This window comes from Sphingomonas faeni (genome assembly GCF_040407495.1).
Classification (GTDB): domain Bacteria; phylum Pseudomonadota; class Alphaproteobacteria; order Sphingomonadales; family Sphingomonadaceae; genus Sphingomonas; species Sphingomonas faeni_D.
In genome coordinates, this window is sequence record NZ_JAPZPP010000004.1 from 343,388 (window position 1) to 391,432 (window position 48,045).

At 65.5% G+C, this 48,045-nt stretch carries 44 protein-coding genes, 1 tRNA gene and 1 pseudogene (1 of these 46 running past the window's edge); 12 read left to right on the forward strand and 34 right to left on the reverse strand.

Annotated features, from left to right (window positions below; genetic code table 11):
• The 11 genes from O6W96_RS14690 to O6W96_RS14740 all read right to left on the reverse strand — a co-directional run.
• On the reverse strand, positions 1 to 1,321 hold the 5' portion of the coding sequence (locus O6W96_RS14690) for an acetyl/propionyl/methylcrotonyl-CoA carboxylase subunit alpha (RefSeq protein ID WP_353470259.1). Its footprint begins 707 nt before the window's first position; the window shows 1,321 of its 2,028 coding nt (coding positions 1-1,321); the start codon lies at positions 1,319 to 1,321; its stop codon lies off the left edge, out of view.
• A 52-nt stretch (positions 1,322 to 1,373) separates the two neighbouring features.
• Positions 1,374 to 1,736 carry a lysozyme inhibitor LprI family protein gene (locus O6W96_RS14695; RefSeq protein ID WP_353470260.1) on the reverse strand — a complete coding sequence of 121 codons (363 nt, stop codon included), beginning with the start codon at positions 1,734 to 1,736 and terminating at the stop codon, positions 1,374 to 1,376.
• The gene (bioB, locus tag O6W96_RS14700; RefSeq protein ID WP_435372225.1) at positions 1,727 to 2,782 is read right to left on the reverse strand and encodes a biotin synthase BioB; all 1,056 of its coding nucleotides are present in this window, start codon (positions 2,780 to 2,782) and stop codon (positions 1,727 to 1,729) included. Before bioB ends, O6W96_RS14695 begins: the two co-directional genes overlap by 10 nt.
• 76 nt (positions 2,783 to 2,858) lie before the next feature.
• Entirely contained in the window at positions 2,859 to 3,404 is a 546-nt protein-coding gene (locus O6W96_RS14705; RefSeq protein WP_353470262.1) for a TlpA family protein disulfide reductase, read from the reverse strand.
• 23 nt (positions 3,405 to 3,427) lie between these two features.
• The gene (gene scpA, locus O6W96_RS14710) at positions 3,428 to 5,695 is read right to left on the reverse strand and encodes a methylmalonyl-CoA mutase (protein WP_353470263.1); all 2,268 of its coding nucleotides are present in this window, start codon (positions 5,693 to 5,695) and stop codon (positions 3,428 to 3,430) included.
• 130 nt (positions 5,696 to 5,825) lie between these two features.
• Entirely contained in the window at positions 5,826 to 6,611 is a 786-nt protein-coding gene (locus O6W96_RS14715) for an enoyl-CoA hydratase-related protein (protein ID WP_353470264.1), read from the reverse strand.
• Positions 6,612 to 6,621: 10 nt separating this feature from the next.
• The gene (gene mce, locus O6W96_RS14720; RefSeq protein ID WP_353470265.1) at positions 6,622 to 7,047 is read right to left on the reverse strand and encodes a methylmalonyl-CoA epimerase; all 426 of its coding nucleotides are present in this window, start codon (positions 7,045 to 7,047) and stop codon (positions 6,622 to 6,624) included.
• Complete coding sequence (locus O6W96_RS14725) at positions 7,044 to 7,550, reverse strand: hypothetical protein (protein ID WP_353470266.1); 507 nt, start codon at positions 7,548 to 7,550, stop codon at positions 7,044 to 7,046. Before O6W96_RS14725 ends, mce begins: the two co-directional genes overlap by 4 nt.
• Positions 7,547 to 7,765 carry a hypothetical protein gene (locus O6W96_RS14730; RefSeq protein ID WP_093400484.1) on the reverse strand — a complete coding sequence of 73 codons (219 nt, stop codon included), beginning with the start codon at positions 7,763 to 7,765 and terminating at the stop codon, positions 7,547 to 7,549. The genes O6W96_RS14725 and O6W96_RS14730 overlap by 4 nt, the downstream gene beginning before the upstream one ends.
• Complete coding sequence (locus O6W96_RS14735; RefSeq protein WP_353470267.1) at positions 7,762 to 8,046, reverse strand: hypothetical protein; 285 nt, start codon at positions 8,044 to 8,046, stop codon at positions 7,762 to 7,764. The genes O6W96_RS14730 and O6W96_RS14735 overlap by 4 nt, the downstream gene beginning before the upstream one ends.
• A gap of 59 nt (positions 8,047 to 8,105) precedes the next feature.
• Entirely contained in the window at positions 8,106 to 9,632 is a 1,527-nt protein-coding gene (locus O6W96_RS14740; protein WP_353470268.1) for an acyl-CoA carboxylase subunit beta, read from the reverse strand.
• A gap of 100 nt (positions 9,633 to 9,732) precedes the next feature.
• Between O6W96_RS14740 and O6W96_RS14745 the strand changes: the two genes are divergently transcribed.
• On the forward strand, positions 9,733 to 11,127 hold the full coding sequence (locus O6W96_RS14745; protein ID WP_353470269.1) for a helix-turn-helix domain-containing protein: 1,395 nt from the start codon (positions 9,733 to 9,735) through the stop codon (positions 11,125 to 11,127).
• Positions 11,128 to 11,250: 123 nt separating this feature from the next.
• Here the strand turns inward: O6W96_RS14745 and O6W96_RS14750 are convergent, their stop codons facing one another.
• Entirely contained in the window at positions 11,251 to 11,658 is a 408-nt protein-coding gene (locus O6W96_RS14750) for an acyl-CoA thioesterase (protein WP_435372226.1), read from the reverse strand.
• 175 nt (positions 11,659 to 11,833) lie between these two features.
• On the opposite strand from O6W96_RS14750, the gene clpB reads away from it, so the two are divergent.
• On the forward strand, positions 11,834 to 14,413 hold the full coding sequence (gene clpB / locus O6W96_RS14755) for an ATP-dependent chaperone ClpB (RefSeq protein ID WP_353470271.1): 2,580 nt from the start codon (positions 11,834 to 11,836) through the stop codon (positions 14,411 to 14,413).
• Here the strand turns inward: clpB and O6W96_RS14760 are convergent.
• The 5 genes from O6W96_RS14760 to xseA all read right to left on the reverse strand — a co-directional run bounded on the left by O6W96_RS14760 (position 14,410) and on the right by xseA (position 21,785).
• Positions 14,410 to 15,837, reverse strand: a complete 1,428-nt coding sequence (locus tag O6W96_RS14760) for a sulfotransferase (RefSeq protein ID WP_353470272.1) — start codon at positions 15,835 to 15,837, stop codon at positions 14,410 to 14,412. The genes clpB and O6W96_RS14760 overlap by 4 nt on opposite strands.
• A 113-nt stretch (positions 15,838 to 15,950) precedes the next feature.
• On the reverse strand, positions 15,951 to 19,040 hold the full coding sequence (locus O6W96_RS14765) for a TonB-dependent receptor (RefSeq protein ID WP_353470273.1): 3,090 nt from the start codon (positions 19,038 to 19,040) through the stop codon (positions 15,951 to 15,953).
• Between the two features lie 271 nt (positions 19,041 to 19,311).
• Positions 19,312 to 20,151: a M23 family metallopeptidase gene (locus O6W96_RS14770; protein WP_353470274.1), complete on the reverse strand. Its 840-nt coding sequence runs from the start codon at positions 20,149 to 20,151 to the stop codon at positions 19,312 to 19,314.
• Entirely contained in the window at positions 20,148 to 20,348 is a 201-nt protein-coding gene (locus O6W96_RS14775; protein WP_055881745.1) for a DUF2093 domain-containing protein, read from the reverse strand. The genes O6W96_RS14770 and O6W96_RS14775 overlap by 4 nt, the downstream gene beginning before the upstream one ends.
• Positions 20,349 to 20,360: 12 nt before the next feature.
• Entirely contained in the window at positions 20,361 to 21,785 is a 1,425-nt protein-coding gene (gene xseA, locus O6W96_RS14780; protein ID WP_353470275.1) for an exodeoxyribonuclease VII large subunit, read from the reverse strand.
• Between xseA and purD the strand changes: the two genes are divergently transcribed.
• From purD to O6W96_RS14795, 3 genes are all read left to right on the forward strand, one after another.
• Positions 21,784 to 23,046: a phosphoribosylamine--glycine ligase gene (purD, locus tag O6W96_RS14785; protein ID WP_353470276.1), complete on the forward strand. Its 1,263-nt coding sequence runs from the start codon at positions 21,784 to 21,786 to the stop codon at positions 23,044 to 23,046. The two genes, xseA and purD, sit on opposite strands and share 2 nt — an antisense overlap.
• Positions 23,047 to 23,243: 197 nt before the next feature.
• Positions 23,244 to 24,017, forward strand: coding sequence for a hypothetical protein (locus O6W96_RS14790; RefSeq protein ID WP_353470277.1), 774 nt, complete (start codon positions 23,244 to 23,246; stop codon positions 24,015 to 24,017).
• Between the two features lie 161 nt (positions 24,018 to 24,178).
• Positions 24,179 to 25,282, forward strand: coding sequence for an MlaA family lipoprotein (locus O6W96_RS14795; RefSeq protein WP_353470278.1), 1,104 nt, complete (start codon positions 24,179 to 24,181; stop codon positions 25,280 to 25,282).
• Between the two features lie 402 nt (positions 25,283 to 25,684).
• Here O6W96_RS14795 and O6W96_RS14800 read toward each other — a convergent pair whose 3' ends face one another.
• Positions 25,685 to 26,986 carry a hemolysin family protein gene (locus O6W96_RS14800; RefSeq protein ID WP_353470279.1) on the reverse strand — a complete coding sequence of 434 codons (1,302 nt, stop codon included), beginning with the start codon at positions 26,984 to 26,986 and terminating at the stop codon, positions 25,685 to 25,687.
• A 195-nt stretch (positions 26,987 to 27,181) separates the two neighbouring features.
• Here O6W96_RS14800 and O6W96_RS14805 point away from each other — a divergent pair, with 195 nt between their 5' ends.
• Positions 27,182 to 27,856, forward strand: a complete 675-nt coding sequence (locus O6W96_RS14805) for an OmpA family protein (RefSeq protein ID WP_093400472.1) — start codon at positions 27,182 to 27,184, stop codon at positions 27,854 to 27,856.
• Between the two features lie 149 nt (positions 27,857 to 28,005).
• Here the strand turns inward: O6W96_RS14805 and O6W96_RS14810 are convergent, their stop codons facing one another.
• The 7 genes from O6W96_RS14810 to O6W96_RS14840 all read right to left on the reverse strand — a co-directional run bounded on the left by O6W96_RS14810 (position 28,006) and on the right by O6W96_RS14840 (position 37,878).
• The gene (locus tag O6W96_RS14810) at positions 28,006 to 28,353 is read right to left on the reverse strand and encodes a tRNA-binding protein (protein ID WP_353470280.1); all 348 of its coding nucleotides are present in this window, start codon (positions 28,351 to 28,353) and stop codon (positions 28,006 to 28,008) included.
• On the reverse strand, positions 28,340 to 29,014 hold the full coding sequence (locus O6W96_RS14815; RefSeq protein ID WP_056054264.1) for a glutathione S-transferase family protein: 675 nt from the start codon (positions 29,012 to 29,014) through the stop codon (positions 28,340 to 28,342). The genes O6W96_RS14810 and O6W96_RS14815 overlap by 14 nt, the downstream gene beginning before the upstream one ends.
• Positions 29,015 to 29,344: 330 nt before the next feature.
• Positions 29,345 to 33,862, reverse strand: coding sequence for a glutamate synthase large subunit (gltB, locus tag O6W96_RS14820; RefSeq protein WP_353470303.1), 4,518 nt, complete (start codon positions 33,860 to 33,862; stop codon positions 29,345 to 29,347).
• An 11-nt stretch (positions 33,863 to 33,873) separates the two neighbouring features.
• Complete coding sequence (locus tag O6W96_RS14825) at positions 33,874 to 34,452, reverse strand: DUF2059 domain-containing protein (protein WP_353470281.1); 579 nt, start codon at positions 34,450 to 34,452, stop codon at positions 33,874 to 33,876.
• Positions 34,452 to 35,894: an NAD(P)-dependent oxidoreductase gene (locus tag O6W96_RS14830; RefSeq protein ID WP_353470282.1), complete on the reverse strand. Its 1,443-nt coding sequence runs from the start codon at positions 35,892 to 35,894 to the stop codon at positions 34,452 to 34,454. Before O6W96_RS14830 ends, O6W96_RS14825 begins: the two co-directional genes overlap by 1 nt.
• 152 nt (positions 35,895 to 36,046) lie before the next feature.
• Positions 36,047 to 36,856, reverse strand: a complete 810-nt coding sequence (locus O6W96_RS14835; RefSeq protein WP_353470283.1) for an undecaprenyl-diphosphate phosphatase — start codon at positions 36,854 to 36,856, stop codon at positions 36,047 to 36,049.
• A 68-nt stretch (positions 36,857 to 36,924) separates the two neighbouring features.
• A complete protein-coding gene (locus O6W96_RS14840; RefSeq protein WP_353470284.1) occupies positions 36,925 to 37,878 on the reverse strand; it encodes a complex I NDUFA9 subunit family protein in 954 nt (317 codons plus the stop codon).
• 113 nt (positions 37,879 to 37,991) lie between these two features.
• On the opposite strand from O6W96_RS14840, the gene O6W96_RS14845 reads away from it, so the two are divergent.
• The 4 genes from O6W96_RS14845 (at position 37,992) to O6W96_RS14860 (ending at position 42,010) form a co-directional block, all read left to right on the forward strand.
• A tRNA-Leu gene (locus tag O6W96_RS14845) sits at positions 37,992 to 38,078 on the forward strand.
• Positions 38,079 to 38,566: 488 nt separating this feature from the next.
• Entirely contained in the window at positions 38,567 to 39,316 is a 750-nt protein-coding gene (locus O6W96_RS14850; RefSeq protein WP_353470285.1) for a hypothetical protein, read from the forward strand.
• Positions 39,313 to 39,702 (forward strand): hypothetical protein, encoded by a 390-nt coding sequence (locus O6W96_RS14855; RefSeq protein WP_353470286.1) that lies wholly within the window; start codon positions 39,313 to 39,315, stop codon positions 39,700 to 39,702. Before O6W96_RS14850 ends, O6W96_RS14855 begins: the two co-directional genes overlap by 4 nt.
• Positions 39,703 to 40,036: 334 nt before the next feature.
• Entirely contained in the window at positions 40,037 to 42,010 is a 1,974-nt protein-coding gene (locus O6W96_RS14860) for a M1 family metallopeptidase (protein ID WP_353470287.1), read from the forward strand.
• On the opposite strand, the gene O6W96_RS14865 is transcribed toward O6W96_RS14860, so the two are convergent.
• Both O6W96_RS14865 and O6W96_RS14870 read right to left on the reverse strand, forming a co-directional pair.
• Positions 42,002 to 42,616 (reverse strand): DUF1826 domain-containing protein, encoded by a 615-nt coding sequence (locus O6W96_RS14865; RefSeq protein WP_353470288.1) that lies wholly within the window; start codon positions 42,614 to 42,616, stop codon positions 42,002 to 42,004. The genes O6W96_RS14860 and O6W96_RS14865 overlap by 9 nt on opposite strands.
• Entirely contained in the window at positions 42,613 to 43,884 is a 1,272-nt protein-coding gene (locus O6W96_RS14870; protein WP_435372227.1) for a GTP-binding protein, read from the reverse strand. The genes O6W96_RS14865 and O6W96_RS14870 overlap by 4 nt, the downstream gene beginning before the upstream one ends.
• A 96-nt stretch (positions 43,885 to 43,980) precedes the next feature.
• Between O6W96_RS14870 and O6W96_RS14875 the strand changes: the two genes are divergently transcribed.
• Entirely contained in the window at positions 43,981 to 44,406 is a 426-nt protein-coding gene (locus tag O6W96_RS14875; RefSeq protein ID WP_353470305.1) for a MerC domain-containing protein, read from the forward strand.
• Entirely contained in the window at positions 44,403 to 45,215 is an 813-nt protein-coding gene (locus O6W96_RS14880; RefSeq protein ID WP_353470289.1) for an acid phosphatase, read from the forward strand. Before O6W96_RS14875 ends, O6W96_RS14880 begins: the two co-directional genes overlap by 4 nt.
• 86 nt (positions 45,216 to 45,301) lie before the next feature.
• On the opposite strand, the gene O6W96_RS14885 is transcribed toward O6W96_RS14880, so the two are convergent.
• From O6W96_RS14885 to O6W96_RS14915, 7 genes and pseudogenes are all read right to left on the reverse strand, one after another.
• On the reverse strand, positions 45,302 to 45,574 hold the full coding sequence (locus O6W96_RS14885) for a hypothetical protein (RefSeq protein WP_353470290.1): 273 nt from the start codon (positions 45,572 to 45,574) through the stop codon (positions 45,302 to 45,304).
• Positions 45,575 to 45,681: 107 nt separating this feature from the next.
• Positions 45,682 to 45,990 (reverse strand): annotated as a pseudogene (locus O6W96_RS14890) (aquaporin); the annotation flags it as partial.
• 106 nt (positions 45,991 to 46,096) lie between these two features.
• A complete protein-coding gene (locus O6W96_RS14895; RefSeq protein ID WP_353470291.1) occupies positions 46,097 to 46,381 on the reverse strand; it encodes a CsbD family protein in 285 nt (94 codons plus the stop codon).
• A gap of 40 nt (positions 46,382 to 46,421) precedes the next feature.
• Entirely contained in the window at positions 46,422 to 46,979 is a 558-nt protein-coding gene (locus O6W96_RS14900; RefSeq protein WP_353470292.1) for a mechanosensitive ion channel, read from the reverse strand.
• Positions 46,934 to 47,365 (reverse strand): mechanosensitive ion channel, encoded by a 432-nt coding sequence (locus O6W96_RS14905; RefSeq protein WP_353470306.1) that lies wholly within the window; start codon positions 47,363 to 47,365, stop codon positions 46,934 to 46,936. The genes O6W96_RS14900 and O6W96_RS14905 overlap by 46 nt, the downstream gene beginning before the upstream one ends.
• Positions 47,260 to 47,547, reverse strand: coding sequence for a mechanosensitive ion channel family protein (locus O6W96_RS14910; RefSeq protein WP_353470293.1), 288 nt, complete (start codon positions 47,545 to 47,547; stop codon positions 47,260 to 47,262). Before O6W96_RS14910 ends, O6W96_RS14905 begins: the two co-directional genes overlap by 106 nt.
• Entirely contained in the window at positions 47,535 to 47,744 is a 210-nt protein-coding gene (locus O6W96_RS14915) for a hypothetical protein (protein WP_353470294.1), read from the reverse strand. The genes O6W96_RS14910 and O6W96_RS14915 overlap by 13 nt, the downstream gene beginning before the upstream one ends.
• Positions 47,745 to 48,045 lie beyond the last annotated feature (301 nt).

The following is a 48,045-nucleotide window of genomic DNA, read 5'->3' on the forward strand; positions in this document are numbered from 1 at the left end:
TCGCCGAGAGAAAATCGATGTTGTTGCCGGGGCCGTCGAGCTCGAACGCGTCGAGCGCGGCGATCTGCGCGGCGATCGCGCCGTCGCGAGTCGGCGCCCAGGTAATGAGCTTGGCGATCATCGGGTCGTAGAACATGCTGACCTCGCCGCCCTCGCGGACGCCGTCGTCGACACGGATTCGAGGTTCTTCTGCTCCCCCTCCCGCAGGCGGGAGGGGGGAAGTTTCGGGCGGGTTGTAGCGCACCAGGCGCCCGATCGACGGCAGGAAGCCGCGATACGGGTCCTCGGCGTACACCCGATTCTCGATCGACCAGCCGTTCAGCTTCACCTCGTCCTGCCCGAACCCCAGCGGTTCCCCGGCAGCAACCCGGATCATCAATTCAACCAGATCCAGCCCGGTGATCTCCTCGGTCACCGGATGCTCGACCTGGAGCCGGGTGTTCATCTCGAGGAAGTAGAACCCCTCTCCCGTCGTGTCCGCGCCCGAGACAATCAGCTCGACCGTGCCCGCCGAAAAATACCCCACCGCCTGCGCCAGCGCGACCGCCTGCTCGCCCATCGCTTTCCGCATCTTGGGCGTCACGAACGGCGACGGCGCCTCCTCGACGACCTTCTGGTGACGCCGCTGGATCGAGCATTCGCGCTCGTTGAGATAGACGATGTTGCCGTGCTGGTCGCCGATCAGCTGGATCTCGATGTGCCGCGGCGATTCGATGAACTTCTCGATGAACACGCGGTCGTCGCCGAAGCTGGCGAGCCCCTCGCGCTTGGTCGCCTCGAAGCCTTCGCGCACGTCCTGCTCGCTATACGCGAGCCGCATGCCCTTGCCGCCGCCGCCGGCCGACGCCTTCATCATCACCGGATAGCCGATGCCGCCGGCGATCTCGACCGCGTGATCGGTGCTGTCGATCTCGCCGAGATAGCCCGGCACGACGTTGACGCCCGCCGCCTTGGCGAGCTTCTTCGATTCGATCTTGTCGCCCATCGCGGCGATGGCTTTGGGTGGGGGGCCGACGAAGGCGATCCCGGCCTCGGCGCAGGCGAGTGCGAAACTCTCGCGTTCGGAGAGGAAGCCGTAGCCCGGATGGATGCAGTCCGCGCCGGTCTCCTTGGCGGCGAGCAATATCAGTTCGGCCTTGAGATAGCTCTCCGCGGCGGGTGCCGGCCCGAGCCGGACCGACTCGTCGGCCATCAACACATGCGGCGCGCGCGCGTCGGCGTCGGAATAGACCGCGACGGTCTTGATGCCCATCGCCTTGGCGGTCCGCATGACGCGGCACGCGATCTCGCCCCGATTGGCGACCAGGATTTTCTTGAACATCACTCGCCCTACTCTGTGCCGTCTTGCCGGACGCGGTCCGGGTGCGGACTGGTTATTGGTACCACATCATCGTCTTGAGCTGTTTCGTTCGGGCCTGCGTTAGGTCGGTCCGGCATCCGGCAATCGTCATGCCCTGCGCCGAACCGCCGGCATATTGCCCGCCTTCGATCACGCACTGCGTATCGCGGAACTTGAGCCACGCGCGCTGGCTCTCCAGCAGCGCTGCGGCATAGCCGAACCCGCCGCCACGCGACCCGTCCTGCGCGTCGCGACCCTTCATATAGGCGTAGGTCCGCTTCCACTGCGCCGCCATCGCTGCATCCGCCCGCGCGTAACTCGTACCGGCGGAGGCGTTCATCGTCGCCTGCGACTGCATCGGAGCAGCCGCGGTCATCAGGAGTGCGATCAGCAGCATGTCTTTGCCTCCCGCATCGGCTCCGCGCCGACCATCGGCTTCATCCCGAGCTTCGCCAGCAGCCTCGCATCGGCGCTGTCGCCAGCGTTGCCGGTGGTCAGCAACTTGTCGCCGGTGAAGATCGAGTTCGCGCCCGCCATGAAGCAGAGCGCCTGGGTCGCCTCGGACATGCTCTCACGCCCGGCCGACAGGCGCACCATGCTGAGCGGCATCGTGATCCGCGCGACGGCGACCGTCCGGACGAACTCGATGTCGTCGATCTGCGCCATCGGCGTGCCGGCGAGCATGTCGCCGAGCGGCGTGCCCTTGACCGGGACCAACGCGTTGACGGGGACGCTCTCCGGGTGGCGCGGCAAGGTTGCCAGCGCGTGAACGAAGCCGACGCGGTCGCTACGCGTCTCGCCCATCCCGACGATCCCGCCGCAGCAGACTGAAATGCCTGCGTCACGCACGTTCGCCAGCGTCTCGAGCCGGTCGCCGAAGGTACGCGTGGTGATGACGTTGCCGTAATTCTCGGGCGAAGTGTCGATGTTGTGGTTGTAGTAATCCAGGCCCGCGTCGGCGAGCTGCCTGGCCTGGTCCGCGTCGAGCATGCCGAGCGTCATGCAGGTCTCGAGCCCCATCGCGCGGACGCCTTCGACCATCGCGACGACCTTCGGCATGTCGCGCGGCTTCGGGTTGCGCCAGGCGGCACCCATGCAGAAACGCTGCGAGCCGGCGGCCTTGGCCTGCGCGGCGTCGGCGAGGACCGCGTCGACGTCCATCAGCTTTTCCGCCTTCAGGCCGGAGTCGGACGAGGCGGACTGCGAGCAATAGCCGCAATCCTCGGGGCAGCCGCCGGTCTTGATCGACAAGAGCGTGCAGAGCTGGACTTCGCCGATCGCGTGATGCGCGCGGTGGACGGTCTGCGCGCGGTACATGAGTTCGTCGAACGGGAGGTCGAAGAGCGCGGCGATTTCGGGGCGGGTCCAGTCGGTGCGGACGCCCGGCGCAGCAGTCGCAACGGCGGGGTCTGCGACGGGGGGACGGAGGAGGGTTTCGATCATCATGCGGCCTTTGGTCTCTGGTCGTTTCGCGTCGTCGCATAGCGCGTGCGCGCAGCGACGTAACTGGTGGGCGATGTCACTTGGCCGCCATCGCACGCTTCACGCGCGCTTCGAATTCGGGCCCGCCGCCGTCGCCGAAGCCGTAGGCGGTATGGACCTGCCGCCCCTTGGCATCGAACAGATAGACGCGCGGAATGCCGACCTTGCCGTCGGGGATGTCGCGGATGTCCTTGCCGATGATCTGGCGGTACGCATCGACGTCAGCGACCACGTAATCGATGTCGCTCATGCCGGCGCGCTGCAGGAACTGCGCGATCGCCGCGGGCGGCTGGGTGCGATCGGGACTGCCCTCGCTGCGGTTGATGTAGAGGAAGTTGTAGCCGCTGCCGAATTCCTTCCGCATCTTGTTCAGATACGGGGCTTCGGCGATGCACGGCGGGCACCAGCTCGCCCAGATCGATACGAGGGTGGGCTTGCCCGGCTTGATGCGCGATCCGAGCGGGATCGGCTTGCCGTCGCGCGTCTTCACCATGACTTGCGCGATCGTAGAGATCGAGCGGCCGGTGGTCGGCGCGGTTTCCTGCGCCACAGCCGGCGCGATACTGAAAGCGGTCAGCGCCATCGCCAACACCCTGGTGCGCATGTTTATACCCGTTCCTCTTCCGGTGCCATGTTGTGGCCGAGCAGTTTTAACACGTCCTCGGCGGCCTGGATCAGGTTGGTGCCGGGGCCGAAGATCGCCTGGACCCCGGCATCGCGCAGCGCCTGATAGTCCTGTGCGGGGATGACGCCACCCGCGATCACCTTGATATCCGCGCGGCCCGCCTCGCGGAGATAGCCGATCAGTTCGGGGATCAGCGTCTTGTGGCCGGCGGCGAGTGACGAGGCACCGACGATGTCGACGTCGTTTTCAAGCGCGAGCGCGGCGGCTTCGGCGGGGGTCTGGAAGAGTGGGCCGGGGACGATCTCGAAGCCCAGGTCGCCGAACATCGACGAGACGAGGTTGGCGCCGCGGTCGTGGCCGTCCTGGCCCATCTTGGCGACGAGCATGCGGGGTTTGCGGCCCATCCGGCGCTCGGTGGCTTCGACGCCGTCGGTAAGGCGGGTCCAGCGCGCGTCGTCCTCGTACGCGCCACCGTAGATGCCGGAGACGGGGGTGGGTTGCGTGCCGTAGCGGCCGAACACGTCCTCCATCGCCGACGAGATTTCGCCGAGCGTTGCGCGGGCGCGAGCGCAGTCGACGGCGAGCGCGAGGAGGTTGTTCTCAAATCCTCCCCGATTCGGGGAGGTGTCGGCCGAAGGCTGACGGAGGGGGGCTTCCTCCGGCGAATCCGTTTGTGGAACGCCCCCTCCACCAGCCGTTGGCTGGTCCCCCTCCCCGTTCCGGGGAGGAATTCGCGCACCTTCCCGTAACGCATCTAGCGCAGCGCGGCATGCGGCTTCGTCGCGCGTCGCCTTTACCCGGTTGATGCGTTCGATCTGGCCAGCGCGCACGGCCACGTTGTCCACGTCGAGGATCTCGATCGCGTCCTGTTCGGCGAGCTTGTACTTGTTGACGCCGACGATGACGTCTTCGCCGCGATCGACGCGCGCCTGACGCCCAGCCGCAGCTTCCTCGATCATCGCCTTGGGCCAGCCTGCCGCGACCGCCTTCGCCATGCCGCCTTCGGACTGGATTCGCTCGATCAGTGTCCACGCGCCGTCGACCAGCGACTGAGTCAGGCTCTCAATATAATAGCTGCCGCCGAGCGGATCGACGACCTTGGTCATCCCCGTCTCTTCCTGGATCACGATCTGCGTGTTGCGCGCGATCCGTGCGGAAAAGTCGGTCGGGAGTGCGATCGCCTCGTCGAGCGCGTTCGTATGCAAGGATTGCGTGCCGCCGAGCATCGCCGCCATCGCCTCGATCGTCGTGCGCATGACGTTGTTGTACGGATCCTGCTCGGTGAGCGAGACGCCCGACGTCTGGCAATGCGTCCGCAGCATCTTCGAGCGCTCGTCCTGCGCGCCCAATTGCGTCATCGCGCGGTGCCAGAGGACGCGGGCGGCGCGGAGCTTGGCGATCTCCATGAAGAAGTTCATGCCGATCGCGAAGAAGAACGACAGCCGTCCGGCGAACTTGTCGATGTCGAGGCCGCTCGCGACGCCGTATTTCACATATTCCATGCCGTCGGCGATCGTGAAGGCGAGCTCGTGGAGCTGCGTCGCCCCGGCCTCCTGCATGTGATAGCCGCTGATCGAGATGCTGTTGAACTTGGGCATCTCGCGCGACGTGTAGCCGAAGATGTCCGAGATGATCCGCATGCTCGGCTCGGGCGGGTAGATATAGGTGTTGCGGACCATGAACTCCTTGAGAATGTCGTTCTGGATGGTCCCGTCGAGCAGTTTGCGGTCGACGCCCTGCTCCTCGCCGGCGACGATGAAAAAGGCGAGGATCGGGATCACCGCGCCGTTCATCGTCATGCTGACCGACATCTTGTCGAGCGGGATGCCGTCGAAGAGGATCTTCATGTCCTCGACCGAATCGATCGCGACGCCAGCCTTGCCGACGTCCCCGGTGACGCGGGGGTGGTCGGAATCATAGCCGCGGTGCGTGGCGAGATCGAACGCGACGCTCAGACCCTTCTGGCCGGCGGCAAGGTTGCGGCGGTAGAACGCGTTCGAGGCTTCGGCGGTGGAGAAGCCGGCGTATTGGCGGATCGTCCAGGGGCGGCCGGCGTACATCGACGCGCGGACGCCGCGGGTGAAGGGCGCGAATCCCGGGAGGCCGGGATCGGTGGTGACGTCGTCCGCGGTGTAGAGCGGCTTGACGTCGATGCCTTCCGGGGTCGGCCAGGTGAGATCGGCGCCCTTTACTTCCTTGGCGGCGAGCGCCTGCCAGTCTGCAAGCGTGGGGTTCGGTTTGTCAGTCATTACCTAGCACCTAGTTCCCCGGCGAAGGCCGGGGCCCAGCCCCTCGAATACGCCGCGCGCGGGAGCGCGTTCGATGCTGCGCATCGAGCCTGGGCCCCGGCCTTCGCCGGGGAACGAGTAGCAGAAGTCATCACTTGCCAGTAAACACCGGCTTACGCTTCGTCAGGAACGCGATACCGCCCTCCATCGAGTCCGCAGACCCACGCGCGGCGCGCTGGTTGTTGGCTTCCGCCTGCATCGCGGTCGCGTAATCCGTCTCGTACGCCGCGGTGATCGCCCGGCGCATCAGCCCGAGCGCCACCGTCGGCATTGCCGCCAGCCGCTCCGCCAGCGCGAACGCCTCGGCGTCCAGCGCATCGTCAGCAACGACCTTATGCACCATTCCCCAGTCGAGCGCCTTCGCCGCCGCCACCCGCTCACCAAGCATCATCATCTCGGTCGCCCGCGCCTTGCCGATCAGCCGCGGCAGCATCCACGACGCGCCACCGTCCGGCACCAGCCCGATGTTCACGAACGCCTGAAGGAAATATGCGCCCTCGCTCGCTACGCAGAAATCGGCGGCGAGCGCGAGGCTGCAGCCGATCCCCGCCGCAGGCCCGCGCACTGCGCTTACCACCGGCACCGACAACTCGGCGATCGCCGCCATCGTCGGATTATAGCTGCCGGTCAGTGCCGCGAACGTTGTCTCGCCCGGATTGTCCGAGCCAAGCGCCCCACCGCCGACATCCGCGCCCGAGCAGAACGCACGCCCCGCGCCTAAAATCAGCACCGCGCGCGCGCCGTCCAGATCGCCCAGCGCCGCCTTCAATTCCTCGAACATCGCCGGGGGCGCCGCGTTCAGCCGGTCGGGGCGGTTGAGCGTCAGCACTAGCACGTCGCCACGCCGCTCGCTCAGGATATGCTCGTACGCGGCCATCAGATCTCTCCTAGTGCGCGCCGGTATCGCCCGGCGTCTCCATCAACTCGACCAGCATGCCGTCAAAGTCCTTGGGGTGCACGAACACGATCGGCGTGCCATGCGCGCCGATGCGGGGCTCGCCCAGCACGGTCGCACCCTTCGCCTTCAGGTCGGCAACCGCCGCATCGATATCCGCCACCTCGAAACAGACGTGATGCTGCCCCCCCGCCGGGTTCTTGCGCAGGAAGCCGGCGATCGGCGAACTCTCGTCATACGGCTCGATCAGCTCGATCTGCGTATTCGGCGCATCGATGAAGCACACTTTCACCCCCTGCGCCGGCAGGTCGAACGGCTCACCGATCGCGGTCGCGCCGAGCAGCAGGCGATACGTCTCGACCGACTTCGCGATCGACGGAGTCGCGACCCCGACATGGTTGAGCCGGCCCAAAGTCATTGCGCATCCTTCGGTGGCGGCGGTGGCGTTGGAACGACGCCAAGCGTGTAACCGCAGACGCCGAGCACCTGTCGGATCATCGCATCGCCGGTCGGCGCGACGAAATTCGCCTGCACCGCAAAGCTCGCGCCATTGGTCGTCTCGACCCGGAGCGCCTTCGACTTGACGAGGAACGTCGTCAGCTTGGTGATAGCTTCGGGGTCGGCGGTGTACGTACCAGTCCCCGGAAACTGCCAGTTGTAGGTGAACGCCGGCCCGCCATCGAAGCGCACCGCGACGGGTTTGTCGGCGCCCGACCCGAGCGGCTGCGGCTGTATGAACTGGATCGACACGATCGGCTCGGACGCCACGTCGCACTTTACGACAAAGCGCGACAGACCGTCATTGCCTATGACCGACGCAGAGATGCTGCGCACGCCCGCCTGATTGGTACGATCGGCGAGCTTCCAGGTTGGTGTAGGTGCCGCCACGGCTGCGGCTTGAAGCAGAAGAAACGCGATCATTCCTCGATCCTCCGCTGCTGCCGACCAGCGGCCATTGCCGCGCCCTCAATCATCCCCTCAAGGCGAGACACCCGATCGCGCAGGTCACCATGCGCCCCGGCAAGACCGGCGAGCCGTCCGCCAAGCTGGGCGACGTCACGATCCAGACCATCAAGCTGATCCTTCAGCGTCAGGATCGTCTTGAAAACGCCGAATGCTTTCTCACCCGCACTCACGGTCTTTCGCCCGCCAGCACCGCATCGACCACAGCGCAGGTGCGCGCGATATTCTCACGCATCGACTGGATGGACGTCTTCATGTCGTCGACAGCGGCCTCGATCTCCGGTGCGAGAAACGCCAATGCCGCTTCCTCGTCGCGCGACGCCGGTGCGGCAATGTACCGCGTCGTCGCCTCACGCACGACGCGGCCGACAGACATGCCGCTGTTCGCCGCGAACGCATCGAGCGCGGCCTTGTGATCGGGCGTAGTCAGAAACGTCACGCGTTCGGTCTGCATGTCACGACTCCTTCGCATGACATGATAATGTGCTTATCATCATGCAACAAGCCGCCGGATCACAACGGGATGTTGTCATGCTTCTTCCACGGATTCTCCAGGCTCTTGCCGCGGAGTTTCCGTAGGCCGAGCGCGATGCGGCGGCGGGTCGAGTGCGGCTGAATCACTTCGTCGATGAAGCCCTTCGACGCGGCGACGAACGGGTTCGCGAAGCGCGCCTCGTATTCCGCGGTACGCTCGGCGATCTCTTCCGGCGTCTTGCCGCGGAAGATGATTTCGACCGCGCCTTTCGCGCCCATCACCGCGATCTCGGCGGTCGGCCAGGCATAGTTGAGGTCGCCGCGCAGATGCTTCGAGGCCATCACGTCGTACGCGCCGCCATACGCTTTACGCGTGATGACGGTGATCTTGGGCACGGTCGCCTCGGCATAGGCGAACAGCAATTTCGCGCCGTGCTTGATGATGCCGTTATGCTCCTGCGCGGTGCCGGGCAGGAAGCCGGGGACGTCGACGAACGTCACGATCGGGATCTCGAACGCATCGCAGAAGCGCACGAACCGCGCCGCCTTCTTCGACGAATTGATGTCCAAGACGCCGGCGAGCACCATCGGCTGGTTCGCGACGAAGCCGACCGTGCGGCCCTCGATGCGGCCGAAGCCAGTGATGATGTTGGCGGCATGCGCCGGCTGCGTCTCGAAGAAATCGCCTTCGTCGACGGTCTTCCGGATCAGCTCGTGCATGTCGTAAGGCTGGTTCGCCGACGCCGGGATCAACGTGTCGAGGCTCTCCTCGATCCGGTCCCAGTCATCCGCGGTAGGACGCTCGGGCACACCTTCACGGTTCGACGCAGGCAGGAAATCGAAGAAATCGCGCGCCGCAAGCAACGCTTCGATGTCGTTTTCGAACGCGTTGTCGGCGACCGAGGTCTTGGTGGTGTGCGTCACCGCCCCGCCGAGCGCCTCCTGCGTCACGACCTCGTTGGTCACCGTCTTGACCACGTCGGGGCCGGTGACGAACATGTAGCTCGAATCCTTCACCATGAAGATGAAGTCGGTCATCGCGGGGGAATAGACCGCGCCGCCTGCGCAGGGGCCCATGATCAGCGAGAGCTGCGGCACGACGCCGGATGCGAGCGCGTTGCGCTGGAATACTTCGGCATAGCCGCCGAGCGAGGCGACGCCCTCCTGGATGCGCGCGCCGCCGCTGTCGTTGAGGCCAATGATCGGCGCGCCGACCTTCATCGCGCTGTCCATCACCTTGCAGATCTTCTGCGCATGACGCTCGCTAAGCGACCCGCCGAACACGGTGAAGTCCTGGCTGAAGACGAAGACGAGGCGGCCGTTGATCGTGCCCGAGCCGGTGACCACGCCGTCGCCGGGGATCACCTGGTCCTGCATGCCGAAATCGACGCAGTTATGCTCGACATACATGTCGAGCTCCTCGAACGATCCCTCGTCCAGCAGCACGTCAAGGCGCTCCCTCGCGGTGAGCTTACCCTTGGCGTGCTGCGCTGCGATCCGCTTGAGGCCCCCGCCGACTCTGGCGGCTTCGCGGCGGCGTTCAAGCTCTTCGATCGTCGATGACATCGTCTCTCCGTCCTGCTGATTGCCTTCACAGAGCGGGATGCGATGCGCAAATGCAATGTTGCAAACTTGCCGACGTGATGTTTGCAAACTAGGCGAAGGCATGACCCTGCCCGCGCGTCGCCTCTTTGTCGGACACCGCTTGCGCGACCTGCGCCGCGTCCTCGGGATCAGCCAAGCGGCGATGGCGGCGCGGATCGGGCTGTCGGTGAGCTACCTCTCGCAGATCGAGAATGGCGACCGGCCGGTGACCGAGGGCGTGCTGATCACGCTCGCGCGTGAGTTTCCGGCGGATTGGGGGAGCATCGATGCGGCGGACGATACCGCGTTGCTGATCGCGACGCTGGAGGCGGTGTCGGATACGAGTGTGGAGGCGCCCGCGCTCGACGAGACCGCGGTGCGGCGTGCGGTGAAGCACCAGCCATTGTTGGCGCAGCGGCTCGTCGCGATGCACGATGCGTATCGCCGCGCGCAGGAGCAGTTGCGGGCGCTGGACGACCGGCTGGTGGCGGGATCGGGGGCGCCGGGGTTGCTGCCGTGGGAGGACGTGCGCGACTGGTTTCATGCGGCGGGCAATTATGTCGACACGCTCGACCGCCGCGCGGAAGAGATCGGCGAGACGTTGGGGGGAGATCGCGTGGCGGCGCTGGAGGCGCGGCTGGCAGCGCGCGGCGTTTCGGTGACGATCTCGGGCGCGCTCGCTGCACCGTTGCGCGATTACGATGGCGCGACTTTGCGGCTCGATGGATCGCAGCCGGGCGAGACGACCCTGTTCTCGCTCGCGCATCAGGTCGCACGACACGAGTTCGGCGACGTCATCGGCGGGATCGTCGCGGCGTCGGAAATGGCGTCCGAAACGGCGCGCGCACTACTGACCGCGGGGCTGACCAATTACGCGGCCGGGGCTATCGTCATGCCCTATACCCGTTTCCGCACCGAGGCGCGGAGCGTGCGTCACGACATCGATCGATTGCGGCGCATCTTCGGGACGAGCTTCGAGCAGACGTGTCACCGGCTCTCGACGTTGCAGCGCCCCGGCGCACTGGGCATCCCGTTCTTCTTCTGCCGCGTCGACATGGCGGGGAACATTACGAAGCGGCACTCGGCCACGCGGTTGCAGTTCGCGCGGTTCGGCGGCGCGTGTCCGTTGTGGATCGTCCACGAGGCGGTGGCGATCCCCGACCGGATCCTGACGCAACTGATCGAGACGACCGATGGCATCCGCTACGTCTCGATGGCGAAGGGGCTGGTGAAGCCATCCGAGACGTACACGCGACCGGCGCGGCGCTATGCGGTGGCGCTGGGGTGCGAGGAAGCGAATGCGTCGGAGTTCATCTACGCGGATGCGCTCGGGACGGGCGGGATTGCGACGCCGATCGGGTCTTCGTGTCGCGTCTGTTTGCGGACGGATTGCGACCAGCGGGCGTTTCCGCCGGCGGCGAGTGGGATACGAGTCGATCCGGACCGGCGTGGGGCTGTGCCGTACGAGGTGGTGTGACTACTCCCCTCCCTGGAAGGGAGGGGTCGGGGGTGGGTCGGCTTCCGCATGACCCGACCGTTGAGGCTCAAGCTGGCCTACCCACCCCCAGCCCCTCCCTTCCCGGGAGGGGAGCGAGAAGGCTCAGTCCTTCGGGAAGAAATGCTCCACGACGCTGTTCGCCAATCGCGATGGTCGCAGCGTTTCCGCATCTAAACAACACCAGCTCGACTTCACCTCGGCCAACACATCCTCGCCGCGCTTGATGATCGTCTCGTAGAATGCACGCGCGCCCTGTACCTTCTCGAGCAACACCGTCGCGATGACGTCGTCGTCAAGGAACGCCGGCTTGCGGTACGTAATCTCGTGCTTGAGAGCGACCCACAGGTGCCCGGCCACCGCCTCGGCGGGCGCGAGGCGCTGCCAATGGTCGATCACCGCGGCCTGTACCCACTTCAGATAGTTCGCGTTGTTGACGTGACCCATGAAGTCGATGTCGGCCGGCTCGATGCCGATGGCGTATTGATGGGGGAGCGCTGTTGACACAAGCATCATATAGCATGCGAACCTGAACATAGCGATGACGGCAGCGCTTCGATACCGACAATAAACGCTATTCCAGACGTGCCGCGCGGGCCCTAGCATCCGACCTGCGCGCGCCTCTTGTGTTGCCCAAATACAACACCATCTTTCGGCCAACACCGACCCAATCCCACAGGAATTCGTCATGAACATCGACAAATTCACCGACCGCGCGAAAGGCTTCCTGCAATCCGCGCAGACCGTCGCGATCCGCATGAACCATCAGCGCATCGCCCCCGAGCATCTGTTGAAGGCGCTGCTGGAAGACGAGCAGGGCATGGCCGCCGGGCTGATCACGGCAGCGGGCGGCGACGCCAAGCGCGCGACGTCGGAGACGGATCTTGCGCTTGCGAAGATCCCGGTCGTGTCGGGGTCGGGCGCGCAGACCACGCCGGGGATCGACAACGATGCGGTGCGCGTGCTCGATCAGGCCGAGCAGATCGCGAGCAAGGCGGGCGACAGCTTCGTCACCGTCGAGCGGCTATTGGTCGCGCTCACGCTGTCGCTCAACACAGCAGCGGGCAAGGCGCTGAAGGCCAGCGGCGTGACGCCCGAGGGGCTCAACACCGCGATCAACGGCCTGCGCCAGGGCCGCACCGCCGACACCGCGGGCGCCGAGGATCGCTATGACGCGCTGAAGAAGTTCGCGCGCGACCTCACTCAGGCGGCGCGCGACGGCAAGCTCGACCCCGTCATCGGTCGCGACGAAGAGATCCGCCGCACCATCCAGATCCTCGCGCGGCGGACCAAGAACAATCCCGCGCTGATCGGCGAACCCGGCGTCGGCAAGACCGCAATCGCCGAGGGGCTAGCCCTTCGGATCGCCAACGGCGACGTGCCCGATACGCTCAAGGGCCGCCGGCTGATGTCGCTCGATCTCGGCTCGCTGATCGCGGGTGCCAAATATCGCGGCGAGTTCGAGGAGCGGCTGAAAGGCGTGCTCGACGAGGTGAAGGCCGCGGAGGGCGACATCATCCTGTTCATCGACGAGATGCACCAGCTGATCGGCGCAGGCAAATCCGAGGGCGCGATGGATGCCGGCAATCTGCTCAAGCCCGCCCTCGCGCGTGGCGAGCTGCACTGCGTCGGCGCGACCACGCTCGACGAGTACCGCAAATATGTCGAGAAGGACCCCGCGTTGCAGCGGCGGTTCCAGCCGGTGATGGTCGGCGAACCGACCGTCGAGGACACCATCTCGATCCTGCGCGGACTGAAGGAGAAATATGAACTCCATCACGGCGTGCGGATCACCGACGGCGCGATCGTCGCCGCGTCGACGCTGTCGAACCGCTACGTCACCGACCGCTTCCTGCCCGACAAGGCGATCGACCTGATGGACGAGGCCGCGAGCCGGATCCGCATGGAGGTCGAGTCGAAGCCCGAGGCGATCGAGACTCTGGACCGGCGGATCATCCAGCTCAAGATCGAACGCGAGGCGTTGAAGCGCGAGACCGACGACGCGTCGGTCGACCGGCTCGACACGCTGGAGGGCGAACTCGTCAATCTGGAGGAGCAATCCGCCGAACTGACGACGCGCTGGAAGGGCGAGAAGGACAAGATCAACGCCGAGGCACGGGTGAAGGAACAGCTCGATGCCGCGCGGCTGGAACTCGAGCAGGCGCAGCGGTCGGGCGATCTCGCCAAGGCGGGCGAGCTTTCCTACGGTACGATTCCCGGGTTGCAGCGACAGCTCGACGAGGCGGCGGGCGCGACCAAAGGCGCGATGCTGCGCGAGGAAGTCACCGCCGACGACATCGCCGGCGTCGTCAGCCGCTGGACGGGGATCCCGGTCGAGCGGATGCTCCAGGGCGAGCGCGACAAGCTGCTGGCGATGGAAGCGACGATCGGCAAGCGCGTGATCGGCCAGGCGCATGCGGTCAAAGCGGTCTCGACCGCAGTCCGCCGCGCGCGTGCGGGGCTGCAGGATCCCAACCGGCCGCTGGGGTCATTCCTGTTCCTCGGACCGACCGGCGTCGGCAAGACCGAGCTGACCAAGGCGCTGGCCGAATTCCTGTTCGACGACCCGTCGGCGATGGTCCGCATCGACATGAGCGAGTTCATGGAGAAGCACGCGGTCGCGCGGCTGATCGGCGCGCCTCCGGGTTATGTCGGTTACGAGGAGGGCGGCGTGCTGACCGAGGCGGTGCGCAGGCGGCCGTACCAGGTCATCCTGTTCGACGAGGTCGAGAAGGCACACGGCGACGTGTTCAACGTGCTGTTGCAGGTGCTCGACGACGGGCGGCTGACCGACGGCCAGGGGCGCACGGTGGATTTCAGCAACACGCTGATCATCCTGACGTCGAACCTCGGCAGCCAGTATCTGGCGAACATGGCAGAGGGCGACGACGTCTCGTCGGTCGAGCCGCAGGTGATGGAGATCGTCCGCTCGCACTTCCGGCCCGAATTCCTCAACCGGCTCGACGAGGTGATCCTCTTCCACCGCCTCGGCCAGTCGCACATGGCGCCGATCGTCGACATCCAGGTGAGCCGTGTCGACAAGCTGCTGGCCGACCGCAAGATCGTGCTCGACCTGACAGATGCCGCGAGAGCGTGGCTGGGTCGGGTGGGCTATGATCCGGTATATGGCGCGCGGCCGCTGAAGCGTGCGGTCCAGCGCTATCTGCAGGACCCTCTCGCCGACATGATCCTGCGCGGCGAAGTAAAAGATGGCGCCACCGTCAAGGTCGACGAGGGTGACGGCAAGCTGGTGCTGGTCGTCGCCTAACCGGAATATGCGTCGAGAAAGCGGGTCAGGTGACGGCGATAGCGGTCGCCTGACCCGATTGCGCTGCGGCCGATCGGTCGACGAACCTGCGCGACGCTCGAGGTCGACACCGCCCGCTCGGTCTCGTGCGGCGCCAGCGTCCTCGGGTCCTGCGGCAGGCCGGCATGCGCCACGATCCGGGGAATCCACACCGCCGGATCGGTGACGAGTGCTTCATAGTCGACGCAGAGCAGGCGACTGCCGAGGCGCGCCTGCCAGAAGGCGAACAGCCGGTCTTCGAGCGCGAAATGCGCGGCGATCGTCTCCTGCGACCAGCTCCACGGTACGCCGCGCGCGAAATAGGTATGGAAGCACGACCATGCCGTATCCAGCGGATCGCGTCGCAGCCAGACGATCGGCGCGTCCGGCATGAGTGTCGCGACCAGTCCCAACATCCGGCTGGCATCGAGCGTCTTGTCGACCACGCGGACGCCGGGCGAAAAGCGCTCGCCGACGAGATGATCGTAGAGCCCGGTCAATGCGCCTTGGCCACGCCCGGCGCGTGCAAACCCGGCCAGCGCGTCGGGCCCGACGCCCCCCGCCTCCCGTGCGATCATCGACAACAGGTTCAACTCCCCGCCCCCGGCCACCGCCGGATGGCTCGCGAGGCTGTGCTCGACAAGCGTGGTGCCGGACCGTGGAAGACCGGTGACGAACAGGCGTGTCGACCCGGCCGCGCCGTCGAAATGCGGTAGCGCGACACCGTCCCACGCGGTTGCGGCCGCGTCAGCCTGGGCGCGATCGGCCGCGGCGTCGTACCGGCGCTCGGTCGCCACCAGTGCCGCCCCTTGCGCAAAAGCCGCAAACGCAGCGTCGATATCGCCGATATCGTCCAGTGCCTTGCCCAGCGCATAGCACAGCGCCGCGCGCGCCGCGTTCGGCACCGCGTCGGAAGCAGTCCGGCGCAATCGGTCGAGCAAGGGATCGCCTTGGGTAAACCCGTGGATCGCGGAGAGTTCGAGCCATGTCTGGCCCGACTTTGGATCGGCATCGAGCACCGTGCCGAAATAGCGGCGAGCGTCGTCGAACAGCCCCGCTTCCGACGATAGCGCACCCATGAAATGCGCGAGCCTGGTGTCTTGCGGCGAAACCTCGAGCAGCGGCACGATGCAGGCGCGGGCTTCGGCGTTACGCCCTGCGCGAGCGAGCATCACGGCTTCCCCGAACCAGCGCGCGCGATCGTCGGGCGCCGCGGCGCGGTGGCGGCGGACCGCGCGAAGGGCAAGCGTCCACTCGCCGTGCTGCGCCAGGATCTCCGCGAACGCCGCCCAGCGATCACCGACGGCCAGGTCACGGTCGAGCCAGTCCGCCAGCAGCGTGTTGATCCCGCCGCGATCGCGGATCGCGAGCAGGCGTTGGAGGTCGGCGAGCGGGGCGGCAGTCATCGATCGTTTCCACCATTCGCGGGGGGCGGTGTCAAAGGCGCGGGTCGCCGGGGACAAACAAAAAGGGGCGACACCGCGTGGTGCCGCCCCCGAGGGTAGGTCAGGCCGTAGCGTTACTCGCCGCGTGCCGGCTCACCGAAGCGAAGGCCGAGCGTCAGGCGGACCGAGCGTGGTGCCTGATAGCCCAGCACCTTCGCGTACTGGGTATTGAGCGCACCACCGGCCAAGTTGCCGAATTCATTGTAATCCAGCTTCGACTTGAAGTTGAACACGTTGAAAATGTCGACGCTCATGAAGCTGCCAGGCAGCGCCGCGATGTCATACTGCACGTTCATGTCGATCTGCTTGCGCCACTGGCTCTTGAACGCCGTGCTCCGGTCGACAAGGTATGACGTCCGCGTGGGGTCCGCCGGATCGACGAAGCTCGGACGGTCCGCAAACTGCGGCTGCGTGCAATAATAGCTCGCATTGTCATACTGGAACGCAAAGTTGTTCGAGTCGTAGTGCTGGCCGATGCACGAGAACTTGCGCGGTGATTCGAACAGCATGTTGGCACCGATGCTGATCGACTTGGTCAATCGGTAGCTTCCGAACAGCTTGAACGAATGCGCGCGGCCGTTGGCAAGCGTGCCGTATGCGCCATCGAGCAGACCGGGCTGATCGAAGTCCTGCGTCAGGCCCGCATCGTCCTGGCCGTTGTCGGACTTGACCGCGCCTTCATAGTTACCGCGCAGCTTAGTGTAGGTGTACGAACCGCGCAGATACCAGCCGTTGGACGGCGCCTTTTCGAACTCGAACTGAACGCTGTCGTATTTGCGAACCGCCTTCGGATAGCCGAGGTCGGCCGCCGACAGCGTCGCGACCTGGCACTGCCGCGCATCGGCCGTGCAATCGCCATCGAGCCGCACCTGAATGTCCTGGCCGGGGTTGGCGAGCACATACTGGTGGAAGCCGGTGAACACGTCGCCGCATCCATTGATGCCTTCGCGATCGCAATAGGACAGGACCGCGGCATCGATCGCGACATCGTCCAGCGTCCGCCCCAGGCGACGGTTGATGTACGTCACCCCGAACGTCCAGTCACCGAGACGCTGCTGCGCACCGATCGTCCATTCATCCGTGTAGCTCGGCTTGAGCGAAGAGGACACGAGCGTGTCCGTGGGCCCAAGCACGCCATCTGACGTGATGCTGTTGCAGCTCTGTCCGGCATCGGGACCAACGGCCGGACATGCACCGGAGACACCGCCCGTACGCACGTTGAGTCCCTGGATGTTACCCAGCGCATCATAGGTGAGCCCGGCAGGCAAGCCGTTCGCATCGAACACCGCCGGGTTGACACCGGTTGGGTAGGCGAAGCGCTGGCGATAATAGAGTTCGGCCCCGCCCAGGCGGATGTTGGTGTTGGTCGCCACCGGCAGGAAGTACCGGCTCCACGAACCGCGGATCGTGGTCCGCTTGTCACCGAAGACGTCGAACGCCGCACCGAGACGCGGGCCCCACTGGTTGCCGGACTTGTTGAACGTCGTGCCCTCAAGCGTATCGTTGCTGAAGCGATCGTTGCGCAGACCGAGCTGCAGCGTCAGGCGATCGTTGATCAGCGACCAGTTGTCCTGAATGTAATAGGACTCGTTCTTTGACTTCCACGTGCCTTCGTTCACGTAGTTGTACCGATAGACATAGGTCGGTGCGAGAACATAGCGGTACGTGCCGGCGTAGCGCGTATCGGTCGTCGAGGTCAGCTTTTCCTGTTCGTACCCGAACCGGAAATGATGCGATCCCAACAGCTTGACGTAGATATCGCCATCCGCGCGCATGAACTTTCGAACGTCTTCGTCCGTGCTGAGTCCGCTGTCGAAACCACGCGCCGTCGTGGTCGTGCCGGTCAGGGTGCTTTGGATAAGCGACTGAACGGGCGTAGGGGTGAACGATCGATTATCGTGATTTTCGCCGTACGCCGCAGACAGCGTCAGCCACTTGCTAAACTGGCCCGTATAGCTGCCGACGAAATTGTCGCCGCCCGACTTCTCGATGATGTCACCGATCGGCGCGCCGATGGCGCCGGTCGTGCCGTTGAACGCATCATACCGTGTCCTGACCGTCTGCGCGTTGCGGAAATAGGTGCCTTCGAGACGATGACCATCGGTGATGATCGCATCGATCTTGCCGCCGAAGAACGGCGAACTGTTGGTCTCCGTCAGGCGCTGGCCTGCGGTGATGCTGCTGTTCTGCGTCTTGCTGTAGTTGGGATTGTACAGGCCGTAGAAGAACAGCCGATCCTTGATGATCGGTCCGCTCAGGTAGAAATTGGCTTCGACATTATCGACATAGTCGGTCTGGTTGTAGGCGGCGTAGGTGTTGGGCGAATCGTCGCGCAGACCGTCCGGCGAGAATGCGACGATCGCACCGGCCTTCAGCGTGTTGGAGCCCGACTTGGTCACGGTGGTAGTGAACCCACCCAGCGCGCGGCCGTATTCGGCGGACAGGCCGAACGTCTTGACGTCGAGGCTCTGGTAGAATTCGATCGGCGGATACTGGCCGCCGACGAAGTTGCGGAAGTTCGTGACGTTCAGGCCGTTCACGTAATACTGGTTCTCGGCGATCGTCGCGCCGCTCAGCGAAGCAAGATTGCCGAACGTGGTATCGCCCGCGGTCGCACCCGGCGCGAGCAGCGTCAGCGCGGTCTGGTTGCGGGCGATCGGCGTGCTGTTCAGCAGGTCGCTCACGTTGCCGATCGCGAGACCGCCAGTGTTGGTGCTGAAATCATTGCCGCGCACGGCGCGACCGGTAACGACGATCTCGGCGCCATCCGCGGGTGTACCGGCAGCGACCGCCGCCACAGTGAAGGTGTAGGTCGCGCTCGAACCTGCGACTACCGAGACGTTGCGATCGATGACCGACTGAAAGCCGGGCGATGCGACCGTCACTGAATAAGAGCCCACCGGCAGCGCCGGGACGCGGAAACCGCCGTCCGCAGAAATCGGCGCGGTGCGCGTGAAGCCCTGTGCGTTCGACACGACGGTCACGGTACCGCCGGAAACGCGGGTGCCTTCAGGCGTGTTCACCACACCCACCAGGGCGCCGTTCGTGAAATCCTGCGCTGCCGCCGGAGCCGATACGATTGCGGCCCCGGCAAGACCGGCGCCCATCAGCGCCAACGCCTGTAGCGCGGCACCGCCACGGAAATAACTCGATGTCTTGGTCACTGGCACATCCCTCGCTGATCCCCGTCGCAGCGGCTTTGCCGTCTGCGCCAAGGCGTTTGCCGTCCCCTTTCGATCGCGCCGACCGCGACTCCCGAGAGACATGACGCGGAGATGAACAAATAGTCATATTACTGTAAAGGTTGGTTTTGTAATCGTATGACACTTTCCCCTGACCTGTAGCGAAAATGGCACAGGTACTGGCCCTGTTTTGTAATCAACCGCCCGTTTAAGCGGCAGGCTTTGTGCGTTGCACAATTATCAGACAGCGCTGCTACCGTATCGGTTGCGTAACGAGCATGGGATCGAGCTTTGCTGCGTTCCAACGCAGGGCCCAGTGCAGATGTGGGCCGGTAGCCCTGCCGGTCATGCCGACGGCGCCGATCGGCTGACCTTGACGGACGTGATCGCCCTGCCTCACGTCGATGCGGGAGAGATGCAGGAAGGCGCTGTTCAAGCCCATGCCGTGGTCGAGCATCAGCAGGTTCCCCTCCAGCGTGAAGGAGTGGTCCGCGGCGAGGATCACGACGCCGTCGGCGGGGGCGGTGACGATCGTGCCGGTGGGGACGGCGATGTCGGTGCCCGAGTGATAGCTGCCGGGTTCGCCCTTGTAGACGCGCTGCGATCCGAACAGCCCGGAGATGCGGCCGGTGGCGGGCCAGGCGAAGGACTGTCGCCAGCCTTGCGCGTCGGTAGTGCGGGCGCGGGCGGCGACGATCTGCGCGAGTTCGGGCGGGCGAAGCTTGGCGAACACCGGGTCGGGCGTGGGGAATTTCGGGAGCGTGTCGAGGCGCTCGATCCGCCAGCCGCGCGGCGCGATCGCAAGATTTTGGATGACACTCCGACCGTCTGCGAGTGTCGCGACGAGCGATGCTTGCCGCGCTGCATCGCGATCGAAACCGGCAACGAAGTGGCCGTCGGGAGAGAGCGCGACCGGCTTGCCGTCGAGCATGAGCGTCCGGGTACCGGCGGGCGCAGTGCCAAGGATCAGCCCGCCCTGGCTGAGCGTGCCGGTCCAGCGGAACGCGGACTGGCTTGCGGTGGTTGGGGGCGGCGCGTCCTGGGCGGCGGCACTGGATGCAGCCAGCAGGACGAGCGCCGCCGCGCGGATCATCGCGGCGCCATCGCTTCGCTGGCGGCGGCGGCGGTGGCGTAGGCTTCCTGGCGCGCGACGCTCCAGTAGCGCAGGTCTTCGAGCGCGATGCGGTGGCCGGTCGCGGCGCAGGCGACGTGGTCGCCGGGGCTGAGCACGCGGAAACCGTTGGCCATATAGTGCAGGCGCGCGGCGCGGTCGGAGTTGGACATCAGCATGGCGGGTCTTCTCTACAGCAGGGTCGGCTGGCGCGGCGCCGGATCGGGCGCGGCCTTTGCCTTGGGGGCAGCATAGGTTTTGGCGGCGGGGCGCTCAAGGCCGGTGTCCGTCACCGCGTCCACCACGCCATCGCGGAAGTGGAGCGTCAACGTCCCCGCGTCGCGCGCCGACATGGCCGAGGCGAGCGTTTCGCCGCCGGGCCGTGCGGTGACGCGGGCATAGCCGCGGTCGAGGATCGCGTCGGGGTTGAGCGACTGGACGAGCCGCCACGTCGCATCGAGCTGCGCGCGCTTGGCTTCGAGCTTGCGCTCCAGCGTGGCGGGACGCAGCGCTGCGCCCGAGCGATCGAGACTGCCGCGCGCGAGGGTCAGCCTACGCTCCAGCCCGCGATCCAGACGCTGGCCGAAATCGTCCGCGCGCTGGCGTTGCGGCCCGAGCAACTGGTCGCGCTTAGGCAGCAACCGCGCGAGCGCATCCAGCCGCTCACGCCCACGCTCGACATGACGCCGCGCACACCGCTCGGTACGGTTGCGGTGGCTGTCGATCGTCAGGCGCAAGTCGGCGAGCACAGGCACTGCGATCTCGGCCGCAGCCGTTGGTGTCGGCGCGCGCAGATCGGCGGCGAAATCACACAGGGTTGTATCGGTCTCGTGCCCGACAGCGGAGATGATCGGGATCGTACAGGCGGCGACCGCGCGGACGACGACCTCTTCATTGAACGACCAGAGATCCTCGACCGAACCACCCCCGCGCGCGACGATCACGAGGTCGGGGCGCGGCACCGGGCCGCCGGGCTGAATCGCGTCGAACCCGCGGACTGCGGCGGCGATCTCCCCGGCGGAACCCTCGCCCTGCACCTTGACCGGCCAGACGATGACGTGCGTCGGGCAGCGATCCTCTAGCCGGTGGAGGATGTCGCGGATCACCGCGCCGGTGCCCGAGGTGACGACGCCGATCACCTTCGGCATGAACGGCAGCCGCTTTTTCCGCGTGCCGTCGAACAGTCCCTCGCCCGCCAGCTTCGCCTTCAGTTTCTCGAGCAGCGCCATCAGCGCGCCGGCGCCGGCCAGCTCCATCCGCTCGATAACGATCTGGTATTTCGAGCGGCCGGGATAGGTGGTGAGCTTGCCGGTCGCGATCACCTCGATGCCGTCCTGCGGCACGAAGGCGAGGCTCGACGCATTGCCCTTCCAGATGACGCCGTCGATCACCGCCTGGTCGTCTTTCAGCGACATGTAGCAATGCCCGGAGGCGACGCGTTTCCAGCCCGAGATTTCGCCGCGCAGCCGGACATGGCCGAACTCGCCCTCGACCATCCGCTTCAGCTTGAACGCGAGTTCGCCGACCGACATGGCGAGTGCGTTGTCGCCGGGGACTTGCTCGGCTACCAGCCGGCCCATGTCGCTGGACAATTCATCGGAAAAGGGATCGGGCATGAACGTCCTGCTGCTGGGCTCGGGGGGGCGCGAACATGCGCTCGCGTGGAAGCTGGTGCAATCTCGCGGCCTCGATACGCTGTATGCCGCGCCGGGCAACCCCGGGATCGCGCGCGTTGCGACGCTCGTGCCGCTCGATGCGACGGATCACGCCGCCGTCGTCGCGTTCGTGCGCGAGCATGAGGTGGGGCTGGTCGTGATCGGGCCGGAGGCGCCGCTGGTCGACGGGCTGGCGGACTCGCTGCGCGCTGCGGACGTTCCGGTGTTCGGGCCCTCGAAGGCGGCAGCGCAGCTCGAGGGGTCGAAGGGCTTCACCAAGGACCTGTGCCTTCGTGCCGGCATTCCGACCGCGGGCTATGTCCGTGTGAAGAGCCGCGAAGAGGCGGATATCGCGCTCGCCCGCACCTTCTCGCTGCCGGTCGTCATCAAGGCGGACGGGCTCGCCGCGGGCAAGGGCGTCGTCATCGCGTTCAGCGCGGCCGAAGCCGATGCCGCGCTCGACGCGCTGTTCGCCGACGGGGAAGCCGAGGCGGTGATCGAGGAATTCCTCGAGGGCGAGGAGGCGAGCCTCTTCGTGTTGACCGACGGCGTGTCGCTGATGCCGTTCGGCTCCGCGCAGGATCACAAGCGCGTCGGCGAGGGCGATACCGGGCCGAACACCGGCGGAATGGGCGCGTACAGCCCTGCGCTCGTCCTGACGCCAGCGCTGGAGAAGCGCGCGATCGACGAGATCGTCGCGCCGACCGTGGCGGCGATGGCGGCCGAGGGCATGCCGTTCTCGGGCGTGCTGTACGCTGGTCTGATGCTGACGCCGCAGGGGCCGAAACTTATCGAGTATAACGCGCGGTTCGGGGATCCCGAGACGCAGGTGCTGATGATGCGCTTCCAGGGCGATCTGCTCGCGACGATGCTGGCGACCGCGGAAGGGCGGCTCGGCGAGATGCCGCCGGCGCAGTTCAGCGACGAAACCGCGCTGACGGTAGTGATGGCGGCGGACGGCTATCCGGGCACGCCCAAGTCCGGTGGCGCGATCGTCGGGCTGGATTCCGCACGAGCCGCGGGCGGTACGCTGTTCCATGCAGGCACGCGGCTGGAAGATGGCGGGCTGGTCGCATCGGGCGGGCGCGTGCTCGCCGTGACCGCGACCGGCGAGGACGTCGCGACGGCGCAGGCCAACGCCTACCGCGCGGTTGAGGCGATCGACTTCGCGGAAGGCTTCTACCGCCGCGACATCGGCTGGCGCGAAATCGCACGCGGGTGATGCACGCCTGATCCTCCCCCGCCAGGGGGAGGTGGCTGGCTCTTGCCAGACGGAGGGGGAGGTAGGCAAAACCCCTGTTCCGTTTCCTCCCCCTCCGTCACCTTCGGCGACACCTCCCCCTTGCGGGGGAGGATCGTCAGGTACGAGCCAGCCGATTAGGTCTCGCCGCCCTTCGCGCGTGACGCTACGGTATGGTAATGAACGAAACTTCCGCGACCTCCGCCTCGGGCCTGAGCCTGCTGCCCGACGGCATCGCCACGCTGACGGCGATCCACTTCACGATCATCGCCGTGGTAGCGATCCTCGTCGTGATCGGCTTGCTCTGGGGCATCAAAGCCAAGCGCAGCCGCGTGAAAGCATCGCGCGACGTGATCTCGAATGCCGAAGAAGCCGGCGTCCCGCCCGAGCCGATCTCGGCAAAACCACCTGAGCCGATTGCAGCGAAACCAGAGGTCGAGCCACGCAAAGCCGAGCAATCCCAGGCACAGACGCAGACGCCAATCGCGCCGTCTGCGCCGCCCCCGTCTGCGCCACCCGTACGCAGTGCGCCCGAACCTACGCCGGTCTTGCGCGACGACGATGCGCCGGAAACGCACGACCGTCTGGCCGACGAACCAATCGCCGCCGCCTCGCCCCTGGAGGCAAGCCCGGCAACCGAAACTGCCGCACCCGCACCCACAGCGCCACCCGAACAGGCGCCGATCGCACCGGCAGCACCGACACAAGCGTATGCCGACGGTCCCGTCACGCAGTTGAAGGGGCTAGGGCCGAAGGTTGCGGCCCAGCTTGGCACGCTTGGCGTTTCGACGGTCGGCGAGATGGCCGCGCTGTCGGACAGCGAGGCGCAACGTATCGACGCGCAGCTCGGCAACTTCACCGGCCGGATGGGCCGCGATCGCTGGATCGAGCAGGCGCGGTTGCTGGCGGCTGGCGACAAGGCCGGCTTCGAAGCGGTGTTCGGCAAGCTTTAAGCTACTCGCGCGGGGCGGCGCAGGCTCGCGACTCGATCGGTTAACCTCGATCCGCCTGCGCGGATGACGATTGGCTCTATGCTCCACGCGCGCCGACGGGCATGCCGGGCGCGTCGCATCTCGATGTAGGAGCGCGGCCGATAACAGGGCGATGAGGGCACATGCTGGTAACGATGAGCGCAATGCTGTTGACGGCTGCCCCCGTTCATGTGGCGGCCGTACCGATCGCGTTGCCGGGCGACGCTGCTAGCGTTGCGCTGCCCGGCGCGGTGCTGTCGCCCTTTTCCAACGACTTCTCAGACGCCGCGTCGATGGCGGTTTCGCCGCTCGCGCTGGCTGCGTCGCTTCCCGTGATCGAGATTTTTGCCCAAGGGCTGCCGACGCAGGACATCCCGCCGGTCGGCCCTGCTCCGGTGGGAACCCCGCCTGCCCAGCGAACTCCCAATGACATCATCGTCACCGGCCGGAAGGAGAGCGCAGGCGATCCGCTGCGTGCGGTCAACGCCGAGTCGTTTGCGGTAACGCAGAAGGTCGACGACGCCGTGATCGGCCCAGTCGCGCGGACCTACAAGAACAACGTGCCGAGCCCGATCCGGCGCGGCATCCACAATTTCCTCTACAATCTGCGCGAGCCGATCGTCTTCCTGAACTTCCTGCTCCAGTTCAAGCCGGGCAAGGCGGCGGAGACGGTCGGGCGGTTCGCGATCAACACGACGATTGGCGCAGCCGGCGTGCTCGACATGGCGAAGCGCAAGCCGTTCCATCTGCCGCGGCGCTCGAACGGGTTCGCCAACACGCTCGGTTATTATGGGGTCAAGAACGGCCCGTTCCTGTTCCTGCCGCTGGTCGGACCGACGACGATCCGCGACCTGTTCGGTGGCGCGATCGATCGCCTGATCTTGCCGGTCGGCGTCGGCAAGCCGTTTACCAGCGCGACATACACTATTCCGGCAGGCATCCTGGGCGCGCTCGACCACCGATCCGAGTTCGACCAGACGCTCAAAGATCTGCACGACAATTCGCCCGATCCCTACGCGGCGACGCGGTCGTTCTATCTCAACCGGCGCCAGGCGGAGATCGATCATCTCCACGGGCGCGTCGAGGGCGATCCGGCGGGGATGTCCGGACCGCCGCCGAGTGTGGTGCCGTTCGTACCAAGCGATCTAGAGCCTGGGGCGAAGCCGGTTTCGGGGACGCCTGAGAAGACCCCAGTGGTCGAGACGCCGGCAGCTGATGCGAAACCCGCGGCCGAAACCGGTCAGTAAAAGAGGACGAAGCCGCTCCCCCTCCTGTCGCGCCCCCCGTTCGTGCTGAGTAGAGACCGAATAGCTCCGTCAGGAGCGTATCGAGGGCTCGTATCGAAGCATGGGTTCCGCACCCCAACCTGTCCTTCGATACGCCGCTTCGACAAGCTCAGAGGCTACTCGGGACGAATGGACTGTGGGGATCAGCGCATCTTCGCGCGTGTGGCACGAGTACCTGAGTGAAGAGCGACTACCCACCCTACCCAATCACCACCCCGGCGGAGGCCGGGGCCCAGTTGGGGAACGTTGCAAACTGGAGGTAGCGCTTCGTTACTGCGAACTTGCCAACTGGGCCCCGGCCTCCGCCGGGGTGGTGCAGAACGGAGACGCCGTGTTCGACCTTACCCGCGCCGCGCTAGCCCCTCAGACTTCGCTCACCAGCAGCTTGTCGATCCGCCGGCCGTCAAGATCGATGATCTCGAACTTCCAGCCCTGTTCGACGAAGCTCTCACCCTCGCCTGGCAGATGGCGAAACACCGACAGGGCCAGCCCTGCGACCGTCGCGTAGTCGCGGTCCTCCGGAAGGTCGATGCCAAGGCGGTCGGCGAGCGAATCCGCCGCCATCGTGCCCGCCACCAGCAGCGAGCCGTCGTCGCGCACCACGACCGAAGGCGCATCGTCCGGATCAGAGTCCGACTTGAACTCGCCGGCGATCGCCGCGAGCAGATCGGCCGGCGTGACGATACCCTCGAAATGCCCGTATTCGTCGTGGATCAGCGCCATCGGCACTTCGGCTTCGCGCAACGCCAGGAGCGCATCCATCGCATCGATCTGGTCGATTACGACGGGGGCTTTGCGCATCAGCGCGCGCAGGTCGATCGGCTCGCCGCGGAACAGCGCTGCTGCGATGTCGCGCGCCTGGACGACGCCCTTGACCGCATCGATCGAGCCTTCGCCGACCGGCAGGCGGGTGTGCTGCGACGCGAGCAAAGTCTCGCGGATCTCGTCGGGGCCCCAGTCGCAGTCGAGCCAGTCGATCTCGGTGCGCGGCGTCATCACCTCGCGGACCGGGCGATCCGCAAGGCGGACGACGCCCGAGATGATCGAGCGCTCATGCTCCTCGATCACGCCCGACTTGGAGGCCTCGGCGACGATCAGATGAAGCTCTTCGGCCGTGACATGCTCTTCGGTCTCGCGGTTGAGCCGGAGGAGGCGGAAGATCAGCGCGCTGGTCGAATCGAGCACCCAGACGATCGGCGCGGTGCCGATCGCGAGCCAGCGCATAACGGGCGCCATGAACGAGGCGATCGCCTCGGGCGCGCGCAACGCGAACTGCTTGGGGACGAGCTCGCCGATGATCAGCGAGGCGTAGGTGGTAAGGCCGATGACGATCGCGAACCCGGCGGTCTCGGCGGTCGAGGCGGACAGGCCCCACGCCTGCAACCGCGCGGCGGTCGGCATGCCGAGGCTCGAGCCCGAATAGGCACCCGCGAGGATGCCGATCAGCGTGATGCCGATCTGGACGGTCGAGAGGAACTTGCCGGGATCGGCAGCGAGCACGAGTGCGGCGCGCGCGCCCTTCTTGCCCGAGCGCGCCATCGCCTCGAGCCGCGCTTTCCGCGCGGAGACGATCGCGAGTTCGCTCATCGCGAACACGCCGTTCAACGCGACGAGCGCGAGGATGATCGCGACGTCGATCCAGGGGAAGGGGGGAAGCGGTGCCATTGGCTCCCCGCCTCTTTGCAGGACAACGGCCGGTCGCACAACCGTCCTTGCGCGTGGGATGGTGCATACTCGACATCGGACCGCGAAGATGGTCAGGCTCGGTTCAGTGCGCAGGCGGAACAATCGTCGTGACACTGGGTTATCGGGCGTATTGGGCACGAAGCCGTCATTCGTCATGTCTCAGGGAGATTATCTATGAAAACCAAGATGTTCGCAGGCGCTGCGCTTGCCGCGCTGATCGCCACCAGCGGCTGCACCACCGATCCGGAGACCGGTCGCCAGACGATTTCGAAGACCGCACTGGGCGGAATCGGTGGCGCGCTCGGTGGCTATCTGCTCGGCGACGTGGTCGGTGGACGGCATGACCGGACCGAGAAGCTGCTCGGCGCGGGCATCGGTGGTCTCGCGGGTGCCGGCATCGGCGCGTACATGGACAAGCAGGAGCGCGATCTGCGCGCGCGCACTGCCGGCACCGACGTGCAGGTGATCCGTCAGGGCGACGACCTGGTGCTCAACATCCCGTCGGGCATCACCTTCGCGTATGACAGCGCCAACGTGCAGCCGCAGTTCCAGCGGACGCTCGACCAAGTTGCCGACACGCTGTCGCAGTACAACCAGACCTATGTCGACGTGTACGGGCATACCGATTCGACGGGCAGCGATGCGTACAACCAGACGCTGTCGGAGCGTCGTGCGCGCTCGGTTGCGGATTACCTGTCGGGGCACGGCGTTCAGGCGGCGCGTATCGGCACGCGTGGTTACGGCAAGACGCAGCCGATCGCGTCGAACGACACCGATGCGGGTCGGGCGGCTAACCGTCGCGTCGAGGTGAAGATCGTGCCGATCACGCAGAACGATCTGCGCCAGTAAGGGCGCTGCCCTCGGTTGATCCTCCCCCGCAAGGGGGAGGTGTCGCCGAAAGTGACCGAGGGGGAGGAACACGCAACGAAAGTTGCCCTGTCCTCCCCCTCCGGCTGGGAAGCGCCAGCCACCTCCCCCTGGCGGGGGAGGATTAAGCTTTAGAACAGCCGGCCGCCGTTCGGGACGTGTCCGGTCGGCGAGATCAGTACCACCTTCCCGTCCGCATCGGGGAAGCCGAGCGTCAGGACTTCGGACATCATCGGCCCGATCTGGCGTGGCGGGAAGTTGACCACCGCGGCGACCTGCCGTCCAACCAGCGTCTCCGGCGTATAATGCTCGGTGATCTGCGCGGACGAGCGCTTCACGCCGATCTCGTCGCCGAAATCGATGCGTAGCTTGATCGCCGGCTTGCGCGCTTCGGGGAAGGGTTCGGCCTCGACGATCGTGCCGACGCGGATGTCGACCTTCTCGAAATCCGGATACGCGATCGGCTCAGAAATCGACATTGTCGTAGTGCGCCGGGGGTGAGATCAGCTCCATCCGTTCGGACAGCAGCGGGCGGAAGCTCGGGCGGCTCTTGAAGCCGCGATACCAGCGCGCGGTCTGGTCGTGGCCCTTCCAGTCGATCCCGCCGAGGTAATCGGTGACCGAGATCTGCGCCGCCGCCGCGAGATCGGCGAGGCTCATCGTCGCGCCGCCCAGCCAGTTCCGGTGATCGAGCAGGTAATCCATGTAATCGAGATGCCCGACCGCGGCCTTCATCGCCTCGCGCAGGCCCTTCGCGTCAGGCGCAGTCCGGTGCGCGAGGCGCTTGACCATGCGTTCGTGGAGCAAGGGCCCGGTCACGTCGCGGTAGAAATGCGTGTCGAACCATGTGACCAAGCGGCGGATCTCGGCGCGGTTGGTCGCGGTGCCGTTGATCATCGCCGCCTTCTCGACGGTTTCCTCGAAGAATTCGCAGATCGCCATCGAATCGATCAGCGGCGCCACGCCACGCGACGCGTCGACCATCACCGGGGTCTGGCCGGCGGGGTTCATGTCCATGAACTCGTCGCGGCGATCCCAGGGCGATTCGCGGACCAGTTCGTAGCCGACCCCCTTCTCGCCCAGCAGCAGGCGCACCTTTCGCGAGAAGGGACACAGGGGGAATTGATAAAGCTGCCACATGCCATCCGTTTAGGCGGTGGGGGGCGGCTGTGTCACTAGCGCGGGTTGGGTGGCGCGTAAGAAGATTTGGTTCACGCGGAGGCGCGGAGACGCGGAGGTGTTGCGCTTGTCGCGAAGCCCGCATTTCTGCAACGCGCGTTGGAGTGCAAGCAGCCCGTTCTGGGCGAAACCCCCTCCGCGCCTCTGCGCGAACCAACTTACTTCTCCCCTGCACCTCCCCGGCGGAGGCCGGGCCCAGTTGGAAAGGTCGCAGTAACGAAGCGCCGTCCTTCGTTAGCGACGCCCCCCAACTGGGCCCCGGCCTTCGCCGGGGTGGTGTGAGGGTTTGGGCTACTCAGCGGCCACCAGTTCCGCGCTGTCGTCGAGCGGGTGGCTCAGGCGCGTCAGCATTTCCTTCGGCACGATCTGCCAGAAATGCGGAGCCACGCGGTCCCAATCTTCGAGCAGGCCCTTCGACCATTTGCTGTCGGTGTGGTCTGCATGATCTCGCACCAAGTCGAGCAGCACGTCGGCCCAGTGGAGTGACTTCACCCGAGCCCAGGTGATGTTCTCCGGGTTGGCACGCTTCGCGAACACGTCGTCGGGGTCGTAGACGAACGCCATGCCGCCGGTCATGCCCGCGCCGAAGTTCGCACCGACCGCGCCGAGCACCACGGCGATGCCGTTGGTCATGTACTCGCACCCGTTCGCGCCACAGCCCTCGACGACCACGCTCGCACCCGAGTTGCGGACTGCGAAGCGCTCGCCCGCCTGCCCTGCCGCGAACAGCCGGCCCGAGGTCGCGCCGTACAGCACGGTATTGCCGATGATCGTGTTGTCCTGCGACGCCAACGGCGAACTCACCGCCGGGCGGACGATGATCGTGCCGCCCGAGAGCCCCTTGCCGACGTAATCGTTCGAATCACCGAACACTTCCAAGGTGATGCCCTTGCATAAAAACGCGCCAAGCGATTGCCCCGCAGACCCCCGCAGACGGATCGTCACGTGATCGTCCGCCAGCGTCGACATCCCGAACTTCCGCGTGATCTCGCTCGACAGCCGGGTACCAACCGCGCGGTGCGTGTTGCGCACCGAATAGGTCAGTTGCATCTTCTCGCCGCGCGAGAACACCGCGGACGCGTCCTTGATGATCTGCGCGTCGAGGCTATCGGGCACTTCGTTGCGGAACGTCGACAGGCTGAATCGACGCTGCGAATCGTCCGCATCGACCTTCGCCAGAATCGGATTCAGATCGAGATCGTCGAGATGCTCCGCGCCGCGGCTGACCTGACGCAGCAATTCGGTGCGGCCGATCACGTCGTCGAGGCTCTTCACGCCAAGCCGCGCGAGGATGTCGCGGACTTCCTCGGCGATGAAGGTCATCAGGTTGATAACCTTCTCGGGCGTGCCGACGAACTTCTGGCGCAGCGCATCGTTCTGCGTGCAGATGCCGACCGGACACGTGTTCGAATGGCATTGACGGACCATGATGCAGCCCATCGCGACCAGCGACAGCGTGCCGATGCCGAACTCTTCCGCGCCGAGGATCGCGGCGATGACGATGTCGCGCCCGGTCTTAAGCCCGCCATCGGTGCGCAGCCGCACGCGACCGCGCAGGCCGTTGAGCGTCAACACTTGGTTGACCTCCGACAGCCCCATTTCCCACGGCGTGCCGGCATATTTGATCGAGGTCTGCGGCGACGCGCCTGTGCCGCCGACATGGCCCGCGATCAGGATCACGTCGGCATGCGCCTTCGCCACGCCCGCCGCGACCGTGCCGATCCCCGCCGACGAGACGAGCTTCACGCACACGCGGGCGCGCGGATTGATCTGCTTCAGGTCGTAGATGAGCTGCGCGAGATCTTCGATCGAGTAGATGTCGTGGTGCGGCGGCGGCGAGATCAGCGTCACGCCGGGCGTCGCATGGCGCAGCTTGGCGATGAACTCGGTGACCTTGAAGCCGGGCAGCTGGCCGCCCTCGCCGGGCTTGGCGCCCTGTGCGACCTTGACCTCGATCTCCTCGCACGCATTCAGATATTCCGCCGTGACGCCGAACCGGCCGGACGCGACCTGCTTGATCGACGAGTTGGCGTTGTCGCCGTTCGCGTAGGGCACGAAGCGCGACTTGTCCTCGCCGCCCTCGCCCGACACGGCCTTCGCGCCGATCCGGTTCATCGCGATCGCCAGCGTTTCGTGCGCCTCGGGGCTCAGCGCGCCAAGCGACATGCCGGGCGTCACGAAGCGCTTGCGGATCTCGGTAATCGCCTCGACCTGATCGACCGGCACGCCCTCCGCGGGGAAGTTGAACTGGAGCAGATCGCGCAGATACACCGGCGGCAGGTCGGATACGCCGCGCGAGAATTGCAGATAGCTCGTGTAGCTGTCGGTCGCGACCGCGGTCTGGAGCAGGTGCATCAGCTGCGCGGAATAGGCGTGCGTCTCGCCGGTGTGGCGCTGGCGATAGAAGCCACCGATCGGCAGCGTCGCCACCGTCGGATCGAACGCCGCTTCGTGACGATCGGTCGCGTTGACGTGGAGCGAGGCGTAGCCCTCGCCGCTGATCTTGGCGGGCATGCCGGGGAACAGGTCGTTGACGAGGCTGCGTGACAGGCCGACGGCCTCGAAATTATAGCCGCCGCGGTAGGACGAGATGACCGCGATGCCCATTTTCGACATGATCTTGAGCAGCCCCTCCTCGACCGCGACGCGGTGGCGGCGGAGGCATTCGGCCAGATCGAGATCGCCGAACAGCCCGCGCGACTGGCGATCGACGATCGCGGCCTCGGCAAGATAGGCGTTCACGGTGGTCGCGCCGACGCCGATCAGCACGGCATAATAATGCGTGTCGAGGCACTCCGCCGAACGGACGTTGATCGACGCATAGGAGCGCAGGCCGCGGCGGACGAGGTGCGTGTGGACCGCGGCTACCGCGAGCACGCCGGCGATGCCGACGCGATCTTCGCTGATCGCTTCGTCGGCGAGGAAGATCTCGCTCTTGCCCTGGCGGACGGCTTGTTCGGCTTCGTTGCGGATTCGCTGGATCGCCGCGCGGAGCTTTTCGGGGCCACCACCGACGTCGAACGTGCAGTCGATCTCGGCGACCGCGTTACCGAAATGCGCCTTCAACCGCGACCAATGCTCGCCCGTGAGCACGGGGGAATCCAGCACCAGCACGCGCTCGCGCTGGTCGCGCACGTCGAGGATGTTGGCGAGATTGCCGAACCGCGTCTTGAGCGACATCACGTGGCGCTCGCGCAACGGATCGATCGGCGGGTTGGTGACCTGCGAGAAGTTCTGGCGGAAGAACTGGCTGATGAGGCGCGGCTTGTCCGAGATGACCGCGAGCGGCGTGTCGTCGCCCATCGAGCCGATCGCTTCCTTCGCGGATTCGACCATCGGCGACAGGATCAGCTCCATGTCCTCCATCGTCTGACCCGCGGCAACCTGACGACGTGCTAGCTCGGCACGGTCGTAACGCACCACCGCGTCCTCGACCGAGGGCAGGTCGGCGAGCGTGTGGAATTCGCCGATCATCGCCGCGTAGTCGGCCTCGCCCGAGATGCGATCCTTAACCGCGCGATCCTGCAACAGGATGCCCTCGTCGAGGTCGACCGCGATCATCTCGCCCGGCCCGAGGCGACCCTTGGCGACGACGGTGGATTCGGGAACGACGACCATGCCGCTCTCCGACCCGACGATCAGCAGGCCGTCCGACGTGAGCGTGTAGCGGAGCGGACGCAACGCGTTGCGATCCATGCCGGCGACTGCCCAGCGGCCATCGGTCATCGCCAGCGCGGCGGGGCCGTCCCATGGCTCCATCACGCTCGCGAGATACTGGTACATCGCGGTATGCTCGGGTGGCATGTCCGGGCTGGCGGCTTCGGGGACCAGCATCAGCTTGGCGGTCGGCGCATCGCGGCCCGAACGGCAGATCGCCTCGAACACGGCATCGAGCGCGGCGGTGTCGGACGCGCCGGCGGGGATCACCGGCTTGATGTCCTCCGAATTGTCGCCGAACGCGAGGCTCGCCATGCGGATCTCGTGGCTGAGCATCCAGTTCTTGTTGCCGCGGATCGTGTTGATCTCGCCGTTATGCGCCAGGCAGCGGAACGGTTGCGCCAGCCACCATTGCGGGAAAGTGTTGGTCGAATAGCGCTGATGGAAGATCGCGACGCGGCTCTCGAAGCGCTGGTCGCACAGATCGGGGTAGAAGACAGACAGCGATTCAGCGAGGAACAGCCCCTTGTAGATGATCGAACGGCACGACAGCGAGCAGATGTAGAAACCCTGGATCTGCGCCGCGATCACGCGCTTCTCGATCCGGCGGCGGACGAGATACAGCGTCTTCTCGAACTCGGCGGCGTCCTGCTCCTCGGGCAAGGGCCCGGCGATCATGATCTGCTCGATCTCGGGGCGCGTCGCCTGCGCCTTCTGGCCGATCACCGACACATCGACCGGCACCTGCCGCCAGCCATAGATGGTGTAGCCCGCCTCGATGATCGCGCTCTCGACGATCGTCCGGCAATCCTCCTGCGCGCCGAGATCGGTGCGGGGCAAGAAGATCATGCCGACCGCGAGGCGGTTCGGGCGCACCTTGTGGCCCGAAGCTGCAACCGCATCGTCGAAAAAGCGCAGCGGCAGGTCGATGTGCAGGCCAGCGCCGTCGCCGGTCTTGCCGTCCGCATCGACCGCACCGCGATGCCACACGGCTTTGAGCGCATCGACCGCCGACTGCACGACGCGCCGCGACGCGCGGCCATCGGTGGCGGCGACGAGGCCCACGCCGCAAGCATCACCCTCGAATTCGGGGCGGTACATGCCGTGCTCGGCGAGACGGGCGCGTTCCGCGTCCATGTGGGCGGTGTCCATCTTGGTCATCGTCACTTCTTCTTCGGTTCGAGCGCTGCGATCTGCTTGGCGAAGTCGGCAACGTCCGCTTGCACGCCGGTCATCGAGTTCGCCATCATCGTCCGCTGCCAGGCGCCGACATCGGGATCGGCCATGATCGTATAGGATTGCTGCATGTAGAGCCGGCCGGTCGGCGTGCCGAAGAACGCCTTGATATCACGCATCTGGGCGACGTCGAACCGTCGCGCATAGGCACGCGCCATCGCGTCCGACATTCCCGGCAACGCGTCGCGCATCATCGTCATGGTCCGCGTCTGCTGGCGCGCCATGAACGTGTCGAACAGCGCCTTGACGCGCGGGTCGGCGTTCATCGTCTTGGCGAAATCCGGGTTCTGCGTCATGCCCTGTCGCAGATTGGCGAGCATCGGCGTCATCATGCTCTCCACCATCTGCGCACGGGTCGCGGGGGGCATGAGAATGTCGATCAGCTCATGCGCCGCCGCGAGACGTGCCGGATCGAGCGCGGGCGCCCCCACAGGAGACGTCTGCGCCTGCGCTACTGACGGGATAAGCGCGGACGCCAGCAGCATTGCGCCAAGATAACCGCGCATCATGCTGCCACCTTGGCATTGGCTGCCTTGGTCTTCAGCCATTTGTGCATCGTCGCGGCGACGTCGCGGCCGTCGCGGATCGCCCAGACGACGAGGCTTGCACCGCGGACGATGTCGCCCGCTGCAAACACGCCGTCGAGCGAGGTCATCAGCGTCTTGCCGTCGACCAATACGGTGCCCCAGCGGCTGACGCCCAGTTCCGGGGTCGCGAACAAGGTCGGCAGGTCCTCGGCGTCGAAGCCGAGCGCCTTGATGACGAGATCGGCGTCGACCGAATAATCGCCAGCAGGATCGGGTTCAGGTGCACGGCGACCGCTCGCGTCAGGCGCGCCGAGCCGCATCTTCCGCACCTTGACGCTCGACACCACGTCACCACCGTCGAAGCTCTGCGGACCCGACAGCCAGACGAACTCGACGCCCTCCTCCTCGGCATTGGCGACTTCGCGCTGCGATCCCGGCATGTTGGCGCGATCGCGGCGGTAGAGGCACTTCACCGACTTGGCGCCCTGGCGGATCGCGGTGCGGACGCAGTCCATCGCAGTGTCGCCGCCGCCGATCACGACGACGTCCTTGCCCTCCGCATTGAGACTGCCGTCGTCGAATGCGGGCACGGCGTCGCCGAAGCCCTTGCGGTTCGAGGCGACGAGGAAGTCGAGCGCGGCGACCACGCCGTTCGATCCGCCACCGGGCAGGTCCATCGCACGCGCCTTGTAGACGCCGGTCGCGACTAGGATCGCGTCGTGACGCTGGCGGAGATCGTCGAGGCTCGCATCGTCGCCGACCGCAAAGCCTTCGTGGAAGACGATGCCAGCGGCCTTGAGGCGCTCGACGCGACGCATGACGATCGGCTTTTCGAGCTTGAAGCCGGGGATGCCGTAGGTGAGCAACCCGCCCGCGCGGTCGTAGCGATCATAGACGTGCACGTCATAGCCATGCCCGCGCAGATATTCCGCCGCGGTGAGACCAGCCGGTCCCGCACCGATCACGCCGACCGACTGGCCGCGCGACTTGCCGGGGACCAGCGGTTCGACCCAGCCATTCTCCCAGGCGGTGTCGGTGATGAACTTCTCGACCGAGCCAATCGTGACCGCGCCGTGCCCGGTGAACTCGATGACGCAATTGCCTTCGCACAGCCGGTCCTGCGGGCAGATGCGGCCGCAGATCTCGGGCATCGTCGAGGTCGCGTTGCTGAGCTCGTACGCCTCGCGCAGCCGCCCTTCCGCGGTCAGCCGCAGCCAGTCAGGGATATGGTTATGGAGCGGGCAATGAACCGAGCAATACGGCACGCCACACTGCGAACAACGTCCGGCCTGCTCCTCGGCAGGCTCGACCGCGTAACGTTGCGCGATTTCGCGGAAATCGTCGGCCCGCTCGTCGGCGGTGCGCTTATCGGGATAGGATTGCTCCCGGCCGACAAATTTGAGCATCGAATCGTTCGCCATGATAGCCTCCGACAGCCGCGTTATTGCGCGATCGGAGGCTTGTCACGATCAAAACAGCATAAAGGTAAGTTATGCTGCCCTAGAAAATCGGATATCTGCTATACTTTTTGGAGAGACGTTTCTCGCAAAGTCTTATTGATGCCGATACGGTCCTACTTGCTAAGCAGCCAGATCAACGCTGCCGAACCGGCCACCACTCGGTACAAGGCGAACGGGACGAAGCCGTGCTTGGTGACGATCCCGACGAACCATTTTACCACCAGCAACGCGACGATAAACGACACTGCGGCGCCGATCGCGATCGCGCCCAGCCCGACGCCGCCACCGCTCGCGATCGCATCGCGATTCTTCAGCAGCTCGAGCGCACTCGCCCCCAGCATTGTCGGGATCGCGAGGAAGAAGCTGAACTCCGCCGCAGTACGCCGCTCGACGCCAAGCGCCAGTGCACCGAGAATCGTCGCACCGGAGCGGCTGACGCCCGGGATCATCGCCAGGCACTGCAAGAAGCCGATGCCGATCACCGTCTTCAGAGGGATGTCCGCGACGCCGCTGATGTCGCTGCGCGGTGCGAACCGCTCGACCGCGAGGATCGCGAAGCCACCGACGATCAGCGCGATCGCGACGACCTCGGCATTGCCAAGCAACGCCTCGATATATTTGTGCAGCGCCAGCCCGATCACGGCCGCCGGGATGAATGCGACCACCAGGTTGCGCAGGAACAGCCAGGATTTCGGCTCGCGCTTGATCAGCCCCATGCCGACCGCCCAGAACGTCCGCCAGTACAGCACGACGATCGCGAGGATCGCGCCGAGCTGGATGACGACGTTGAACACTTCCCAGCGCCCAGCATCATAGCCGAGCAGCCGCGTCGCGAGGATCAGGTGGCCGGTCGAGGAGACCGGCAGGAATTCGGTAATCCCCTCGACAATGCCGAGAAGGATAACGGTGAGAAGTTCGGTCAAGCGGGCGCTCCGGCGTCGCGGGGTTCAGAAGAGGCGCGGGTTTCAGGGCACGCTTAGCACGTGCAGCATTAGTCTGCGTGAACTTCCGCACGCGTTTCGGCGCGCCGACCGAACCGTCCGGCCTTGCGAAAGCGCACCAGCCAGCCCGGCGCGACCGTCGACAGCGGCGTCGCCTCGATCCCGAACGCGGCAAGGCCATCGGTGCCGGTGACGATATTGTCGCTCTGCAGCATCGTCCACTGATCCTTGGTGATCGGTGCACCCGGCAGGAAGCCGCCCTTGGCGATCAGCGCGCCGGCAAAGTCCGGTAGCTCGAGGATCGAAGGATTGCGGCCGATCGTCTTGGCGATCCAGCGGATCAGATTGCCCATCGTGATGATGTCGGGTCCGCCGAGCTCGAGGGTCTTGCCACCGAACGCCTCGGGATCAAACGCCGCCGCGACCACCGCGTCCGCCACGTTGCCGACGAACACCGGCTGGAACTTCGCGCCCGCGCGCAGCACCGGCACCACCGGCGCCTTGGCGATCATCCCGGCGAAGCGGTTCACGAACTGGTCTTCCTGACCGAACACGATCGACGGCCGCAGGATCGTCGCGTTGGGGAACGCCTCAAGCACCGCCGCCTCGCCCTGCCCCTTCGACTTGCCGTACGCCGACGCGGACTCGGGGTCCGCACCGATCGCGGAGACGTGCACCAGCGCACCGACGCCCGCCTTCGCCGCGGCCTGCGCGACGGTCTGCGCGCCCAGCGCCTGTACGCGCTGGAAATCGCCCGCCAGCACGCCGACCAGGTTCACGACCACGTCAGAGCCGTGCACCGCATGCGCGATCGTCTCGGGCTTGGTGACGTCCGCACCGACGAACTGCGTCTGGCCGAGCCCGCCGAGCGGCTTCAGGAAGAACGCCTGTCGCGGATCGCGTTGCGCGATGCGGACGCGTGCGCCCGTCGCCAGCAGCGCCTGTGCGACATAGCGGCCGACGAAACCGCCGCCCCCGATCAGCGTCACCAGTTTGTCGTTCATCACGCGTCCGTCCACTTTGTTTTGCCTGCCTATTCGCGAATAACCCCTTGCCCCAGCAAGAGGCGTGTTGACAAGCATTGCGACCCTCCCCTAGAGGCGCCCTCCTACCCCGTGCCCGGATGGCGGAATTGGTAGACGCACCAGCTTCAGGTGCTGGCGATCGCAAGGTCGTGGAGGTTCGAGTCCTCTTCCGGGCACCATACTACAGAAGCGTGGAAGAGCGGGGCGGATCTTAAGATCCGCTCGCGTTGCGCTTGACTTGTAGGATAGTGTTGCTCAGATGTTCTCGTCGCTATCGGGAGCGGGCGACATGATCAACGTATCTGACGAAAAGCGATATGCTTTCACGGTATGGCTGCGCACAGGTCGGCTGCCGCCCACGCATCGAGACAACGGACTCGAGTTCAAGTTCAATCCATATCATGACCCGCGCGACGGTCGTTTCACCTTCGCGCCAGGCGGACCACGTGCACAAGCCGAATTGGGTTCTAGCTACGCAGGTTCTCAGTCTCGATCAGTCGGCTCATCCGCAAAGTCGGGAAGCATTGGCGAGGTTGCGCCGCAAGCCGCGTCGTCGACACTGCGGAAAGTATCGACCACGTGGACTGCAATAGACCCGCGGCTAGTCCCGGGACCGCAACGGCCACCCCCTGGACGTGGTGGTAATATCCGGGCTTTCGAGGACCCGATGACGCTGGAGCATTCGTTCCCGGGTCTGCGGTCCTCGCCCGGCGGGGCGATAGTTGCCGTTGCTGACAACCTGTTCGATCTGACCGGTCCCGCGAATGCGATGACCGCGGAGGTGCTACAGAACCATGCTAGACAAATCATAGAGGAGATCAAAGCCATCGATCCCGGATGGCATTACGATGAGATCGTACCGATCGATGCGCTCGGCAATCCAATCCAAACGGTGGATGGCTTGAGCGCGAAGGTGAACGACTTGCGCTTCCAACGCGCGGTAGCGGTTGCGCGACTGAAGGGGGACTATGAGCCGCTTCAGATCGAGACACTCCGCTTCGTGCAGCAGCGCGCCGACCTCGCCTATGATCGGGGAGTGGCACTACTCAAGGCGGGGCGCCTCACGCCGAGGTTGTCTGATCAGGAGGCATTAGGCAACTATATCGACCGGCAGGTTCGCTTAAACCTTCGCGACCGTTACAATGTGCTCGGCGTAGACTCGGCTGGTGCAGGGCCGGTCCGGGTTAATCGCAGGGAGAACAATAGCTCGGGCAGCGATCTTACCTACCGACTTCCAGACGCAAGGGTGAAGGACGTGGCATTCGATGTGACGCTGACCCGGAAGACATTAAGCACTTCACAGGTCCGCGGTTTTTTCGAAGCCGACTTTCGTCCGAGCCGCGTGATCATTATCCGCCCAAGACAAATCGGAGCCGATCACACCTACGCCATTTCACGCCCGGAGACGCAACGATGAGCAGCCCGTTTTTCGATCCTCGGCCCTACGTCCCGGGATCGCTGAGTGAGATCCACGACCTGCTGGGATCAATGGTCTTGGATGCGCCAACCTTCGTGGACCCGCTCGGCGATTTTCCAAAACGAAACATACACACTATTTTTCATATGCTTGTTGAAGGGTTGGGCGTCGTTCGTAACAAGCTTAGTGAGCAAAGCTACGCGACGCTTTTGGATCTAGCGAAACGCGCGAAGGCACTGTTCGCCGCCGACCAGGAGGATACGAATGGCAATACCGACTTGGGACGAGCCCTGCTATTCGAGATGGAAGACGTGCTTAGGGATGTCCGTAATCGCCGGACGAAGGCAAAGTTGCCGGACGAGAACGGTGAAATTACTGGCGACTGACGGTGATAATCCAATAATCTAAGTGCCCATCTTCGGCCTTTGTGAGGCACCACACTACACAGAAGCAGACCCGAGCGGGGCGGACCTCAAAATCCGCCGCCCTTGTGCTTCATGTGCAGGATAATGTTGCCGAGATGGTCCCGCCGTGATGACAGGCGGGGCTGGCATGGTTCAGACATTGTGTAGCGTTGAGCGAAACGCGGTGGGCCCGGCCCGACGCTGTCGGAGCGCGTCGAGGGTTGCCTTGCGCCGGACAACCAAGCGATACAGAATCTCATGTCCGATCGGTCGTGCCTGACTGCCGTCGGTTGCCAGCCAGCGAACCAGGGGATCGATGATCGTTAGATATGTAGCAGCGGCATCGGCGATGATCGCCGCCCTCACCTCGGCCGCCGGGCAGACCAGTCCATCCCGCTATCAGCCTGGCGCGACGTTTGCGCCATTCGACATGGGCCAACCGGCAGGACGGGTACGTGCGGCGAACGGCTTGCCAGGCCCCGATTACTGGCAGAACCGCGCCGACTACCAGATACGTGCGACCCTCGATCCGGCCGCCAGGATGATCACCGACAGCGTCGATATCCGCTACACCAACGCCAGCCCCGACGTGTTGGACGTGCTCTGGCTCCAGTTCGATCAGAACCTGTATCGTCCCGGATCACGCGGCGCGGACTCACGGGGCGGTCCACCGCGGGGCAATACCGACGGCATGACGCTGGAGACCGTATCGGTCGAGATCGGCGGGCGGACGGCGACGGTGACGCCGTTGATTTCCGACACACGCGCGCAACTGCGGCTCGCGACGCCGCTGGCGGCGGGGGCGAAGGCGGTGATCCGGATCCGCTATCGGTACACCGTGCCGTCCGAGGCGTTCGGCGGGCGGACCGGGTGGCTGACATCGAAGAATGGCGGCGACATCTTTTCGATCGCACAATGGTATCCGCGAATGGCGGTATATGACGACCTGCGCGGATGGGACACGGCGCCGTATCTCGCGCAGGAATTCTACCTGGAATATGGCGACTTCAATTACTGGCTGACGCTGCCGTCGGACATGCTGGTGGCGGGATCGGGCGAATTGCAGAACCCCGCCGAGGTGCTGACGCCGACGCAGATCGCGCGGCTGGCCAAGGCGCGGACGAGCGACGCGACGGTGATCATCCGCGCGCCCGGCGAAATCAGCGACCCGGCGACACGGCCGAAGCAAGGCGGCACGCTGACCTGGCACTACCGGATGGAGAATACCCGCGACGTCGCATTCAGCGCCTCGCGAGCGTTCGCCTGGGATGCGGCGCGGATCAACCTGCCGGGCGGCAAGTCGTCGCTGGCGATGTCCTTCTACCCGGCGGAATCGCAGGGGAAGGATCGCTGGGGCCGCTCGACCGAATATCTGAAGGATTCGGTCGAGCGGTTCTCGGCGAAGTGGTTCGCGTATCCCTGGCCGGCCGCGGTCAACGTCGCGGGGCCGGCGTCGGGGATGGAATATCCGGGGATCGTGTTCGACGGCATCGACGACAAGGGCAAGGAGCTGTTCTGGATCACCGCGCACGAGATCGGGCATAGCTGGTTCCCGATGATCGTCGGCTTCGACGAGCGCCGTCATGCGTGGATGGACGAGGGCTTCAACACCTTCATCGACACCTATCAGTCGGACGCGTTCAATCGCGGCGAATACGCCCCCAAGCGCGACAGCGAGTACGCGCCGGGCGGTGGCAATCCGGTCGACGAGATCCTGCCGGTGCTGGCGGATCCCGACGCGCCGCCGATCCTGTCGCGCTCGGATACGGTGATCGAAAAGTGGCGCCACCCGGTGACGTATTTCAAATCTGCGCTCGGCCTCGTCCTATTGCGCGAGCAGATCCTCGGACCCGAGCGGTTCGATCCCGCTTTCCGCAAGTTCACCGCCGCCTGGGCGTTCAAGCACCCCAAACCCGCCGACTTCTTCCGCGCGATGGAGAGTGACGCGGGCGAGGATCTGTCGTGGTGGTGGCGAGGCTGGTACGCGAACACCTGGCAGATGGACCTCGCGGTGGCGGGGATCTCGGCCGCGAAGGACGGCACGCCGCTGGTGACCGTGGAATCGCGCGATCGGCTCGTAATGCCGGTGACGTTGCGGGTGACCTATGCCGATGGGGACAAGACCGATCTGCGGTTGCCGGCCGAGACGTGGATCCGACAGGCGACGACCGCGATCCCGGTGCCGCGGGGGATCGTGACACGGGCGGAGCTCGACCCCGATCACGCCCTGCCGGACCGCGACCGGAGCAACAATGTCGCGCAGGCGGGAGCGCGGGCCCCCTTAGCGTGACCGGCTCGGGAGTCCGGAGCCCGGATCGATCACGAGCAGCAACCGCGTAATGTCCGTGCCGGCGATCGGCGGCGAACGGTGGAGTATAACCGGCTCCTCCGCCCAGACCCGCCCCTTGAAAAGCCCGACATTGCCGACCTGCAACTCGCCTTCGGGAATCTGCGGCGCGGCGTTCGCGTGCGTCCACTGCGTGCCGGGACCGACCAGTGGCATGAGCAACCGCACCGTCACCTGATCGGCGTGGAACCTGCGACAGGCGTCGGTCTCGATCACGTCGAGCCGGATGCGAAGCGCGTCGCACGCCATCAGAGCCGCAAAATTCGACGCGAGTGGGACGATCGCGTCGGATAACGCGTCGGCAGCAGGATAGCCGGCCGACTTCAGCGCCTCGGGGATCGTCGATGCCAGCGCCCCGACCGGCACGTCCTGGTCGATATCGGCAATCGCGTCCCAGTCGAGACCCTCCAGGTCGGGCGCTTCCCGACGCTGCCAGATCGCAAGATGCACATCGGGGTCGAGGATACGCTGGAGCACCGCCAGATCGTCGCCGATCGCGACCGCCCCGTCCCGCAACGCATCCTCGCGCAGCGCCCGGACCGCACTCATTCCGCCGCCTCCAGCACCTGCACGCCCCACGCCGGAAATGGATCGCGCAAGTCCTTCCAAAACTCGGGCGTGTAGACGCAGACCGGCATGAGGCAGGCGTCGAGCTGCGTACGGATCACCGCCTCGTCCATGCCGATCCCGATGAACACGAGCTCCTGCCGTCGATCGCCCCAGATCTGGTCCCAGTGCCCTGCCACGAACCGTTCGAACCGGTCGTCGACAGGCCATTGCGTCTTCGGCACCGTCGCCCACCAGCGGCCCATTCGCGATGTCACCGTTTCACTCCCGGCGACCGACAGCTCGCCGACCCAGTCGGGCCGTGTCGCAAGCCAGAAATGGCCTTTCGCGCGGACGACGTGATCGAGTCCGCCATCGACCAGGAAATCGTGCAACCGGACCGGGTGGAACGGCGCGCGTGCGCGGTAGACGAAGCTTTCGATACCGTATTCCTCGGTCTCGGGCTGGTGATGCGCGTAACCGTAAAGCTCCTTGGCCCAGAGCGGGTTGCGCGCCGCCTTCTCCTCGTCGAACAGCCCGGTATCGAGAATTGCGGCGAGCGGCACGCGGCCTTGGTCGCACGTGACGATCCGCGCGTCGGCATTGAGCGAGGCGACCAGCTTCTTGACCACCGACAATTGCTCGGCCGATACCGCGCTCGTCTTGTTGATTACCACGACATCAGCGAACTCGATCTGTTCGACCAGCAGACCGACCAGACTCCGCGTATCCTCTTCGCCAAGCGACTGCCCGCGATCGGCAAGGAGATCTCGGCTCGAATAGTCCTTCAACAGGTTGAGCGCGTCGACCACCGTGACCATCGTATCGAGCCGTGCGACATCGCCCAGCGACACGCCGTCCTCGTCACGGAACGAGAAGGTGGTCGCGACCGGTAGAGGCTCGGAGATGCCCGTGCTTTCGATCACCAACTGGTCGAACCGCCCCGCCTCCGCCAGCGCGCGGACTTCGGCGAGCAGGTCGTCGCGCAGCGTGCAGCAGATGCAGCCGTTCGACATCTCGACCAGCGTCTCTTCGCTCCGCGCAAAAGCGGCATCGCCCCCGCGGACGAGATCGGCGTCGATGTTTACTTCGGACATGTCGTTGACGATCACCGCCACGCGCCGCCCTTCGCGATTGGCGAGGATATGGTTGAGCAAGGTCGTCTTGCCGGCCCCAAGAAAGCCGGACAGCACGGTTACCGGCAACCGGCGATCCGTCGTCCTGGCGCCGACACCATCATTGGGAGAAGCGATTGAATTCAGCGTATCCACGTTTCCACCTTGCGAATCATGATATGATGTATCATCGCGCATTGCTGTCATCGATCGCGATCAAGGTCAAGCGACAGGGCAGAAGGAGATTTCGTGATGCAATATTCAGACGAACCGGCAGGCCAGATCCTGCGCTCTGCCCCTGGTGGCGACATGCTCGATGGCTTGGCAGTATGCGCGTCGGTGATCTGCATGGTGCACTGCCTGGCGCTCCCGTTGCTGCTCGCGGCGCTGCCGGCACTGGCGACATGGTTCGATCCGGGCGAAAAATTCCATGTCGCCGTCCTCGCCTTCGCCATCCCGACGAGTGCGCTGGCGTTGATCGGAGGCTGGCGCTCGCACCGTGCCGCTCCGCCTTTGTTAATCGGGGCCGGCGGGCTCGCGCTGATGACGCTCGGGATCGTCTTCGGCGGGCACGCGGCGCTCGAGACCGCGCTGTCCGTCAGCGGCAGCCTGATGCTTGCGTTCGCGCACGTCGCCAACTGGCGCAACCGCGTCACGCACCCCGCAGCAGCAACGTGAGGCGACCGCCGACCACGCCCGGTTTCGTCCGTGCAGCGATGCTGGGCGCGCTGTTGCTCGGCAGCGCGGCTGTAGCGCGCGTTGAGACGGCCAAGACGCAATCCGGGTATCTCGCCCCCGGCGCCTTCGATCTGCTCGCCGTCCTGCCGCCCGCACCGAGGCCCGACGACCCGCGCGGCATCTCCGACAGGGCGATCTTCAAGGCGACGCGTACGTTGGTCGGAACGCCACGCTGGGCAATGGCGACCAACGACGTCAAGCTCGCGCCCGCGGACATGATGCGCGATTTCAGCTGCGCGACGGGCATTATGCTGACCCCGCAGATCGCACCGCGCATCGCCAAGTTGATCGCGCGCGCGTCGTTCGACACCGCACGCGGCACGGGGATCGCCAAGACGTTCTACAAGCGCCAGCGCCCCTTCCTGATCGACCAGGGAGCGATCTGCCAGCCCGCTGCGGAAGTCGCGGATAGCTACGATTATCCGTCGGGGCACACCACGGCAGGGTGGACTTGGGCGACATTGCTCGCCGAACTCGCCCCCGACCGCGCAAGCGCAATCCTCGCCCGCGGCCGCGCATTCGGCGAAAGCCGCATAGTCTGCGGCGTCCATAATGCGAGCGCGGTCGAGACCGGACGCCTGTCCGCATCGGCTACGCTGACCGCGATGCGAGACGTTCCCCTGTTCAACGCCGATCTCGCTGCCGCTCACGTAGAAATGGCGGCGCTCCGTCGCGATCCAACGACACCAAGACCGGCGCCTGCACTATGTTCACGGGAGTCGGCTATGATCGCCCAACGGATCGAGTGAACCGTATCGCGGTCCGGCTCCCACACGCCCTGTCACTGGGCCGCCTTAAATCCAATCAAATCCAATCCGGGCAGTCCCATCTGAGTTCAGCGAGGTGGCGGCGGCCTGACATGAATGCCCGCTGCTGACGGAACGACGCGGGTTGGCTGGTGCGCCAGCCGCAGCCAGCCACCGCGAACGACGACAAGCGCCGCGGTGGCGGCAATCACGACCAACCCCAGTTCGATCTTGCGGAGCGTGTCGCGATTGCGCGCCTCGATATTCCAGACACCGTCCCATTCCTCGTCGGATTTTTGCGCGTAACGCGGCTCGTAACGGGCCTCGTCGAAATCCGCGTCATAATCGCTGTGGTCGATCATGCGCGGTCTCCCCCCGTCGACGACCGATCGTCGCCGACCAGCATCTCGACCGGCGTATTGCCGATCGGACCAGGCGACCGATCCTCGTGGGTATGCGCGAAACCCGGCAGATCGCGGGCAGGAAATTGTCCGGCAACCATCAAGCCGAGATTGACCGCAGGATTGAAATGCCCGCCGGAGATGAAGCCAACGGCAAAGGCCATCGTGAAGACGGTGAGGCCGAAGGCAAGCGAGACGCCGACCAAACCGATCGATCCGGGTACGCTGGTGCCGGCTGCCAGTACGGCGGCGCCGCAACCGCCGAGGACCAGCCAGAAGGTACCGATCGTTTCGGCCGCAAGACGGCGCGCCGTAGCGATCGGACGCGGACGCTGCGCTGCGCTTGCCACGGTGCGAAACTGTGACGCTTCGGTCATCCTCTAACGCCTCGTGCAGGACGCCTCTTCGAGCGCCTCTGATCGTCGTAAATGGGGCGGCGGTGGCTTTTGCCACCCGCCGCCCCTGGGACTCGGCCCGTACGGCTTACTTGCCGCGCAGCGTGTTGATCAGCGCGATCCCGAGGACGCCGGCGACCGCCGCTGCGGTGAAGGGGCGCTCCTTCGAGAACTGACGCACATAGTCGACGAGCGGGCGAATATTCTCTTCGACGACGTCCTTGGCCTGACCGACGGTCTTCTGAACGGTACCGCCCAGCTGATCGGCCACGCCTTCCCTCTTGAGCGACGTGTCGCCGGTCGCGGTGCCGAGAGCTTCCTTGGCCTTGCCACCGAAATCGGTTGCGGCGCCTGCGAGGGTGTCGGTGTTCATGAATTTTCTCCTTGGTTGATAACAGGTTGAAAAGGGGGAGTTAGAAACGAGGCGTGTCGACAACGTCGCGGACGTCGTTACGATCCTCGAACGATCCGGATTGCGGACGGTTCAATGATCCTGCCATCGTTTCTTCACCCCGTGCCCCCGTGACGGCGGGACCGTCGCTCGACTTGGCACCGTCGAGCATCCGTCTGACCGCAGTCCCGGCTGCGTCGCGACCACCCAGGCCGAACGCGAGGGCAAAGGCCACGGCGATCGCACCGAGTAGCAGCCCGAACGCGAGATTGATGATGTCGTCGGCCAAACCCATGAAGCGCAGGCCGATAGCCGTGCCGAGTATGATGATCGCGATCCGCACCAGAGGCGCGGCGACGCGCGTGCCTTGGTCATTGTTACGCTCGATGGCATGGGCCACGAAGCGGGCGACGATGGATGCGAAGATGATGATCGCGCCGAACACGACCTGCCCAGATAGCGTCAGAACCTCGGCCATGATCTGCGAGCCATAAGCGAAGTTGAGCTGGCGGAACGCCTCCATCAGGTAAAAGATCAGGATTGCGAAAAAGGTGCCGGTGCCGACTGCCTTCGAGGGCACGAACGACGGTGTCGACGGTGTGGACGTGCCGAGCTCGCGGTTTTCCGTGTTACCGAAGATGCCGATCGTCTGGTCGTCCGGTCGAAGCCGGCCGTTGCCAGGAACTGCGTCAACAGACGCGACGCGAACTTGGCGATGACATAGGCGACGGCCAGGACCATGCCGGCGGCGATGACGTGCGGGATGGCGTCGAGGATGATGCGCAGCATGGCGGTGGCCAGCTGCGAGATCGCCGCGATGTCGAGCGTGTCGAGCGCCGCGATCGAGACCGGAATGATGATCAACGCGAAAACGATGCCATCGATCGTACGCGGCAGCATCGTCGGATCGGCCGGCGTAGTCGCGCCGACCTGTGTCGAGAAGCGCTCGAGATGGCTGTCCGTGATGACGCCTCGACCGCCTTCTTGGCAACCTTGGCGAGCACATAGCCCAGGAAGAAGATCAGCGCGGCACCGATGATCCGCGGGATGGCCGTGCCGAAGACCTGCAGCATGTCGCCAAGCGGGCCGGTTGCGCCGGCCAGACCCAGTGGCTGCGTCGCAAGGAACAGCGCGATCAGGAGGACCACCAATAGGCGGCATCACCGAGCTGCGCGCCGCCCGTGGTCGGGTTGCGGGGGTTGGCATTCGGCTCGTTGGCGTGGATCGCGAGCGGCGTCTTTTTAACAAGCTTGGCGACGCCCCACGTCACCGCTCGAGCGATCGGCGACGCCGGATCGGTCAGGATGCCACACGCAGCAGCAGCCTTGCCGACTTCGAAAGGCACCTTGGGATCCTTGACCTCCCCGACACGCGGATGAAATCGCCCACGGTCAGGCGGCCCGGCGTCGTACGGAATGTATCTCAGGTAGAGAATGCGTAGCTGTGGGGCGCTTTTATACCAGGCGAGCCGCTGGTGGACTTGCAGTGTCGGGCGACGAGCGGAAACCCAGCCGATCCAGTCCTACGCCGACATCAGTCGAGCATTCGTAGGACGCAAATGGGCGAAGTGTAGTTTGGTGCGTTACGCGTGATCGTCGAAGTTTGTGCTTTGCGCGCTTTTACAGGTCGCTAGGGAAAGCGCGGTC

Coding starts and splice junctions, on each gene's coding strand:
- O6W96_RS14770 (WP_353470274.1), bottom strand. CDS start 20,151: ATGATCCGCGCGGCGGCGCTCGTCCTGCTGGCTGCATCCAGTGCCGCC.
- purD (WP_353470276.1), top strand. CDS start 21,784: ATGAACGTCCTGCTGCTGGGCTCGGGGGGGCGCGAACATGCGCTCGCG.
- O6W96_RS14850 (WP_353470285.1), top strand. CDS start 38,567: ATGACGCTGGAGCATTCGTTCCCGGGTCTGCGGTCCTCGCCCGGCGGG.
- O6W96_RS14775 (WP_055881745.1), bottom strand. CDS start 20,348: ATGCTGATGTCCAACTCCGACCGCGCCGCGCGCCTGCACTATATGGCC.
- clpB (WP_353470271.1), top strand. CDS start 11,834: ATGAACATCGACAAATTCACCGACCGCGCGAAAGGCTTCCTGCAATCC.
- mce (WP_353470265.1), bottom strand. CDS start 7,047: ATGACTTTGGGCCGGCTCAACCATGTCGGGGTCGCGACTCCGTCGATC.
- xseA (WP_353470275.1), bottom strand. CDS start 21,785: ATGCCCGATCCCTTTTCCGATGAATTGTCCAGCGACATGGGCCGGCTG.
- O6W96_RS14875 (WP_353470305.1), top strand. CDS start 43,981: ATGCAATATTCAGACGAACCGGCAGGCCAGATCCTGCGCTCTGCCCCT.
- O6W96_RS14745 (WP_353470269.1), top strand. CDS start 9,733: ATGACCCTGCCCGCGCGTCGCCTCTTTGTCGGACACCGCTTGCGCGAC.
- scpA (WP_353470263.1), bottom strand. CDS start 5,695: ATGACTGACAAACCGAACCCCACGCTTGCAGACTGGCAGGCGCTCGCC.
- O6W96_RS14695 (WP_353470260.1), bottom strand. CDS start 1,736: ATGCTGCTGATCGCACTCCTGATGACCGCGGCTGCTCCGATGCAGTCG.
- O6W96_RS14795 (WP_353470278.1), top strand. CDS start 24,179: ATGCTGGTAACGATGAGCGCAATGCTGTTGACGGCTGCCCCCGTTCAT.
- O6W96_RS14790 (WP_353470277.1), top strand. CDS start 23,244: ATGAACGAAACTTCCGCGACCTCCGCCTCGGGCCTGAGCCTGCTGCCC.
- O6W96_RS14895 (WP_353470291.1), bottom strand. CDS start 46,381: ATGAACACCGACACCCTCGCAGGCGCCGCAACCGATTTCGGTGGCAAG.
- O6W96_RS14810 (WP_353470280.1), bottom strand. CDS start 28,353: ATGTCGATTTCTGAGCCGATCGCGTATCCGGATTTCGAGAAGGTCGAC.
- O6W96_RS14715 (WP_353470264.1), bottom strand. CDS start 6,611: ATGGCCGCGTACGAGCATATCCTGAGCGAGCGGCGTGGCGACGTGCTA.
- O6W96_RS14840 (WP_353470284.1), bottom strand. CDS start 37,878: ATGAACGACAAACTGGTGACGCTGATCGGGGGCGGCGGTTTCGTCGGC.
- O6W96_RS14800 (WP_353470279.1), bottom strand. CDS start 26,986: ATGGCACCGCTTCCCCCCTTCCCCTGGATCGACGTCGCGATCATCCTC.
- gltB (WP_353470303.1), bottom strand. CDS start 33,862: ATGGACACCGCCCACATGGACGCGGAACGCGCCCGTCTCGCCGAGCAC.
- O6W96_RS14750 (WP_435372226.1), bottom strand. CDS start 11,658: ATGCTTGTGTCAACAGCGCTCCCCCATCAATACGCCATCGGCATCGAG.
- O6W96_RS14825 (WP_353470281.1), bottom strand. CDS start 34,452: ATGCGCGGTTATCTTGGCGCAATGCTGCTGGCGTCCGCGCTTATCCCG.
- bioB (WP_435372225.1), bottom strand. CDS start 2,782: ATGATCGAAACCCTCCTCCGTCCCCCCGTCGCAGACCCCGCCGTTGCG.
- O6W96_RS14860 (WP_353470287.1), top strand. CDS start 40,037: ATGATCGTTAGATATGTAGCAGCGGCATCGGCGATGATCGCCGCCCTC.
- O6W96_RS14740 (WP_353470268.1), bottom strand. CDS start 9,632: ATGTCATCGACGATCGAAGAGCTTGAACGCCGCCGCGAAGCCGCCAGA.
- O6W96_RS14725 (WP_353470266.1), bottom strand. CDS start 7,550: ATGATCGCGTTTCTTCTGCTTCAAGCCGCAGCCGTGGCGGCACCTACA.
- O6W96_RS14815 (WP_056054264.1), bottom strand. CDS start 29,014: ATGTGGCAGCTTTATCAATTCCCCCTGTGTCCCTTCTCGCGAAAGGTG.
- O6W96_RS14705 (WP_353470262.1), bottom strand. CDS start 3,404: ATGGCGCTGACCGCTTTCAGTATCGCGCCGGCTGTGGCGCAGGAAACC.
- O6W96_RS14830 (WP_353470282.1), bottom strand. CDS start 35,894: ATGGCGAACGATTCGATGCTCAAATTTGTCGGCCGGGAGCAATCCTAT.
- O6W96_RS14805 (WP_093400472.1), top strand. CDS start 27,182: ATGAAAACCAAGATGTTCGCAGGCGCTGCGCTTGCCGCGCTGATCGCC.
- O6W96_RS14855 (WP_353470286.1), top strand. CDS start 39,313: ATGAGCAGCCCGTTTTTCGATCCTCGGCCCTACGTCCCGGGATCGCTG.
- O6W96_RS14760 (WP_353470272.1), bottom strand. CDS start 15,837: ATGACTGCCGCCCCGCTCGCCGACCTCCAACGCCTGCTCGCGATCCGC.
- O6W96_RS14735 (WP_353470267.1), bottom strand. CDS start 8,046: ATGCAGACCGAACGCGTGACGTTTCTGACTACGCCCGATCACAAGGCC.
- O6W96_RS14865 (WP_353470288.1), bottom strand. CDS start 42,616: ATGAGTGCGGTCCGGGCGCTGCGCGAGGATGCGTTGCGGGACGGGGCG.
- O6W96_RS14885 (WP_353470290.1), bottom strand. CDS start 45,574: ATGATCGACCACAGCGATTATGACGCGGATTTCGACGAGGCCCGTTAC.